The sequence below is a fragment of the Flagellimonas aequoris genome (genome assembly GCF_003584165.1).
Lineage (GTDB): Bacteria > Bacteroidota > Bacteroidia > Flavobacteriales > Flavobacteriaceae > Flagellimonas > Flagellimonas aequoris.
The window spans coordinates 57,672-115,342 of sequence record NZ_QXFJ01000008.1; the positions used below are offsets into that span (position 1 = coordinate 57,672).

Annotated in this window: 54 protein-coding genes and 2 tRNA genes (2 of these 56 cut by a window edge); 39 read left to right on the forward strand and 17 right to left on the reverse strand. The window is 43.9% G+C overall.

The annotated features are described in order from the left end of the window. The 5 genes in view from D2U88_RS01195 to D2U88_RS01215 are tightly spaced (at most 6 nt apart) and all read left to right on the forward strand, a layout consistent with a single transcriptional unit that may run on beyond the window. Window positions 1-336: the 3' portion of a DUF4260 domain-containing protein gene (locus D2U88_RS01195; protein ID WP_119638475.1), read on the forward strand. 15 nt of this gene lie to the left of the window's left edge; 336 of the gene's 351 nt are visible here — the last part of the coding sequence; the start codon falls outside the window, past its left edge; its stop codon occupies window positions 334-336. A gap of 1 nt (window position 337) precedes the next feature. After that, window positions 338-961 carry a DUF4230 domain-containing protein gene (locus tag D2U88_RS01200; RefSeq protein ID WP_119638476.1) on the forward strand — a complete coding sequence of 208 codons (624 nt, stop codon included), beginning with the start codon at window positions 338-340 and terminating at the stop codon, window positions 959-961. Between the two features lie 6 nt (window positions 962-967). After that, window positions 968-1,366: a Dabb family protein gene (locus D2U88_RS01205; RefSeq protein ID WP_119638477.1), complete on the forward strand. Its 399-nt coding sequence runs from the start codon at window positions 968-970 to the stop codon at window positions 1,364-1,366. A gap of 2 nt (window positions 1,367-1,368) precedes the next feature. Beyond that, window positions 1,369-1,728 (forward strand): MmcQ/YjbR family DNA-binding protein, encoded by a 360-nt coding sequence (locus tag D2U88_RS01210; protein ID WP_119638478.1) that lies wholly within the window; start codon window positions 1,369-1,371, stop codon window positions 1,726-1,728. Between the two features lie 6 nt (window positions 1,729-1,734). Then, a complete protein-coding gene (locus D2U88_RS01215) occupies window positions 1,735-3,504 on the forward strand; it encodes a MutS-related protein (protein WP_119638479.1) in 1,770 nt (589 codons plus the stop codon). A 757-nt stretch (window positions 3,505-4,261) separates the two neighbouring features. Here the strand turns inward: D2U88_RS01215 and D2U88_RS01225 are convergent. The 3 genes from D2U88_RS01225 to D2U88_RS01235 form a co-directional block, all read right to left on the reverse strand. After that, window positions 4,262-5,362, reverse strand: coding sequence for a DUF4407 domain-containing protein (locus tag D2U88_RS01225; RefSeq protein WP_119638481.1), 1,101 nt, complete (start codon window positions 5,360-5,362; stop codon window positions 4,262-4,264). A gap of 108 nt (window positions 5,363-5,470) precedes the next feature. Further along, a complete protein-coding gene (locus D2U88_RS01230; RefSeq protein ID WP_119638482.1) occupies window positions 5,471-7,831 on the reverse strand; it encodes a M56 family metallopeptidase in 2,361 nt (786 codons plus the stop codon). A gap of 2 nt (window positions 7,832-7,833) precedes the next feature. Further along, window positions 7,834-8,199, reverse strand: coding sequence for a BlaI/MecI/CopY family transcriptional regulator (locus D2U88_RS01235; protein ID WP_119638483.1), 366 nt, complete (start codon window positions 8,197-8,199; stop codon window positions 7,834-7,836). A gap of 131 nt (window positions 8,200-8,330) precedes the next feature. Here D2U88_RS01235 and D2U88_RS01240 point away from each other — a divergent pair, with 131 nt between their 5' ends. Then, window positions 8,331-8,909: a PhnA domain-containing protein gene (locus tag D2U88_RS01240; RefSeq protein ID WP_119638484.1), complete on the forward strand. Its 579-nt coding sequence runs from the start codon at window positions 8,331-8,333 to the stop codon at window positions 8,907-8,909. On the opposite strand, the gene D2U88_RS01245 is transcribed toward D2U88_RS01240, so the two are convergent. Next, the gene (locus D2U88_RS01245) at window positions 8,906-10,294 is read right to left on the reverse strand and encodes a dipeptidase (RefSeq protein WP_119638485.1); all 1,389 of its coding nucleotides are present in this window, start codon (window positions 10,292-10,294) and stop codon (window positions 8,906-8,908) included. The genes D2U88_RS01240 and D2U88_RS01245 overlap by 4 nt on opposite strands. A 97-nt stretch (window positions 10,295-10,391) precedes the next feature. Here D2U88_RS01245 and D2U88_RS01250 point away from each other — a divergent pair. From D2U88_RS01250 to D2U88_RS01260, 3 genes are all read left to right on the forward strand, one after another. Further along, window positions 10,392-10,473 (forward strand) — tRNA-Leu (locus D2U88_RS01250). Between the two features lie 818 nt (window positions 10,474-11,291). Further along, entirely contained in the window at window positions 11,292-11,681 is a 390-nt protein-coding gene (locus D2U88_RS01255) for a response regulator (protein WP_119638486.1), read from the forward strand. Window positions 11,682-11,738: 57 nt separating this feature from the next. Next, entirely contained in the window at window positions 11,739-13,190 is a 1,452-nt protein-coding gene (locus D2U88_RS01260; RefSeq protein ID WP_147378499.1) for a PAS domain-containing sensor histidine kinase, read from the forward strand. 10 nt (window positions 13,191-13,200) lie between these two features. On the opposite strand, the gene D2U88_RS01265 is transcribed toward D2U88_RS01260, so the two are convergent. The 3 genes from D2U88_RS01265 to D2U88_RS01275 all read right to left on the reverse strand — a co-directional run bounded on the left by D2U88_RS01265 (window position 13,201) and on the right by D2U88_RS01275 (window position 15,885). Continuing rightward, complete coding sequence (locus D2U88_RS01265; RefSeq protein ID WP_119638488.1) at window positions 13,201-14,136, reverse strand: threonine/serine dehydratase; 936 nt, start codon at window positions 14,134-14,136, stop codon at window positions 13,201-13,203. A 66-nt stretch (window positions 14,137-14,202) separates the two neighbouring features. Next, entirely contained in the window at window positions 14,203-15,114 is a 912-nt protein-coding gene (locus tag D2U88_RS01270) for a universal stress protein (RefSeq protein WP_119638489.1), read from the reverse strand. Between the two features lie 81 nt (window positions 15,115-15,195). After that, window positions 15,196-15,885: a Crp/Fnr family transcriptional regulator gene (locus D2U88_RS01275; protein WP_119638490.1), complete on the reverse strand. Its 690-nt coding sequence runs from the start codon at window positions 15,883-15,885 to the stop codon at window positions 15,196-15,198. Window positions 15,886-16,004: 119 nt separating this feature from the next. Here D2U88_RS01275 and D2U88_RS01280 point away from each other — a divergent pair, with 119 nt between their 5' ends. From D2U88_RS01280 to D2U88_RS01320, 9 genes are read left to right on the forward strand one after another with little or no spacing between them, the layout of a single operon-like run. After that, window positions 16,005-18,389 carry a heavy metal translocating P-type ATPase gene (locus tag D2U88_RS01280; protein WP_119638491.1) on the forward strand — a complete coding sequence of 795 codons (2,385 nt, stop codon included), beginning with the start codon at window positions 16,005-16,007 and terminating at the stop codon, window positions 18,387-18,389. Window positions 18,390-18,448: 59 nt separating this feature from the next. After that, window positions 18,449-18,655: a cbb3-type cytochrome oxidase assembly protein CcoS gene (ccoS, locus tag D2U88_RS01285; protein ID WP_119638492.1), complete on the forward strand. Its 207-nt coding sequence runs from the start codon at window positions 18,449-18,451 to the stop codon at window positions 18,653-18,655. 2 nt (window positions 18,656-18,657) lie between these two features. After that, window positions 18,658-20,859 carry a cytochrome-c oxidase, cbb3-type subunit I gene (gene ccoN / locus D2U88_RS01290; protein ID WP_119638493.1) on the forward strand — a complete coding sequence of 734 codons (2,202 nt, stop codon included), beginning with the start codon at window positions 18,658-18,660 and terminating at the stop codon, window positions 20,857-20,859. A 2-nt stretch (window positions 20,860-20,861) separates the two neighbouring features. Next, on the forward strand, window positions 20,862-21,050 hold the full coding sequence (locus tag D2U88_RS01295; RefSeq protein WP_119638494.1) for a CcoQ/FixQ family Cbb3-type cytochrome c oxidase assembly chaperone: 189 nt from the start codon (window positions 20,862-20,864) through the stop codon (window positions 21,048-21,050). Window positions 21,051-21,054: 4 nt separating this feature from the next. Beyond that, window positions 21,055-22,014, forward strand: coding sequence for a cbb3-type cytochrome c oxidase N-terminal domain-containing protein (locus tag D2U88_RS01300; protein WP_119638495.1), 960 nt, complete (start codon window positions 21,055-21,057; stop codon window positions 22,012-22,014). A gap of 49 nt (window positions 22,015-22,063) precedes the next feature. Beyond that, complete coding sequence (gene ccoG, locus D2U88_RS01305) at window positions 22,064-23,473, forward strand: cytochrome c oxidase accessory protein CcoG (protein ID WP_119638496.1); 1,410 nt, start codon at window positions 22,064-22,066, stop codon at window positions 23,471-23,473. Between the two features lie 11 nt (window positions 23,474-23,484). Beyond that, window positions 23,485-23,931, forward strand: coding sequence for a FixH family protein (locus D2U88_RS01310; RefSeq protein ID WP_119638497.1), 447 nt, complete (start codon window positions 23,485-23,487; stop codon window positions 23,929-23,931). Window positions 23,932-23,933: 2 nt separating this feature from the next. Then, window positions 23,934-24,644, forward strand: coding sequence for a sulfite exporter TauE/SafE family protein (locus D2U88_RS01315; RefSeq protein WP_119638498.1), 711 nt, complete (start codon window positions 23,934-23,936; stop codon window positions 24,642-24,644). A 16-nt stretch (window positions 24,645-24,660) separates the two neighbouring features. Further along, the gene (locus tag D2U88_RS01320) at window positions 24,661-25,929 is read left to right on the forward strand and encodes an acetyl-CoA hydrolase/transferase family protein (protein ID WP_119638499.1); all 1,269 of its coding nucleotides are present in this window, start codon (window positions 24,661-24,663) and stop codon (window positions 25,927-25,929) included. 89 nt (window positions 25,930-26,018) lie between these two features. On the opposite strand, the gene D2U88_RS01325 is transcribed toward D2U88_RS01320, so the two are convergent. After that, entirely contained in the window at window positions 26,019-26,840 is an 822-nt protein-coding gene (locus tag D2U88_RS01325; protein ID WP_119638500.1) for a universal stress protein, read from the reverse strand. A gap of 17 nt (window positions 26,841-26,857) precedes the next feature. Then, entirely contained in the window at window positions 26,858-28,216 is a 1,359-nt protein-coding gene (gene hemN / locus D2U88_RS01330; RefSeq protein WP_119638501.1) for an oxygen-independent coproporphyrinogen III oxidase, read from the reverse strand. A 183-nt stretch (window positions 28,217-28,399) separates the two neighbouring features. Here hemN and D2U88_RS01335 point away from each other — a divergent pair, with 183 nt between their 5' ends. Both D2U88_RS01335 and D2U88_RS01340 read left to right on the forward strand, forming a co-directional pair. Further along, on the forward strand, window positions 28,400-30,244 hold the full coding sequence (locus D2U88_RS01335) for a CBS domain-containing protein (RefSeq protein WP_119638502.1): 1,845 nt from the start codon (window positions 28,400-28,402) through the stop codon (window positions 30,242-30,244). A 2-nt stretch (window positions 30,245-30,246) separates the two neighbouring features. Further along, window positions 30,247-31,449 (forward strand): succinylglutamate desuccinylase/aspartoacylase family protein, encoded by a 1,203-nt coding sequence (locus D2U88_RS01340; RefSeq protein ID WP_182859078.1) that lies wholly within the window; start codon window positions 30,247-30,249, stop codon window positions 31,447-31,449. Window positions 31,450-31,501: 52 nt separating this feature from the next. Here D2U88_RS01340 and D2U88_RS01345 read toward each other — a convergent pair whose 3' ends face one another. Then, the gene (locus D2U88_RS01345) at window positions 31,502-32,230 is read right to left on the reverse strand and encodes an energy transducer TonB (RefSeq protein ID WP_119638504.1); all 729 of its coding nucleotides are present in this window, start codon (window positions 32,228-32,230) and stop codon (window positions 31,502-31,504) included. 90 nt (window positions 32,231-32,320) lie between these two features. Next, window positions 32,321-33,289: an ROK family protein gene (locus D2U88_RS01350; protein WP_119638505.1), complete on the reverse strand. Its 969-nt coding sequence runs from the start codon at window positions 33,287-33,289 to the stop codon at window positions 32,321-32,323. 195 nt (window positions 33,290-33,484) lie between these two features. Here D2U88_RS01350 and D2U88_RS01355 point away from each other — a divergent pair, with 195 nt between their 5' ends. The 5 genes from D2U88_RS01355 to D2U88_RS01375 all read left to right on the forward strand — a co-directional run bounded on the left by D2U88_RS01355 (window position 33,485) and on the right by D2U88_RS01375 (window position 38,476). Continuing rightward, a complete protein-coding gene (locus D2U88_RS01355; protein ID WP_119638506.1) occupies window positions 33,485-34,276 on the forward strand; it encodes a universal stress protein in 792 nt (263 codons plus the stop codon). 195 nt (window positions 34,277-34,471) lie between these two features. Beyond that, entirely contained in the window at window positions 34,472-36,088 is a 1,617-nt protein-coding gene (gene pckA / locus D2U88_RS01360) for a phosphoenolpyruvate carboxykinase (ATP) (protein WP_119638766.1), read from the forward strand. An 11-nt stretch (window positions 36,089-36,099) separates the two neighbouring features. Next, window positions 36,100-37,422, forward strand: a complete 1,323-nt coding sequence (locus D2U88_RS01365; protein WP_119638507.1) for an ATP-dependent 6-phosphofructokinase — start codon at window positions 36,100-36,102, stop codon at window positions 37,420-37,422. 80 nt (window positions 37,423-37,502) lie between these two features. Further along, window positions 37,503-37,802: an HPF/RaiA family ribosome-associated protein gene (locus D2U88_RS01370; protein WP_119638508.1), complete on the forward strand. Its 300-nt coding sequence runs from the start codon at window positions 37,503-37,505 to the stop codon at window positions 37,800-37,802. A 47-nt stretch (window positions 37,803-37,849) separates the two neighbouring features. Continuing rightward, window positions 37,850-38,476 (forward strand): hypothetical protein, encoded by a 627-nt coding sequence (locus D2U88_RS01375; RefSeq protein WP_119638509.1) that lies wholly within the window; start codon window positions 37,850-37,852, stop codon window positions 38,474-38,476. Here D2U88_RS01375 and D2U88_RS19460 read toward each other — a convergent pair. From D2U88_RS19460 to D2U88_RS01385, 3 genes are all read right to left on the reverse strand, one after another. Further along, entirely contained in the window at window positions 38,473-38,619 is a 147-nt protein-coding gene (locus tag D2U88_RS19460; protein ID WP_182859079.1) for a hypothetical protein, read from the reverse strand. The two genes, D2U88_RS01375 and D2U88_RS19460, sit on opposite strands and share 4 nt — an antisense overlap. A gap of 105 nt (window positions 38,620-38,724) precedes the next feature. Then, entirely contained in the window at window positions 38,725-40,116 is a 1,392-nt protein-coding gene (locus D2U88_RS01380; RefSeq protein WP_119638510.1) for a sugar porter family MFS transporter, read from the reverse strand. A 32-nt stretch (window positions 40,117-40,148) separates the two neighbouring features. Beyond that, the gene (locus D2U88_RS01385; protein ID WP_119638511.1) at window positions 40,149-41,390 is read right to left on the reverse strand and encodes a 3-deoxy-D-manno-octulosonic acid transferase; all 1,242 of its coding nucleotides are present in this window, start codon (window positions 41,388-41,390) and stop codon (window positions 40,149-40,151) included. 82 nt (window positions 41,391-41,472) lie between these two features. Here D2U88_RS01385 and D2U88_RS01390 point away from each other — a divergent pair, with 82 nt between their 5' ends. The 4 genes from D2U88_RS01390 (at window position 41,473) to D2U88_RS01405 (ending at window position 45,435) form a co-directional block, all read left to right on the forward strand. Beyond that, window positions 41,473-42,627: a DegT/DnrJ/EryC1/StrS family aminotransferase gene (locus D2U88_RS01390; RefSeq protein ID WP_119638512.1), complete on the forward strand. Its 1,155-nt coding sequence runs from the start codon at window positions 41,473-41,475 to the stop codon at window positions 42,625-42,627. Between the two features lies 1 nt (window position 42,628). Continuing rightward, window positions 42,629-43,642 carry a UDP-glucose 4-epimerase GalE gene (gene galE / locus D2U88_RS01395; protein WP_119638513.1) on the forward strand — a complete coding sequence of 338 codons (1,014 nt, stop codon included), beginning with the start codon at window positions 42,629-42,631 and terminating at the stop codon, window positions 43,640-43,642. Between the two features lie 125 nt (window positions 43,643-43,767). Continuing rightward, window positions 43,768-45,045: a metal-dependent hydrolase family protein gene (locus D2U88_RS01400; RefSeq protein WP_119638514.1), complete on the forward strand. Its 1,278-nt coding sequence runs from the start codon at window positions 43,768-43,770 to the stop codon at window positions 45,043-45,045. A 33-nt stretch (window positions 45,046-45,078) separates the two neighbouring features. After that, window positions 45,079-45,435 carry a hypothetical protein gene (locus D2U88_RS01405; protein WP_119638515.1) on the forward strand — a complete coding sequence of 119 codons (357 nt, stop codon included), beginning with the start codon at window positions 45,079-45,081 and terminating at the stop codon, window positions 45,433-45,435. Between the two features lie 10 nt (window positions 45,436-45,445). Here D2U88_RS01405 and D2U88_RS01410 read toward each other — a convergent pair whose 3' ends face one another. Continuing rightward, on the reverse strand, window positions 45,446-46,546 hold the full coding sequence (locus D2U88_RS01410; protein ID WP_119638516.1) for an acyltransferase family protein: 1,101 nt from the start codon (window positions 46,544-46,546) through the stop codon (window positions 45,446-45,448). Between the two features lie 210 nt (window positions 46,547-46,756). Between D2U88_RS01410 and D2U88_RS01415 the strand changes: the two genes are divergently transcribed. Then, entirely contained in the window at window positions 46,757-49,555 is a 2,799-nt protein-coding gene (locus D2U88_RS01415) for a 2-oxoglutarate dehydrogenase E1 component (protein ID WP_119638517.1), read from the forward strand. 22 nt (window positions 49,556-49,577) lie between these two features. After that, window positions 49,578-50,780 (forward strand): 2-oxoglutarate dehydrogenase complex dihydrolipoyllysine-residue succinyltransferase, encoded by a 1,203-nt coding sequence (odhB, locus tag D2U88_RS01420; protein ID WP_119638518.1) that lies wholly within the window; start codon window positions 49,578-49,580, stop codon window positions 50,778-50,780. A 75-nt stretch (window positions 50,781-50,855) separates the two neighbouring features. On the opposite strand, the gene D2U88_RS01425 is transcribed toward odhB, so the two are convergent. Next, window positions 50,856-52,160, reverse strand: coding sequence for a cytochrome-c peroxidase (locus D2U88_RS01425; RefSeq protein ID WP_235855693.1), 1,305 nt, complete (start codon window positions 52,158-52,160; stop codon window positions 50,856-50,858). Window positions 52,161-52,361: 201 nt separating this feature from the next. After that, window positions 52,362-52,802: a retropepsin-like aspartic protease family protein gene (locus tag D2U88_RS01430; protein WP_119638519.1), complete on the reverse strand. Its 441-nt coding sequence runs from the start codon at window positions 52,800-52,802 to the stop codon at window positions 52,362-52,364. A 104-nt stretch (window positions 52,803-52,906) separates the two neighbouring features. On the opposite strand from D2U88_RS01430, the gene D2U88_RS01435 reads away from it, so the two are divergent. The 8 genes from D2U88_RS01435 to D2U88_RS01470 all read left to right on the forward strand — a co-directional run. Then, window positions 52,907-53,512, forward strand: a complete 606-nt coding sequence (locus D2U88_RS01435; protein WP_119638520.1) for a hypothetical protein — start codon at window positions 52,907-52,909, stop codon at window positions 53,510-53,512. Window positions 53,513-53,554: 42 nt separating this feature from the next. Next, entirely contained in the window at window positions 53,555-54,322 is a 768-nt protein-coding gene (locus D2U88_RS01440) for a TatD family hydrolase (protein ID WP_119638521.1), read from the forward strand. Between the two features lie 2 nt (window positions 54,323-54,324). Further along, on the forward strand, window positions 54,325-55,356 hold the full coding sequence (locus D2U88_RS01445) for an asparaginase (protein WP_119638522.1): 1,032 nt from the start codon (window positions 54,325-54,327) through the stop codon (window positions 55,354-55,356). Between the two features lie 66 nt (window positions 55,357-55,422). After that, window positions 55,423-55,510: transfer RNA gene (locus D2U88_RS01450), tRNA-Ser, on the forward strand. A gap of 79 nt (window positions 55,511-55,589) precedes the next feature. Beyond that, window positions 55,590-56,318 (forward strand): MotA/TolQ/ExbB proton channel family protein, encoded by a 729-nt coding sequence (locus D2U88_RS01455; protein WP_119638523.1) that lies wholly within the window; start codon window positions 55,590-55,592, stop codon window positions 56,316-56,318. A 27-nt stretch (window positions 56,319-56,345) separates the two neighbouring features. Next, window positions 56,346-56,783: a hypothetical protein gene (locus D2U88_RS01460; RefSeq protein ID WP_119638524.1), complete on the forward strand. Its 438-nt coding sequence runs from the start codon at window positions 56,346-56,348 to the stop codon at window positions 56,781-56,783. Window positions 56,784-56,793: 10 nt separating this feature from the next. Beyond that, complete coding sequence (locus tag D2U88_RS01465) at window positions 56,794-57,399, forward strand: ExbD/TolR family protein (RefSeq protein WP_119638525.1); 606 nt, start codon at window positions 56,794-56,796, stop codon at window positions 57,397-57,399. A gap of 14 nt (window positions 57,400-57,413) precedes the next feature. Beyond that, window positions 57,414-57,671 carry the 5' portion of an ExbD/TolR family protein gene (locus D2U88_RS01470; RefSeq protein WP_119638526.1) on the forward strand. It continues 225 nt past the right edge of the window, so the window shows 258 of its 483 coding nt (coding positions 1-258); the start codon lies at window positions 57,414-57,416; the stop codon falls past the right edge of the window.

Below are 57,671 nucleotides of genomic sequence, written 5' to 3' on the forward strand. Positions count from 1 at the left end.
AAATTGGAGGAAATCCTCATGTTTGTGTTGGGTATTTATCTGTTCAACCAATTGGACTACGCTTGGTGGTGGTTTCTGGTGCTGATCTTGGCCCCGGATATTGGCATGGTCGGCTATCTTTTCAACAACAAGATAGGCGCCTTCACCTACAATCTGTTTCATCATAAGGGATTGGCCATTTTGGTCTACTTGGCAGGTGTCTACTTTTCAATACCTTTATGCCAGCTCGTCGGGATTATCCTGTTTTCGCATTCCGCATTGGATAGGGCCATGGGCTACGGACTGAAATATGACAAAGGATTCAAGTTTACCCATTTGGGTGAAATAGGCAATTGATATGGGCGAAGTATTCGATAGCATTCTGGGACTGATTTTGGGCGCAATATTGATGTATTGGGTCTACTCCTTTTTTAGGAAGAAGAAGAGCAAGGAAATCACCGAGCAACAGTCCACCGTAATCTTGAACAAGATCCGCAGCGTATGCAAGTTGGTTTCTGTGGAAGGGGATTTTGCCGAAATCTATCATTACGAGAATACCAAGGACAGCTTTATGAGCCTGTTCAAAAGCAAAAAGAAAGCGTTGATCGTGATCAAGGCAAAGGCGCATATCGGTTACGATCTGAATAAATTGGAATTGAAAGCAGACAACGACAAGCGCAAGATCATTTTAAGCCATTTTCCGCAACCGGAAGTCTTGTCCATTGAGCCGGACCTTCAATTTTACGACATCAAAAACGGTATTTTCAACAGTTTTTCGCCTACTGATTTAACCAAACTGAATCAAGAAGCCAAGGAACACATCAAACAAAAAATACCCGAAAGCGGTTTGATGGAAACAGCTCGGAAGGAAGCTTTGCAGGCCGTTTTTGTGGTGGAGAAGATTGTGGAGACCATCGGGTGGAAACTGGACTACTCCGCCTTGGAAATATCGAATAGGGAAAAACAATTTATAGAAGAATAAACAACCATGAAAATCAAAATTATAACCTTGCTTTTGATGGGTGTGGTGAGCACCATCAGTGTTGCACAAAACAAAGATAATATGACCGAATTCGATCATACGTTCGCCCATGTGGTGTATTTCTGGTTCAAAAACCCAGACAATCAGGACGATAGGGCCAAGTTCGAGGCTTCGTTGAAGAAGTTTCTGGATAATTCCCAATATGCAAAGACCAAATTTATTGGCAAACCGCCCAAAGCCATTCGAGCTGTGGTGGACGACTCCTTTACCTATTCCTTGGTGCTCACCTTTGATTCTGCAGAGGCACAGGCGGCCTATCAAGTAGAGCCACCCCATTTGATTTTTATAGAGGAGTGTGAGGATTTGTGGGAGAAGGTCATCGTGTACGATTCTGAAGGCATCTGACCATGAACGTGGAGGAACTGAGGGAGTATTGCATCGTAAAAAAAGGCGTAACGGAAGAGTTTCCTTTTGATACGGAGACTTTGGTCTTTAAGGTCATGGGGAAAATGTTCGCTTTGGTGCCCTTGGAGCGCGTACCTTCCCAATGCAACCTCAAGTGTGATCCTGAACGGTCCGAAGAATTGCGTGACACCTATGATGGGATCATTACCCCGGGCTACCACATGAGCAAAGTGCATTGGAATACTTTGTACGTGGAACAATTGCCTCCCCAACTGATCAGGGAATTGGTGGACCACTCCTATGAACTGGTGGTTGCCAGCCTTACCAAAAAACTACAACAAGAATTGAAAGACCTACAGTAAATCTGAATGGACGGGATTACGACTTTTTATACCCAGCAACGGGACAAGCATAACGAAGAACTCAAACGGTTAAAAAAGCAATTGGCCCTATTGGCTTCATTGCGACTGCTCGTTTTTGTGGCTACGGGTTTGGCGATGTATTTTCTGTGGACGACCAGTTGGGTCTATTGGATTTTCCCTTTGGGTTTGGCGGGATTTTTATACCTCGTTTCTAGGTACAGTGACCTAAAATGGCAAAAAGGGTATGTAGAGCGATTGATTTCCATCAACAACACAGAATTGGAAGTAGCGGCCCGTCGTTTTCATCATTTGTCGGATGGAAAGGAGTTTTTGGTGCCCGAGCATCCGTATGCCCAAGATCTGGATCTTTTTGGTCGCGGTTCCTTTTATCAATATGCCAACAGAACCGCATTGAAACAGGGGAGCCAAGTTTTTGCAGGTCTTTTATTGGATGGATATCCAAAGGATATTGCCAAAAAACAGGAAGCCGTTCAAGAATTGGCCCAGATGCCCGAATGGCGCCAACGGTTTTCGGCACTGGCAGGGGGCACCCATCCCGAAGTACCCCACCATGTGGTTTCCAAGTGGTTGAAGGAACATGTGGTCTTCGTACCCCAATGGATAAAATACGTGGCCCCGGCATTTGCCCTGGGTTCTATCGGCCTCATCATTGCTGCTGTTTCAGGGTGGATTCCCGAAGCTTTGGTGCTGTACTGGTATTTTATTGGAATCGGAATCGTGGGACGGTACGGCAAGAATATTTTGCGCTTCTCCTCCGATGTGTCCAAAGCCCAGGAAACTATTGAACAATATCAAAAATTGATTTCCGAACTGGAGGAAAAGGAGTTTGCTTCGGAACTGCTTCGTGATCTACAACAAAAATTGATTTTGGACGGTGAAAAGACCTCCAAGATATTGAAGAAGTTCACCAGGCATATGGCCATGTTGGACCAGCAGAACAATTTGCTGATTTTAATGTTCGGTCAGGGTCTTGCTCTGTGGAGCCTTTATTTTGCGTACCAAGTGGAAGACTGGATCGGTAAATATGGCAAACAAGTGGAAAGTTGGTTCCAGGCCATTGCCTATTTTGATGCCTATAATTCCTTGGGCAATTATGCTTTTAATCATCCCGATCATACCTATCCCCACATCACTGAGGGCCCGATGACCTTACTAGCTAAAGCTGTGGGTCATCCCTTGGTAGATCCCCAAAAGAACGTGCTTAATGACTTTTCCTTGGATGAAGGCCGATTTAGTATTGTGACCGGGGCCAATATGGCCGGGAAAAGCACTTTTTTGCGTGCGGTGGCCCTGCAGATCGTGATGGCCAACATGGGCTTGCCCGTTAAAGGAAAAGAGGTACAATACAAACCTGTCCGATTGTTGACCAGTATGCGTTCCTCGGATTCCCTCGCGGATGAAACCTCGTATTTCTATGCGGAGTTGAAGCGGTTGAAATACATTGTGGAGGAGCTGGAAAAAGGCAATTGTTTTGTGGTCTTGGATGAGATTTTGAAAGGTACCAATAGTGTGGACAAGGCCGAAGGCTCCAAAAAATTTGTGGAAAAATTGGTACGCTCTGGAGCCACTGGCTTGGTCGCCACCCACGATTTGAGCCTATGCACCTTGGCCGATAAACTCCCACAAGTGGAAAACCATTATTTTGATGCCCAGATCGTAAACGGGGAACTCTATTTTGACTACCGTTTTAAGGAAGGCATCTGCCAGAACATGAATGCCTCCTTCCTCCTTAAAAAAATGGGGATTGTGGATTAGTGCCCCAAATGATCCTTTTTTATTTTCTGCCCCAGGGGATGTACTGATGATTTACTTGAAGCCAAAAAAAGAATTACACTTATCGGTCTCGGTTTTGATTTCGTTGTGGCTGGCGACTGGTGAGCGAAGGCATGGGCCGGTGCGATTTTCTGGCAAGCTAGGGCCGCGTGACGAAATTCATTCCCTTTGGTTATTAGTTTTCTTAAAAGTAAAAATTTAGTTCAAGGCAGGAGGGAACAATGAATTATAGCCATTGTTAGCATACGTGCTTTTATTTATTTTATTTCAACCAAAAGTAGAGATATAGTGCTGTAGAAATAATAAGGGTTATAAGATATGTTTTAGCTTTTTCGAACTGCGTCTGTTTAGCTTTTTCAACTACCCGAAGAATTATTAGAGAAGATATACAAATTAGCGGAAAGTAAAATACCATGAAAGTTGAAAATCTACTAGTTCTATTGGGGTCACTCCCGAACCCTTCGTCCAATAAGAAATAAAAAAGCAGAAAAATAGATATAGTTATTACTGCATAAAGAGTTAGTGCTCCAATAACATGAACAAGAATTGACAAATAATTGGTTTTAGAAGATGCAATTTTTTTCAGCATGTTGTTGCAATGTATGCTAACGTTAAAGATATGATTCGTTTCAATGAATGATATCGACAGATAAGTGAAGTTAGGGTTTTTCCGGTTAAAATTCCATCGCCAATGGATGAACATCCTTGTAATATAATTGGGCTTTGGGCTCAAATTTGGCTATAAGCCCTTTACCTGCACATTGTGGAAGGAGTCGGCCTGCAAGCGTAACAATTCCTCTGCTTTTTGTTTTTTGTAACGGTACAGTTCTTCCTCATTTTTGATGTCCGCGTAAATCTGTTGATTGATTTCACCATCGGTGGCCAATAACAGTTTGCGTTGTTCCACTTTTTGTGTTACCCAAGTGGCCACCACACTTTCTTGCTCTTCAAACTTGAAGTCGTATTCCCCTTTTGGTGCCAACAGTTTGGCAATGATGGGGGCCGTTTCGATGGCCAAGAACAATAAAAAGATAAAGAAGGAAGGGAACCAAGGTAATTTGCCCAAGGCGTTGATGCGCGCCATGAGTCCGTCAAAACCATCGATGATGGGTTGGGAGTTGGTCACCGCCGAGTTATAATCCGTTTCCAAAGCCGCAATTTGGGCTTCAAGGCCTGCTATTTTGGTGGCATTGGTTTCTTTCAAGGTGTTGAGTTCCGCCAAAGCGGCATCGTGTTTATCACGCTTTTCCTTGTAAACGGGTCCTTTGCCCAAAAGGCCAGTTCCGGCAGTGCCTTCGGCCTCGGAAATATAGGTATCGTACAAGGCGTTGGTTTCGGCTTCTTTGGTAGCGATTTCTCCTTTCAGATTGGCAATCTCCTGGTTAAGACTTTGAATTTTTGGGGTGTATTGAAGGGCCAATTGCTCCTTGTTGTTCAAGGTCATGGAGTTCTTCTCTTCCAACAACACTTGGTTGATTTCCTTCTCAAAGATTTTCATTTCCAACGGTTTGGAGATGACCACGGCAATGATCAAAGCCAACACAATACGTGGAGCGGCTTGGAGCAGCTCGTTTTTAAAATTGTCCCTCTTTTTAATGGTGGAAACAATATATCGGTCCAGATTGAAGATCAAAAGTCCCCATATCAACCCAAAAAAGATGGACGTGTAGATATTGTCAAACACCGTGTAAAGGGCATAACCGCTGGCAATGAATGCCATAACAGCAGTGAAGAATACAGTGGCGCCAATCCCGGCATATTTGTTCTGTTCCCCGTTGGAGCAGGTTTTCAAAATTTCAGTATCGGCTCCGGAGCAAAAAATAAAAAAACGTTGTAGCATAATCGTGTTCTCTTTGATTGATAGGATATTAGAACGTGATTTTGGAAATATTGTTACATAAAAAGCCCCAATTAAGGGGCTTTTAACATTATGAGAGTTTTTGGAGGTCTAGTTTTCTATCACAATGGGTGATGTAGAGAGTTTCACGATAGGTTTACCACTATCCGATCCTCTGGTATCAATATTAATGCTCTTATTGTTTTCCAGCACCTGGATGGCTTCCTTGGCGGTTATTTCTTTTCCATTATGCATGAAGGTGGCTCCTTTCGCTGCCATTTCCTTGATGTGCTCCATAGGAGATTTAGGCTCTGGTGGAGGTGGAGGAGCAGGTAGGGTGGAAGTTGGTTCATGAACCGGCACAACGCCAGAAGGAGAATGAACGGTTACTTCTGTTGCAGGAGCATTGCTAGGAGGTTCAGGTGCAGCAGGTGCTGGAGGTGGTGGTGGAAAGTTGGGGAAGGGTTCTGCATCTTCCCGTTGTTTTTTAGACATTTTGCCATAGATTTCCTTTAACCGCATCACCTCTTGCTTTTGAATGTACATATGGTTACGGTCCATTTCATTGTACTTTTTGGCCAAGGTATTGTATTCCTTCATTTCCTCACGCGAGGCACTGGATTGTAGGGAAGTTTCTGGACCTACAATGTTGATGGTGGCAGCACCATATTCCGCAAAGATCTTATTCACCTGCTGGATGACATCTTTTGGCGTTTTGGCTTCTACGTGTATGACCGAACGAACCATTTTTTTGCGTTGATCAAAGGAAAGATGTTCGTTGACTTTGGAAAGCGTTTGCTTTAAATCCTCCAAAGGAACGATGTTCCCTTGAAACAATAACTTACCGTTATTATTGATAAAGATTTCGATGAAATCGATGGCTTTTTGGGCAGACACCGTGTATATGGCAAAGTCCGCTCCTTGGCCTGCTTCCAAGGGTGTCATGCCAGTTATTTGATTTCTTTTGATGGTTTTATTCAATTTGAAGGCTGGTAGGATGGTTTTGCCATCGACCATGACCAAATCATCCTTGGAATTTAGTTTGATCCAACTATCGCCCACCAGATAGTATTGGCCCTCCACCTGCATAAAAACATTTTGATTGCCCCTTTTGGCCTCGTCCATCTTTTTATGAAACTCGAAATCCTCTTTGACTCGGTTATAGCTCGTTAGAATCGTTTCGTAATCGAGATTCTTTGGATTTGTTACCAAGGAAGAAAGTTCTTTTGCACTTGACTTCTTTTGTCGCATGGCAAAATACATGGCGGAACTAATGTTGCCCTGTAGATCTCCCCAGTGTTCCTTTTGCGCAATTGAATTGTAACCTTCTTTGGCCACGGAGAAATCAAAATAAATCTCCCCTGGGTTTGAAACTTCCAGCTCGACCGTATAATAACCTCGGTTGTCGGTTTTGGAGAGAATTTGCCCATCGGTCCCCAATATAGTCGCATTTTCCAAGGGTAATAAGGTTTCTGAATCTATCACTAAACCAGCCAGCTCTATTGATCTTGGGGACAAACCTTCGACTGTATTTAGATGGCTGGACTTTGGATAAATGGACGTTTCCGAACTCGCATTTTTTACCATGGGGACTATCTCTGTTTCGCTAAACCCGAATAATAATAGGGCCGTAAGCGGAAGCACGAGCAGGCTCCTCAATACAAATGATTTTCTTGATGTGTTTGTTTTCATGACTGTAAACCGTTTTTTGATTGATGAATAATTAATGGCATTGGCAATGCCGGTCGACTGATGTTGTTCAAAGCTACCGTGTGATAAGTACGATAGGATGGTATTTTGATATTGGGAATGGTCGTCATTCCCATTGATTACCGCCCTGTCCGCCAAAAATTCGTGGTTCAGCTTAATGGACGATTTAAACAAGTAGATGATCGGGTTGAACCACAACATGACCTGGGCCAATTCAATGAGCAAGATATCCAGACTATGCCGTTGCTTGGCATGGGTTTCTTCATGTAAAAGCACTTCCTGCGGAATATGTTTTTCCTCAAATTGCCTTTGGTTCAAAAAGATATAGTTGAAAAATGTATGGGGAGGAAGGGATTGTCTCAAGAGTACCCTGGTAATAAAATTTTCCTTGAACTTGGGATTCTTGCGGATACGTAACGTAATCTGAGCCAAGTTCCTTAAAAATCGAAAACCAAATCCGATAACACCCAAAACATAAACCATCCACAATCCAATTTCCCAATCAAGAATGGGTTCCTCTGCAGCTACTTGCCCGGTTACTGCATTTGAAATTTCTGTGATCGGAGTAGAGGTGAAAGTGTTTTGTTGTGCGACTTCGACATATTCGGTAAAGACTACAGCTGGGATCAAAAAGGAGGCGATCAACGCTGCTAAAAGGAAGAATCGCTTAAATTGGTGTATGCTTTCCTTTTCCAGTACCAGTTTGTAAAAGGCCAGGAAAATGGCTAGGCATGCGGTAGATTTTAACAGGAAGACCAACATAGTTATTTCTTTTTGATTTCGTTGTCTATCAATTTTCTCAATTCTTCCAATTCAGCTTTGCTCAAGTTCGTTTCTTTGGCGAAGAAGGAAGCAAATTGGCTGGCGCTGTCATTAAAAAAGTTTTTGATGAGCCCGTTCACGTGTTTGGAAAAGTAATCCTGCTTTTTCACCAAAGGATAGTACTCCCTACTTCTTCCTATAGTGTTGTAGGCAACAAAGCCTTTGTCTGCCATCCGTTTTAAAAGGGTCGCTACCGTAGTGGTGGCCGGTTTGGGTTCCGGATAAGCGTCCAAAAGGTCTTTCATGTAGGCCTTTTTCAACATCCAAACAATGTTCATCAATTCTTCCTCTGCTTTTGACAACTGCATCTGTGGTGTTTTTAATTTGCTCTACAAACATAGAATAAAAATTTTAATTCTACAAATGTAGAGTTTGTTAAAATTGATATTGGGATGTTTTACTTTCCAAAAATGTTAAGTTTGCGGTCAAATACAACATCATGGGATTATTGGAAGATTTACAGAACAGGAGTGGTAACCAATGTGAACTTTGTGGCGCTACGGAAGATTTGAAGGTATATGAAGTGCCACCAGTGTCCACCGGAGGTTTGGATGGCAGCGTGTTGGCCTGTGCTACCTGTTTAAGTCAGATTGAAAACCCTGATACCGTGGACTCCAACCATTGGCGTTGTTTGAACGATAGCATGTGGAGCGAGCAAGATGCTGTGAAGGTAGTGGCTTGGCGTATGTTGAATCGATTAAAATCCGAAGGATGGCCACAAGATCTGTTGGACATGATGTATTTGGATGATGAAGTCTTGGCCTGGGCCAAGGCAACCGGCGAAGGTCAGGATGCCGCGGATATGGTGGTGCATCGTGATTCCAATGGGGTTGTTTTGGAAAACGGCGACAACGTGGTGCTCATCAAAGACCTGAAGGTGAAGGGATCTAGCATGGTCGCAAAACAGGGAACCGCCGTGAGACGGATTTCCCTGGATCGCGAAAATGCCAAATATATTGAAGGCAAGGTAGACGGTCAACAAATCGTCATCCTAACCAAATACGTGAAGAAGCTCTAGGCTTTCATCTCCGCATAATATTTATAAAAATAAGGGATGGTCTCGATCCCTTTCAAGAAATTCCATACCCCAAAATGCTCGTTGGGCGAATGGATGGCATCACTGTCCAACCCGAATCCCAATAGAATGGTCTTGCTTTCCAATACCTTTTCAAATAGGGCCACAATCGGAATACTGCCTCCAGTGCGTTGAGGCACAGGACTTTTTCCAAATGTTTTTTCAATGGCTTTGGCTGCCGCTTGGTAGCCATCACTTTCAATAGGGGTCACGTAGGCTTGCCCACCGTGATGGGGGGTCACTTTTACTTTTACACTTTTGGGTGCAAGTGAAGTGAAGTGCTTGGTGAACAGGTCCGTGATTTCGTGCCAATCTTGGTTGGGGACCAATCGCATGGAAATTTTGGCATAGGCCTTACTGGCAATAACAGTTTTGGCACCTTCTCCGGTATAGCCGCCCCAAATACCGTTTACATCCAACGTGGGCCGTATACCGAAACGTTCCGTGGTGGTATACCCTTTTTCCCCATGTACATCTCCAATGTCCAAAGCCTTTTTGTATTCCTCTAGGTCGAAGGGAGCCTTGGCCATTTCAGCACGTTCTTCATCGGAAATGATTTCTACCTTGTCATAAAACCCAGGAATGGTAATATGGTTGTTCTCATCGTGAAGGGCAGCAATCATTTTGGCCAATACGTTGATGGGGTTGGGTGCCGCCCCGCCATAAATTCCGGAATGCAGGTCACGGTTGGCCCCGGTAACCTCCACTTCCACGTAGCTCAGGCCACGCAAACCGGTAGTGATGGAAGGATTTTGGTTGGAAATCATTCCGGTATCGGAGATCAAAATGATATCATTTTTGAGTTTTTCCTTGTTTGCTTCCAGGAAGCCGGCCAAACTATCGCTGCCGACCTCTTCCTCACCCTCGATCATAAACTTGACATTACAGGGCAATTGGTTGTTTTTGATCATGAATTCCACCGCCTTCACGTGCATGAAAAACTGACCTTTATCGTCACAGGCGCCACGGGCAAAAATGGCCCCATCAGGGTGTTTTTCTGTTTTTTTGATGACGGGTTCAAACGGAGGGGAGTCCCAAAGGTTCATGGGGTCCGGTGGCTGTACATCGTAATGGCCGTAGACCAGTACAGTGGGTAAATTGGGGTCGATGATCTTATCGGCATAGACCACGGGATAGCCCTTGGTCTCACAAATCTCGGCATTGTCGCAACCCGCGTTGATCAAGGATTTTTCAACGGCCTTGGCAGTTTCCAGCACATCGTGGGAATAAGCGGTATCTGCACTGATGGAGGGGATTTTTAGCAAATCGATAAGTTCGTTGATGAATCTGTCCTTGTTGGAGTTGATGTAGTTGTTGATGTCTTCCATAAATGTGTTAAAAAGGACACTAAAAGTACAAAAAACAAGTTTTTAAAGGTAGTGCATTTGCAAATCGGAAAATTGATTTATATTTGCACTCCTTTACGCGGATGTGGTGGAACTGGTAGACACGCTAGACTTAGGATCTAGTGCCGCAAGGTGTGCAGGTTCGATTCCTGTCATCCGCACAAAAGAATAGAGCTCCTTTTATGGGAGCTTTTTTTATGCCCAAAGTTATGCCTGGGATTGATCGCCTATGAACTGTTTCCCTCCCGATACCTGAAGTAATTTGAGGACCTGTTTGGAGAAGGCATCCATTGGAAGAATGATATTGGTGCCAATTACCTGAAGGTTTTTTACAATTTAAACTTGAACATATACGCAATAGTATACCAAAAGCAAAGCATATATGATATGTTCGGATTTTAAATTTATTTTCTTCAACATATGTAAGCTAAAGATTACTTTAATTTGAATTAATTCAAACATGTTGAGTGCGATGCTTTTATTGCACATTTTTTAAATATTGGATTTAAACAATTGAAAATAAGTTTTTTAAATATTAAAATGAGGTATGGGAAACTTGGTTTTTTGACAATCCTATGATAGGACCTAGCAGGTTTTTGAGATATTCTTGAAAGTAAAGGACAGGTATCAAATATTCCTACAAGAACCCAAGGATGAATTTGGATATTCGCAATATGAGGAAGTAAAAACGAAAAATATTGAATTATCTATATAATTTTATGAAAAAAAATAAATATCTTTAAAAGCAGCATGATTCCTTATCAGCGTTCAGGAGAATCATGCTGACGTTCATTTATTTACAATCAAAAACATTCCCAAGATGGCTTTGGGGATACTGGAATTAGAGACTGTTTGACCAATTCAATCTTGCAATAAAATTTTGAATTTGGAGTTGTACTTTCTGTCAACTATCGATTTTTTTATCGTTATTTAACGAACTCAAACTAAAAACTAACTTAATTTATTATTGCCAGACACTATGTACAAGGAAATTTATTTGGTCGATGACGAAGACCTCGTAAACACGGTGAATGCAATCCATTTTAGAAGAATGGGATTGGAAGAAAGGGTAAAGAGCTTTACCAATCCGGAATTGGCCTTGGATGATCTTCGTTTTAGGGATAATCCCAACACAAAAACCTTGATCCTATTGGATATCAACATGCCAGAAATGAGCGGTTTTGAATTTTTGGAATTCATGATGCTCGAGGATTTTCCGGAGACCAATGAGGTCTTGCTCGTAACATCTTCTGAATCCGATGCGGACAAGGAGGAGGCCAAAAAATACAAAAAATACGTTAAGGAATTCATTACCAAGCCTTTGCAGATAGAGCATTTGGAGGATTATTTGCAGGGTTCCTTTAAATAGCGAACCATAATTTTCTATATTGCTACAATTTTAAGCTGATATACAACAACTTAAGTAGTGAAAGAGAAGCAGATACTTATTCATAACAAGGTAGAAATTGTTGAGGATAGAGGTGATGTTGTATGGTCTATGGATAGGGACTATAGACTTACGGCCTATAACGCCTCATTTGAGCAAAGACTTAGGGACGAACATCTAGGAGAGGCCCTGAAAGGAATGGATCTCTCTGAAATCTATGAAAAGGGAATATTCTTCAACCCATGTAGGGTAGGTTGCGAAAAAGCACTTAACAGGTACGCGACCACTTCGGAGCATACTTTTTTGCGAGACAATAGCACCGTTGTCCATGAGTTTTCCTTTCAACCCTTTATGGACCATGTAGGAAACGTTATTGGATGTTTTATTTGGCAAAAGGATGTGACCCAAGAAGTCAATAATATCCATCAACTTGAGGAAAGTGAGCAGCGGTATCGAGAGGCCCAAGAGATTACCAACCTTGGTCATTGGAACTGGGATATGGTGAGGGATGAAATCACATGGTCAGACCAGTTGTTCCATATTTTTGGCCAGATTCCGGGAAAATTTGAAGCCACTTTCGAAGCTTTGATGAACATCATCCATCCAGAGGACCAGCAAGCGTTCAATGAGGATGTGGAAAAATGCATCAATGAAAAAGAAATGCATGACATTGTGCACAGGGTAGTGGTCAACAATGGGGAGGTGCGTTATGTACACCAGATAGGAAGGGCGTTTTATGATATGAACGGTGTTCCATACCGGATGTCGGGGACCACACAGGACATTACCAAGGATGTGCTTTCCAATCAGCAGATTGTCCAACAGAACAATGAGTTGCAGAACTTTGTTAGGATCATATCGCATAATTTGAGAGGACCGATTTCGAATCTATTGATGTTGTCCAAAATTTATGATTGGGGTACCCATGACATGAATGACGACATCATGAAGAAAATTGAGAATACCACCGAGGCACTGGACCAGACCATAAAGGATTTGAACCTATCCTTGTCCTTAAAAAGGGTGGACAAGGAAAATTTCAAGGAAGTCAAGTTAAAAGAGGTGATGAAGGATGTGGATGGCCTTTTAGCCGACGAGATCGAGAAGAAAGAAGCCGTGATCCAAACGAATTTTTCTAGGGCCGAGGGAATCATGGGTATCAGAAGCTATCTCAACAACATACTTTATAATCTGATTCTAAATGCACTGCACTATTCCAAGGAAGAGGAAAAACCTTCCATAGAACTTTCCACGGAAGAAACCGATTCCGAAGTGATATTAACGGTGTCGGACAACGGGGTTGGAATAGAATTGACACCGGAAAGGGAGCGAAAAATCTTTGATATGTATGGAAGATTGAGCGGCGCCACAGAGGGTAAGGGGTTAGGGCTTTATTTGGTCAAGACGCAAGTGGAAGCCATGAACGGAAGGATAGAGGTGAAAAGTAAGAAAGATGTGGGTACCACTTTCATTATGCACTTCCAGAAATAATAATCTTTTTTTAAAAGGGCAAATGGGCCAAATCCACGTTTCCACCCGAAATGATGATACCTGTTTTTTTTCCTTTGAACTTTTCCTTTTGATTTAATACAGCGGCAAAAGCAACAGCACTGGAAGGTTCACATACAATCTTTAACCGCTCCCAAAGAATCCGCATGGCGGTAACGATTTCAGCTTCTTTCACCCGTATGATCTCCCCCACATGTTGTTGGATTATGGGAAAGTTTCTATCTCCCAATTGGGTTTTTAACCCATCCGCGATCGTATTTGTGGTTTCATTGGTTTCTATTTTACCGCTCAACAGGGATCTATAGGCATCGTCCACTTCCAAAGGCTCTCCACCAATGGTCTTGCACTGTTTTCCAAAATAGTGTGCGGCAAGGGCCGTTCCGGCAATCAGTCCGCCTCCACCCACAGGGGTCACCACAAAGTCCAGGTCGGGATATGCCTCCAACAATTCCATGCAAGCCGTTCCTTGTCCCAAAATAACTTGGTCATCGTTGGATGGATGTATGAAGGTTGCCCCGTACTTTTCCTCGATTTGTTTGGATTCACGTTCACGCGCCTCCAAGGTAGGTTCACATTCGATGACAAATCCTCCATAGCCCCTGACGGCGTCTTTTTTCACTTGGGGAGCGGTATTGGGCATTACGATGTAAGCTTTCACCCCCAGACCTTGCGCTGCAAGGGAAAGGGCCTGTGCGAAATTTCCCGAGGAATGGGTCACCACTCCGTTTCGTTTTTGTTCTTCGGACAATTGCATAATGGCATTGGCTGCTCCCCGCATTTTAAAGGCCCCCATTCGTTGGAAGTTTTCACACTTAAAGAAGAAGTGGGTGCCTGTCATGTCATTGATCAAACGGGAGGTAAGTACAGGGGTGTTGTGGATAAACGGTTTTATCCGATCGTGGCATTCGATGAGGTCTTGTTTGGTCATATATGAAAATTAAGCCCGGATCTGGGAATTTCGGATCCGGGCTTAAAGATAGGAAGGGAGAGTTAATTAATGATGTGATTCCATCTTTTGTTCCTCTTCCTGTTCTTCCTCGACACTAATGCCTTCCATGCCCAATTCCGGGATCACCAACAAGGGAATCTGCGTGTGGAACGCGGTTCTTTTGATGATGGGCTCGCGGGTCATTTTTTCCATGTAGCTGTGCTGATAGTTCAACAGGGCCAGCAAATGGATGTCAAGTTCCTTTGAAAACATCTCCAAAGTGTGGGACACAGAGTTAAGTTCGGAAACGGTGTGCACGTAGTGTTCCACATCGCCCAGGTACCTTCGCAACATGTTCAGGTTGAACTGCTGTAATTCTGAAAGCGCCTTAATGCCATATTGTACATGCACGATCCGTATGGTGGCCTTGAACATTTTAGCCATTTCCAATAAAGGGGAAAGTTCCGAAGTGGTATAGAACCTATTAAAATCGGTGGCGAATGCAATCTCCGATGGAGTCACATATTCAAAATTATAGGGTATGGCGAGAATAGGGCATTTTTTGGTGCTTTTTATGATACGCACCGTATTGCTCCCCATAAAAACCTCGTCCACACCTGAAGCTCCCTTGGTTCCGGTAACCACCAAATGGATACCCAAGGTTTCCACAATGTCCTTTACCTCTTCCATCAATAGGTTGAATGATGAAATGGTCTCAAAAGTATGGTTGGGATTACCATACTTGCTTTTTATCCGGACCACGGTTTTCTGTAATCCTCGTTCAGAAGTCTCCCTCACCGCATCAACAATACGAACGCCATCCACCATTTTCGCCATAAAACGGCTACTTGGAATCACTGGGGTGTAGGTATTGAGCAGATAAAAAGTACAACGTTTGTTGCGGAACAATTGCATGGCGTAGTCGATGGCATTCCATGCATTTTCCGAAAAATCCGTAGGTATTAAAATCTTTTGCATCTGACTAAGAATATGATGCGATAAAATTAAACCTATGGATAGGGGGATTCTATGACAATTGTCAGGTTTGGGGATGTGGGCTTAAAAACCTTCTACCATTTCCATCAACTTGCGCTCATCTTTAATACCGATTTTCTTACCGGAAGTATGGATGAGTCCTTTCTTCTTGAACTCGGAAATGATACGGATGGCGGATTCGGTGGCGGTGCCCACAACGTTGGAAATGTCTTCCCTAGAGAGGGTAAGGGCCAAAAAACCATCCTCGTCCTCGCCAAAATTGTTCTTTAGGTAAAGAAAGGCTTCGGCAATGCGTTGTTTTACCGTTTTTTGGGAAATGTTCACGATCACGTCATCGGCTTCTTTAAGATCGTGGGCCATATGGCGCAGAACTTCCAAAGTAAAATTGGGGTTTTTCTGCAGGGTGTTGGTAATGCTTTCTTTTGGAATAAAGCATACCTCCATGTCCTGAACGGCAATGGCGGATAGGTTGGTACTCTCTTCGGCAATCACCGAACGTTGGCCCAGCACTTCGCCCTTGGTGGCCAATTTCACGATTTGGTCCTTACCGTTGGCACTCAGTTTGGAAAGCTTGGAAATTCCATTTCTCACACAATAGACACCGTTGAGTTTGTCTCCTTCTTCAAAGAGAGGTTCCCCTTTTTTAATGGTCTTTGTGATCTTGGAATCAGACACGTGCTTCAACTCTTCCTTGCTCATGGCACGAAGGGAGTTAAATTGTCTAATGATACAATTTTCACATCTGCTTTCCATACTGTTTAGTTTACCTGATTGAACAAAATTAAGGGATATGTGTCCACAATTTACTGATAAATATCATATTTTTAAGGAGCAGACTATCTCAAATTTGCGTCAGGTAAAGCAAATGTATAATGGCAGACTCAACCTGTTATCACTGTGGAGATGATTGCGGAAACCATGGGGTTCGGTTTGATGATAAGGATTTTTGTTGCAACGGTTGCAAGACCGTTTACGAGATTTTTACATCCAATGGTCTGGCTACCTATTATGAAATAGAGGCCAAGGCAGGAACCACACCCAATGAAATCCGGAAAAAGTACGATTTTTTGGACAACCAAGAAATTGTGGAACAGTTGGTGGAGTTTAATGAAGAAGGCGTACAGGTGATAAGTTTGAGTATTCCCACCATTCATTGTAGTTCCTGTATCTGGGTGTTGGAAAATCTGAACCGTCTGCATCCTGCCATTACCGTCTCCCAAGTCGATTTTCCCCAAAAGACCATTCGGGTTACGTATAAAACCGAAGAATTTTCTTTAAAGGCCTTGGTGCTACTTTTGGGAAGCATTGGGTATGAACCCTATATCTCCTTGGAGGAATACAATAAGAAGGACAAAAAGGTGGATCGTTCCCTGATCTATAAATTGGGAGTGGCCGGATTTGCCTTTGGCAATGTGATGTTGTTTTCTTTTCCGGAATATTTTGAGGTACAGGAATTTTGGCTGGACCAATACAAAGTGGTCTTCCGTTGGTTGATGTTCGCCTTTTCCCTTCCCGTGGTATTCTATGCGGGCCAGGATTATTTTATTTCGGCATATAAAGGGCTTCGTTCCAAATTGTTGAACATTGATGTACCCATAGCGTTGGGAATCCTTACCCTTTTTCTGCGTAGCACCATTGATATTGTGTTCAACTTGGGCTCTGGCTTTTTTGACAGCCTCACCGGATTGGTGTTCTTTCTTTTGTTGGGGAAATTCTTTCAACAACGTACTTATGCCTACCTTTCCTTTGAGCGCGACTATAAATCCTATTTTCCCATTGCGGTTACAAGACTCAAAAGTTCCGGGGAAGAGGAAAACGTCCAGATTTATAATGTTGAGGTCGGCGACCGTATTTTAATCCGCAGTCACGAGATCATCCCTGTGGATGCCATTTTGATCAAGGGCCATGCGGAAATCGATTACAGTTTTGTGACTGGTGAATCCGAAGCTGTTTTTAGGGAATCGGGGGAAAAGTTGTTTGCGGGAGGAAAACAATTGGGTGATGTGTTGGAAGTGGAAGTGCTCAAATCCGTCTCCCAAAGTTATCTGACCCAATTGTGGGGCAATTCCATTTTCTCCAAGGACAAGGTGAGCCATTTCCAATCGCTGACGGACAGTATAGGAAAACGCTTTACCATTGCAGTTTTAACGATTGCAACCCTGGCCACTGTTTTTTGGTTGATTTACCTTCCCGGTATGGCCCTGAACGTGTTTACCTCTGTTTTGATCATAGCCTGTCCATGTGCCATTGCATTGGCGGCCCCGTTCACATTGGGCAACATGCTCCGCATTTTTGGTAAGCACAAGTTCTACCTAAAAAATGCCAATGTCATAGAGCGGTTGGCCAAAATCGATACCGCCATTTTTGATAAGACCGGAACACTCACTACCAATCAGAAAGATGCCATTGTCTACGAGGGCATGGAACTCACAGAAGAAGAAACAGCCTTGTTGAAGACCACACTGAGGGCATCCAACCATCCGTTGAGCCGTTCCTTATATGATATTTTAAAATCCAATGCCATTATGACCTTGGATGAATTCCAGGAACATACAGGGAAGGGGATTGAAGGAAGGGCAAAGCAGCATTCCATTAAAGTAGGTTCGGCGGCCTATGTAGGGAAAGAGGCATCCCCTTCCATGACCAGTACCGCGGTTTATGTAAGTGCCGATGAGGATGTAAAGGGGCGGTTTGTTTTTAAGAACACCTACCGGGAAGGAATTGGCGGCATTTTCGGAGAGTTGGGCACCGACATGGATTTGGGAGTGCTTTCTGGGGACAATGATGGGGAGCGGCAACTTTTACAGCAGATTTTGCCGGAGAAGACCGAAATGGCCTTCAATCAAAAACCTGAGGATAAGCTCGAGTACATCAAGGAGCTTCAAAGAGCACATACCGTATTGATGGTTGGCGATGGACTGAACGATGCAGGGGCTTTGGCGCAGAGCGATGTGGGTATTGCGGTCTCGGAGAACATCAATGTGTTTTCCCCAGCTTGCGACGGTATTTTGGATGCCACGAAAATGAAGTTGTTGCCCAAGTTCATCAAGTTGTCCAAAAGTTCCGTGAAGGTCATAAAGATGAGTTTTTTATTGTCACTCTGCTATAATGTAGTTGGATTGTACTTTGCCGTTACCGGGCAGTTACAACCGGTCATTGCGGCTATATTGATGCCATTGAGTTCCATCAGTATAGTGGTGTTCACGACCGTGGCGACAAATTATTTAGGTAAGGGATTAAAAAATATTGAAATCTGATAAATGTCATTTTTTGCAGTAGAGCATAACAGTAGTTTTACCCTCAAATTAAGGTAGGTATGAGTGTTATTTATGTGTTGTTGGCCATTAGCGTCACTGTGGCCGTAGCTTTTTTTGCGGCCTTTGTCCTGTCGGTAAAAAGCGGACAGTACGATGATACGTACACACCTTCCGTTCGCATGCTTTTTGAAGACGAGATTGTCAAGGACAAGGATAAATCAGACCAGAATAATCAAAAATCAAACAAGAATAGTACAAACCAATAAATATGGAAATACAACAGTTCCGCTACGATAACAAAATCGTGCAAAAGTTCTTATACGCCACAATTCTTTGGGGCGTAGTGGGTATGTCGGTAGGTCTTTTGTTGGCCTTCATGTTTTTATTCCCCAATGTTACAGAGGGTATTCCGTGGTTGAGTTTTGGACGTTTGCGTCCATTGCACACCAATGCGGTGATCTTCGCATTTGTGGGTAACGCCATTTTTGCAGGGGTCTATTACTCCCTACAACGTCTGCTCAAGGCCCGAATGTTCAGTGATGTGCTGAGCAATATCAATTTTTGGGGCTGGCAGTTGATTATTGTGGCTGCGGCCCTTACTCTGCCCTTGGGTTACACGACCTCCAAGGAATATGCAGAATTGGAATGGCCCATTGACTTGGCCATAGCCGTAGTCTGGGTGGTTTTCGGCTGGAACATGATCGGAACCATCTTAAAAAGGAGGCAAAGACACCTATATGTGGCCATTTGGTTCTATCTGGCAACCTTTGTTACCGTAGCGGTACTCCATATTTTCAACAGTTTGGAGTTGCCTGTATCGGCCTTGAAAAGTTATTCGGTTTATGCTGGGGTACAGGATGCCTTGGTGCAATGGTGGTACGGGCATAACGCGGTGGCGTTTTTCTTGACCACGCCCTTTTTGGGACTGATGTACTATTACGTGCCCAAAGCGGCCAATAGGCCCATTTACTCCTATAGGTTGTCCATTGTGCACTTCTGGTCCTTGATTTTCATCTATATCTGGGCAGGTCCGCACCACTTGTTGTATTCAGCTTTGCCTGATTGGGCCCAGAACCTCGGTGTGGTGTTCTCCGTGATGTTGATCGCTCCTTCTTGGGGTGGTATGATCAACGGTCTATTGACACTGAGGGGTGTTTGGGACAAAGTACGTAGTGATGCCACCTTGAAATTTATGGTTGTGGCCATCACCGGTTATGGTATGGCAACCTTTGAAGGACCAATGCTTTCCCTTAAAAATGTGAATGCCATTGCCCACTTCAGTGACTGGATCATTGCCCACGTTCACGTGGGGGCACTAGCTTGGAATGGTTTCTTGACCTTTGGTATGATCTATTGGTTGGTGCCAAGAATGTTCAAGACCGACCTTCACTCCAAAGGATTGGCCAACTTCCACTTCTGGATAGGCACCTTGGGTATTGTCCTCTATACATTGCCTATGTACGTGGCTGGGTTTACCCAAGCCTTGATGTGGAAAGATTTTAACCCAGATGGCACCTTGGTATACGGAAACTTCTTGGAAACCGTGTCCCAGATTATCCCGATGTACTGGATGAGGGCCATTGGGGGTAGCCTTTATATCCTTGGAATGTTTGTACTGCTGTATAATGTGGTCATGACCATCAGGGCAGGTAGCAGGGTAGAGGACGAATTGGCCGAAGCACCTGCGTTGACAAGGGTATCCAAAAGACGTGTGGCCGGTGAGACCTTCCACAACTGGTTGGAAAGAAAACCGGTTCAGTTGACCATTTTGGCTACCATCGCCATATTGATCGGCGGTATTGTACAGATCATTCCGACCATTTTGGTGAAATCGAACATACCGACCATTTCCAGTGTAAAACCTTATACGCCATTGGAACTGGAAGGACGTGACTTGTATATCAGGGAAGGATGTGTGGGATGTCACTCCCAAATGATCAGACCTTTCCGTAGTGAAGTGGAACGTTACGGTGAATATGCCAAAGCAGGCGAGTTTGTTTACGACCACCCATTCCTGTGGGGAAGTAAACGTACCGGACCCGATTTGTTAAGGGTAGGTGGTAAGTATTCCGATAACTGGCACTTGAACCACATGTACGACCCACAAAGTACTTCTGCCGGATCCATTATGCCATCCTATAAGTGGTTGGTAAGGGATAGGCACGATCGCAGTGGCGTTCAGGCCAAGATGGAAACCATGGTAAAATTGGGTGTTCCCTACACAGAGGAGGATATAGCCAATGCGCCTGAAAACATGGCGGCACAAGCGGAACAGATCGAGAAAAACCTGTACTCCGACCCCGAGTTTGTAAAAACCTACGAAGCGGATAAAAAATTCGCTGCGGAGAACGGTCAGGATTTTGTGGAAATGCGCGATCGTGAAATCGTATCCCTTATTGCTTATCTACAACGATTGGGTACGGATATCAAGATCAAGAATACTGAAGAAACACTATCTCAAAACAAATAACCATGTTGAAATTTGTAAAGAACCATATGGAAACCATTGACGGGGTAGCAAACTATCCCATGATTTCCCTGCTAATCTTCTTTGTATTTTTTGTTCTATTGGGCTGGTGGGTACTGACCGCCACCAAGGAACACATCAAGGAGATGGAAGAGCTGCCTTTGGACGACAACGATCAACAAAACAAACTATAAGACTATGAGCACAAGAACACCCTGGTGGATACGCGTACCCGTATTATTCTTTTTGATCTTCGGATTGATGGAATACTTTATAGACTCTGGTGAAAAACCAGCAATCATCGAATACCCCATTACGCAGTTTTTTATGCTTTTGGTCTTGATGATCTTGATTGCCATTGAACTGATTCTGAGTTCCATTGAGAACATCATGTTCCAGACCCTTTCCGAAGAAGGAAAGGAAAAATACCTTGCTGCCAAGAACAAAAAATACGAGTGGACGTGGGCCAAGAATGCCATGAGCCGTCTTACCCGTAGCCGTTCCATAGAACGTGAAGGAGAGATCATCCTCGATCACAACTACGATGGAATCCGGGAGTTGGACAACGTCCTCCCTCCGTGGTGGGTATACCTTTTTTATGGCACGATCATCTTTGCCGTGGTCTATTTGGTGCGTTTCCATATTATTGGGGACTATGACCAAAAACTGGAATATGAACAAGAAGTGGCCGCAGCCCAGCAAGCCATTGAAGAGTATAAGAAAACGGCCAAGGACCTTGTGGATGTCAATACGGTGGAGTTCCTTTCGGATGAATCGGATTTGAGTGCCGGTGAAAAAATATTCCAAAGCAATTGTGCGGCATGCCATATGGCCGATGGTGGCGGGGGTATTGGTCCTAACCTTACCGATGAATATTGGATTTTGGGAGGCGGCATCAAAAATGTCTTCCACACCATTTCCGAAGGGGGTCGTGACGGTAAGGGTATGATTGCCTGGAAACAAAGCATTAAACCAGCCGAAATAGCCCAAGTGGCCAGTTATGTGCTAACACTGGGAGGTACCACACCTGCCAATCCAAAGGAACCACAAGGGGATATTTGGGTTGACCCAGATGCACCACAACAGCCTGAGGGAACCGAGTCTGAAACACCACCAACGGAACAGGTTTCAGATTCAACAACAGTGGCCATGAACTAGTCCACAGAGGACATGGCCTACAATTTATTTTTATAAACCAAAAAATGCAATGGAAGAGAACTTTAGGGATTCCATAGGCACAATCACAGAAGAAGGTAAAAGGGCGTGGATTTTTCCAAAAAAACCCAGTGGACGGTATTATGATTACCGGAAGTACGTTAGTTACTTCTTACTGATTTTTTTGATAACAGCTCCCTTTATCAAGATCAAGGGCCATCAGTTTTTGATGTTCAATGTATTGGAGCGCCGCTTCAATATCTTTGGATTTCCATTCTGGCCCCAAGATTTCCACTTGGTGGTGATTTCCATGATCATCGGGGTTATTTTTATTGCACTGTTCACAGTGGCCTACGGCCGTATATTTTGCGGATGGATGTGTCCCCAGACCATCTTTTTGGAAATGGTCTTTCGCCGTATCGAATATTGGATTGATGGCGATCGCGGTGCCCAAATGCGATTGGCCAAAGCCCCATGGAATGGCGAAAAGATCAGGAAAAGAGTGCTGAAATGGATTATATTTTTCATCATTTCCTTTTTCATTGCAAACGTATTTTTGGCCTATTTGATCGGTAGCGATAAATTACTCGCTTACATCACCGACGGTCCCATGGCGCACCTTGGTACTATGGTTCCTTTATTGATTTTTACCGGGGTGTTCTACTTCATCTTTGCGTGGTTTAGGGAGCAGGTTTGTATCATAGCCTGCCCTTATGGTAGATTGCAAGGGGTGCTTTTGGACAACAAATCCATAGTAGTGGCCTACGACCATAAACGGGGCGAGGCAGAAAACGGCCGAAAGAAGTTTAGAAAGAATGAAGACCGTGAGGCTTTAGGCTATGGAGATTGTATCGATTGTTTCCAGTGCGTACATGTGTGCCCAACGGGTATCGATATTAGGAATGGAACACAATTGGAATGTGTGAACTGTACGGCCTGTATCGATGAGTGCGACCATATCATGGACAGCATCAACAAACCAAGGGGACTTATTCGCTACGCGAGTGAGGATGAGATTACCAAAAAGGACAAGTTCAAGTTTACCGCTCGTATGAAGGGGTATACCGCTGTACTTGTTGTATTGGTAGGCATATTGATCGGGATGCTTTTCCTTAGGAACGAGGTGGAGGCCAACGTGTTGAGGTTGCCGGGTCAGTTGTATGAAAGAAAGGACAACAATATCATCAGTAATGTGTACACCTACAAATTGGTGAACAAGACCACCAAGGACATTCCGGATGTATCTTTCAAGTTGATGTCGCATAGTGGAGAGATCAAGATGGTGTCCCAGGACAAGTTTACCGTTCCTGCAGAGCAACTGTCAGAAGGAACGTTGTTTATTGAGATCAATGCATCGGCATTAACTGGGGACAAGGACAAGTTGAAAATAGGAGTGTACAGTGGTGATAAACTTATTGAAACCACGGTGACCCAGTTTTTGGCACCACGGAGTTACAATTAAAAAATAATGAAATGAAAATAAATTGGGGAACAGGCATCGTGTTGGCATTTATCGGCTTTATAGGCTTCATCCTATTTTTTGTAATCAGGATGAGCACCGATGATAGGGCCAATCACGATTTGGTGACGGAGGAATATTACAAGGAGGAACTATCCTATCAAAAACAGATAGATGCCTCGGAATCGGCTACCGAAATGAACGCCAACCTAAAGGTTGAAAAAACGGATGAAGGTTTGTTGATTTCCTTTCCGGAGCGCTTCGACCCCAAAAAGATAACAGGAACAGTGTCCCTATATAGACCGTCTAACAAGCACTTGGATTCCAACTTTCCTATAAGTTTGTCCAATACACATTTGCTCATACCTGACAATCGCTTGGTAGACGGTCGCTGGGACATTACCATAAACTGGCAATACGAAGGTAAGCCCTTTTTACATAAAGAGAAACTGACCTATTGATTATGTTGACCTCCGCGTTGGTATTGGGATTATTGGGAAGCTTGCACTGCTTGGGCATGTGCGGCCCTATTGCTTTTATGCTGCCCCTGGACCATGAAAACGTGGCAAAGAAAACAGTTCAGCTTTCAATTTACCACGCGGGAAGATTGTTGGCCTACGGCATTATCGGAATACTGTTCGGGTTCCTTGGTAAGGGGCTGTCCCTTTTCGGGATGCAGCAAAAACTGTCCATAGGCATAGGAGTGCTCATGATTTTGTTGGTCCTCATCCCCAGTAAATATTTGAACGGCCATAAAATTTTGACTCCCATTTATTCCATATTGGGAAAAGTGAAATCCAAACTTGGGGGTGAACTTAAGAAAAAGACCCCCGATGCCTTTTTGACCATCGGTTTTCTAAATGGCTTTTTGCCCTGTGGGCTCGTGTACATGGCCCTCTTGGGAGCCATTGCATTGGGAGGGCCATTACAGGGAGGTCTTTATATGGTTCTGTTCGGATTGGGAACGGTCCCATTGATGTCCTTAGTGGTCTATTCCAAAGGAATGTTTAGCAATTCCATCAAATTTAAGATCCAAAAATTGATTCCCGTATTTGTGGTGCTCATTGGTATTTTGTTTATTGTACGGGGACTTGGTCTTGGGATTCCCTATGTGTCCCCAAAACCAATGTCCACAGGTTCTGTAACAGCGACCATAGAATGCCATCAACCCTAAAATCTATATATCCAAAGTGAAAATAACAACAGCTGAAGAAGCGGTACGTGTAGTAAAATCAGGAGACAGAGTATTTTTTCAAGGGGCGGCCATGACCCCGAATGTTATTATAGATGCTCTTTGTGACAGACACACGGAAATCGACGATATTGAAATTGTATCCATCCACACCGAAGGAGAGGCCAGATATACGCAAGCGCCCTGTAACACCAGTTTTCGTCTCAACAGTCTATTTGTTGGGGGAAATGTGCGCAAGTTCGTAAACCAATTTCGCGGGGATTATGTTCCTATTTTTTTGAGCGAGATCCATTTGTTGTTCCGTAGGAACATCATTCCTTTGGATGTGGCATTTATCCAGGTTTCACCACCGGATAAGCACGGATATTGCTCCTTGGGCGTGTCCGTGGATGTTACCCTTCCTGCCATTGAAATGGCTAAGACGGTCGTGGCACAAATCAACCCGAAAGTGCCAAGGACGCATGGCGATGGTATCATCCATATCAGCCATATCAACTATGCCGTTGAGGTGGATCATCCTATCCATGAGCATGAACCCACGGAAATTTCCGAAGTGGAAAGACAGATCGGGTACCACGTGGCCTCTTTGATTGAGGATGGCGCTACCCTTCAAATGGGAATCGGTAATATTCCCAATGCGGTACTTTCCAACTTGGAAAATCATAAAAGATTGGGTATCCATACCGAAATGTTCTCCGATGGTATCCTGCCGCTCATTGAACAGGGGGTCATCACAGGGGAAGAGAAAAAGGTAAAACAGGGCAAGATCGTAAGCTGTTTTGCCGTAGGATCTCGGAAACTTTATGATTTTATTGATGACAATCCCCTTTGCGATTTCAAGGAGGCTGCCTACACGAATGATACGGCGGTTATCCGAAAAAATCCAAAGGTTACGGCCATCAACAGTGCCATCGAAATTGACCTTACCGGTCAGGTTTGCGCTGATACGATAGGGTTTAAACAATTCTCCGGTGTTGGGGGCCAAATGGACTTTATACGGGGGGCATCGCTTTCCAAAGGTGGCAAGCCCATTATCGCCATGCCTTCCATCACCAATAAAGGAGTTTCCAAGATTGCACCGTTTCTGCAACAAGGTGCCGGGGTGACAACCACACGGGCCCACGTGCATTATGTAGCTACAGAATATGGGGTGGTGGACTTGTATGGCAAGAGCCTACAACAACGGGCCAAGGCCCTTACATCCATAGCACATCCTAACCATAGGGAAGCATTGGAGAAAGCAGCTTTCGAAAGGTTCAACGGTTAAACATCAACCAAAAGCATAAAAAAAGGGGACAATTCCAAAAAATTGTCCCCTTTCTTGAATTACATGAAACCAATCAAAAATGCAATCCATTAGATTTTAAACGTGATCACGGGAGCTTCGGAATGGTTTGCTATGTCCTCTCCAATGCTGCCCATGAAGAAATGCGAAAGGCCTCTTCTACCGTGGGTAGGGATTCCGATAAGATCGGCGGAAACCTTGTCACAATAGTTGAGTACTCCCTTTTCAACGGTGTAGTCATTGTAAATTTCTACTTGCAATCCCATGCCGGCTGCATCCAAAAATTTGGAAATTTTGTCATAGGCATCGCCAGTACTCAAAAATTCATCCCCTGGGGTGTTGATGTAGACCAAATGGAATTTTGACTTGAGCAAGTCCGACATTTCTTTGGCCTTTTTTAAGGCAGGAAGGCTTTCTTCCTCAAAATCGCTCGCAAATACAAAGGTCCTGGGTTGAAAATCCTCAACGTCGCCTTTGATGACCAAAACAGGGACATCGGAAGTCCTTACCACCCTTTCGGTATTGGAACCGATAAAGATTTCCTGAAGGCCATCGGCGCCATGAGATCCCATTACAATGAGGTCTGCTTTGTGTTTTTCGGCAATTTCGTTCACTTCGCTGAAGACTTTGTAGTGTTTGATCACCGGGGTTACCTTGATGTCCTTCAAATAGGGTTTGTTCAAAAAGTCGGTGAATCTTTTTTCTCCGATTTTGATAAGATGTACCACCTGTTCTTGGGAAATATAGCCCGATTCACCCATAATGGCGGGCGAAAGCTCCAGCATGTGCAACACCAATAGTTCGGCCCCATGCTCTTTAGCCAGTGAGGCGGCAACTTTTAGTGCCTTTTCGGATTGATTTGAAAAATCAACGGGTACAATTATACTTTTCATCTTTTTTGTTTTTTAGGTTAAACGGTCATGGAAAATATTCGGGTATCTGGTTTTTTTCTATGCAATTTTAAATCAAATGCCATACTGATGTTCCTCACAAAAGGCCTGCCTTTTTCGGTCACCCTGATTGTGCTGTCCTCAATTTCGACCAACCCATCGGTTTGCAATTCGGATAGATTGTCTCGAATTTTTTGAAAATCGGCCACTTGCTCTTCCTCCTCGCTCCATGTGGTGTTGAATTGGCACATGATGTTGAGGATATGCTTTCTCAGGACCTGATCCTCGGAACTCAAAATATGTCCCCTAAAAATAGGAATAACTCCATGCGCCACCAAATCTTCGTACTCTTCCACATTCTTCACGTTTTGGGCAAACCCATACCAGCTATCACTGATGCTGGATACCCCAAGGCCGATCATCAACCGGGTCTTGGAAGGGGTATAGCCCATAAAGTTTCGGTGTAGGGTGCCGTTCACCAATGCCTTGTAGAGGTCATCTGTGGGCAATGCAAAATGGTCCATGCCCACATCCTTATAACCAAATTCGGTGAGCATTCTCTTGCCCATTTCATACTGGGCCTTTTTCTCCACAGAGGAAGGAAGGTCCGATTCGTTGTAACCCCTTTGTCCGTTTCCTTTTAACCAGGGCACGTGGGCATAACTATAAAACGCAATACGATCGGGTTTTAGTGCATTGGTCTTGATGATGGTTTGCTCTACATCATCACAATTTTGAAAAGGTAATCCGTAAATGATGTCATGGCCGACAGAGGTATACCCAATCTGTCTGGCCCATTCCGTTACGTTCTTCACATTCTCGAAGGGTTGAATCCTGTTGATGGCCCGTTGTACCGTTAGGTTGTAATCCTGAACGCCAAAACAGACCCTTCTGAAACCGACTTCGTACAAAGCCTGCAAATGGGCTTTGGTAGTATTGTTGGGGTGTCCTTCAAAACTAAACTCAATGTCATTGGCCTTTTTGCCCAATTGAAGAATGCCCTCGACTAACATTTTTAAATGCTCGGGAGAGAAAAATGTGGGAGTGCCGCCCCCCAAATGCAATTCCTTGATCACGGGCTTGGACTCCATAAGGTCCACATACAATTGCCATTCCTTTAAAACGGCCTTTATATAGGGAACTTCCACCTCGTGTCTTTTGGTGATGCGTTTATGGCACCCACAAAAGGTGCACATACTTTCACAAAAGGGGAGGTGTATATAGATGCTGATTCCTTCACTAGGATTTTCCTCAAAGGCCCTCAAAACAGAGGATTGCCATTTTTTTCCGGAAAAACTGTCCAGGTCCCAATAAGGAACCGTGGGGTAGCTGGTGTACCGAGGACCAGGCACATTGTATTTTTGAACTAATTCACACATTGGTGCATACCTTTACATTATAGTCCAAAATTACCTTGGGGAGTTCTTTCAAAATATGACAAATGTCAGTGTCAGGCCAAAACGGGCCACTTATTGGGCTAGTTGGCTGACAACTATCATATTTTCAGGATATGGGAGATTGTAAATTTATAGAATTGCAAAAGAAGTCCAAATGCTATTCCCATGGGAGAACATATAGTTGCAAGCCAGTTTGATGAGAAGGAGCGCAAAGCCTTTGTACGGCATTTGATTGACGATATCAAGGCCTTGGAACTTATGATCCAAGAAGGACTCATAGAAAATGATGTGGTCCGAATCGGTGCCGAGCAGGAAATGTGCCTGATCAACCAAGACTACCGTCCTGCTCCAAGATCTTTGGAGGTCATAGAGGCGTTGAACGATCCCCATTTTACCACCGAATTGGCCAGCTATAATCTGGAGGCCAATCTTGACCCCGTTGTCCTGGAAAAGAAATGCTTCCATTTTGTACAACAACAGTTGGAAGGACTATTGAACAAAGCCAATGCAAAGGCCTCCGCTGTGGGTGCCAAAATATTGTTGACGGGCATTCTTCCCACCATAAGCAAGGATGAACTGGGGATGGATTTTATGACCCCTATACCGCGATATTATCGAATCAATGATATTTTGAAGGCTTGGAGAGGGGACGATTTTTCCGTGCGGATCAAGGGGGTGGATGAATTGTCGCTTCACCATGATTCGGTTCTTTTTGAGGCCTGTAATACCAGTTTTCAGTTGCATTTGCAGATTGCCCCGGAAGATTTCATTAAAAGTTACAATTGGGCACAGGCCATTTCGGGTCCCGTGCTAGGGGTCTGTTGTAATTCACCCCTGCTTTTAGGAAGAGAACTTTGGCGAGAGACCCGTATTGCCCTGTTCCAACAAAGTCTGGATACCCGAAAATGGACCAAAGCGGTAAAAGAACAAGTGGCCCGCGTGGGCTTTGGTGAACATTGGCAAAAGGATTCCGCAGCCGAAATTTTCAAGCAGGACATATCCACACACCGCATATTGCTTACCAAACCCATTGAACCCTATTCCACGGAACTTTTAAAAGAGGGTAGAGTGCCCAAGTTGGAGGCGTTACATCTCTTCAATAGTACCATATACCGCTGGAACCGTCCCTGCTATGGTGTTGGAAATGGAAAGCCACACTTGAGGATCGAGAATCGGTACATACCCTCTGGCCCGACCGTTATTGATGAGATGGCCAATTTTGCCTTTTGGGTGGGGCTGATGGCCGGAAGGCCCCAACAGTTTGATGATATGCCGTCCATTATGGATTTTAGGGAGGCCAAACTTAATTTTTTGAGGGCGGCCATGAACGGAAGGCAGGCCATGTTCTCGTGGCTAGGCAGAGCCGTAACGGCAAAAAAACTGGCCAAGGAGGAACTTTTACCGATTGCCTATGCTGGTTTAAGAAAGTTCGATATCGATGAAAAGGATATCAGTAGACTGCTGGGGGTAATCGAGGCAAGGATCAGAAATGGTACGGGAGCTGAATGGCAGATCAAGAATTTCAGAGGCCTTCGGAACCAAATGAAATTGGACAGCGCCATCGTACAATTGACCAAGGCGATGCACAAGAATCAGGAGACCCGACTCCCCGTGCATGAATGGAAGCCCATCGAAGGGATGGCCCAGACCAAAGAAACATTTCATTGGGTAAGCCAGATCATGAGCACCAAACTCATGAAACTCTACGAGGACGATTATGCCAATCTGGCCGTGGCCATCATGCAGTGGAACAACATTCACCACCTTCCCGTGGAAAATGGCAAAGGGGAATTAGTAGGTTTGCTCACATGGAGCCATATCGAAAAATTGGAAAAACTGGATAAGCATGAAGCCAAAGTATCGGACATTATGATCAAGGAGGTCATCACTGTACAGCCCAAAACAGAAATAGAAACCGCTAAAAAATTGATGAAGGACCATCAAATAGGATGTCTTCCGGTGTGTGTGGAAAACCACATAGTAGGCATCATCAGCAAAGTAGATCTGTAAGTATGTCAAAAGTTCATAGTATAGCACTGGATGAAACCATGGAGGTAGATCGCGTTCTCGACCATTTACAGGGCAAATCGAGAGGGCCTACCGTGGTCTTTTTTGGAGGCATCCACGGAAATGAACCCGCGGGAGTGTTCGCCCTTCGGCATGTTTTTAAAGAAATACGGTCCAAACATATTCCCATTCATGGAGAGGTATATGCCATTACAGGGAATCTGGGGGCCTTGGAGCGAAGTATGCGATACCAGCAGGAAGACCTGAACAGGATTTGGTTTCCGGAGCGGATAAGCACCATTATGGATGAGAGGCAGGTTCAGCATGCGGAAGAAGATGAATTGAAGCACCTTTACAATCTGCTCCGGGATATTTTGGAAAATGGAAAGCCCCCTTTTTATTTTTTGGACCTTCATACCACTTCCAGTGACACTACCCCGTTTATGGTCATGAACGACAGTCTGTTGAACAGGAAGTATGCGTCTCACTATCCTTTGCCCATTATTTTGGGAATCGAGGAATATTTGGAAGGGGCGCTCCTCAGTTACATCAACGAACTGGGTTATGTGTCCCTAGGTTTTGAAAGTGGGCAGCACAATGATGGCAAGGCCATCCAAAACTGTATCGATTTTATCCGATATTCTTTGGCCCTCACCGAAACCGTAGCCATTTCGGAAAAGGAGAAAAAGAAATTGAAAGGGGCTATTTCAGCTATTGATGGAGTGCCCCATAGGTTTTACGAAATCTATCACCAACACCTTATTAGCCCACAAAGTGATTTTAAAATGCTCCCCGGATTTGTGAATTTTCAGGAGATTCCCAAAGGGAAAAGTATTGCCTTGGTGCATGGGGAAGAGTTGAAAACAAGGAAACGGCGACAAATCTTCATGCCCCTTTACCAAGAGCAGGGCAATGAAGGATTTTATTTTATTCGACCTATTCCCAAAGTTCTTTTATGGATATCCAAAGAATTGAGAAGGTTCAAAGTGGATCATTTGTTGGTTAGATTGCCCGGGGTGAAATGGAAGTCCAAGGTAAAGGATACTTTAGTCGTTGACCAAAGGGTAGCGCGTTTTTTTGCCAAATCATTTTTCCACTTGTTGGGATACAGGGCCCGAAAGTTTGATGAGACCCACCTCGTTGCAAAGAACAGGGAACGAGCTTCAAAATCCCAAGACTATAAAGAAACAGGTTGGTTCAAAGCATAAAAAAGGTCCAAATTATATTTGGACCTTTTCCGCTTCATCTGCCAGTCAACCCTTACTGCTTCATGATGAAGTTAATCGGTATGCTGTATTTTACACTTACGGCTTTACCGCGTTGTTGCCCAGGTTTCACTTTAGGTAGGGAAGATATGATTCGGGCGGCCTCATCTTCCAACAACCTATCGGGACCTCTTTTCTGTATACCGGTCACCCTTCCTTGGGCATCGATCACGAATTGTACATAAACTCTACCTGTAATCTGCATTTCCAAGGCAGAGGGAGGGTATGTAAAGTTTTCCTTGATATGCTCTTGCACCTTTTGGTTGAAGCATTCCTTACGTTCTTCTTGGGTTTGGTAAATCTCGCATCCAGGGAAAACGGGCACGTACTCGATAATGGCAAAGGGTACCACGATTTCCTCTTCCACTTCCTCTACATCAACATCGTCCACTTTTACAATGGCATCTTCAATGTAGGTGTCCTGACTACTCTCGGTACTCTCGATCACGGTTTCTTCCACTTCTTCCACGTCTTCCACAATCTCAATCACATCCGGTGCGGATGGTGGGGGTGGAGGTGGGGTGGTTCTTATCATTTCTGTGATAGGAACATCTTCCTTAAGCTCGTCCATTACCTGCACAATTTCTGAAGCTTTGGATTCCTTTTCATAGACCTTTACTTCTAAGGATTGCCATGTTACAAACAATACCGAAGTAAGGCCTAACATGAAATAAAGACTACTATTGCGTCCTATTTCGGCATTTGGGTTCTTTTTTGGTTTCATGACTTTTACTATTTAACTAGGTTAAAGGTAGCTAGGCCTGAAATCAAAAAACATGATAATAATCAGGTATTTAAAATGCGGATATTTTAATCAATTAGGTTGATTTTTGTGATTTTCCCAAATCAAGGCTGCTGCGCCACAGATAGCGGCCGTTTTTCCTTCCATACCGGAAAGGATCAATTTCACTTTTCCCTTGTAGACTTGCAATAGGAACTTTTCAAAGTATTCCTTCAAGGGATCCATGATCCATTTACCACTATTGGTGAGTCCGCCCATAAGGATAAAAGCCTCGGGTTGGGTAAAGGCCGTAAAGTTGGCAAGGGCCTGTGCCATGATCCTAGCGGTATAGTCAAAGGCCATCAAGGCAATTTCATCCCCTTCTTCCGCTGCCTTGGTGATGTCCTCTCCATGTAGGTCGTTGTACGCAATACTACGAAACCTACTTTCGGAGAGGTATTTGCTCTGCATGTACATAATGGTCCGTTTAAGTCCCGTTGCGGATACGTAGGCTTCCAGACCACCACGAACCCCAAGTCCTGTGAGCCTTCCATCACCCATGGTCATATCAACATGGCCCAGTTCTCCAGCAAAGCCATCAAAACCGTCGATCAACCGTCCATTGGCCACAATGCCGGCACCAAATCCTGTACCCAGGGTTATCACGATAAAATCCGTCATGTTCTTCGCACAGCCAAAGAGCATTTCGCCCAAGGCGGCCGCACTGGCATCGTTCATTATCCGGATGGGCATATCCATTCGCTGTTTGAGCTTTTCGACTAAGGGCACGCTTCCTTTCCAGGCGAGGTTACTTGCATTTTCAATGGTACCATTTTTACTGGATGCATTGGGCGCGCCGATACCACATCCTAAAACATTGACGGGCTTCCCAAAGTTCTTGATGAGTTCCTCCGAAGTTTCCTTGATCTTGTCCAAATACTTGTCCAAATCCGGATAATCCTTGGTTCTGAAAATAATCTTGTCATGGCATTCACCATTTTGGTCCACAAGTCCCATTTTGGTTTGGGTACCACCTATGTCGATTCCTATTACTATATCCATAATTGGGGCTACAATTTTTTGAAGTTTTTAAATATAACCAATATGGGGACAAAAAAATAACCCGCCTTGCTTTTAAAAAGGAAGAATATTTGCTAATATCATGCAAAAGTTCAAAACCTGACTCCTGTCATATTTTAGGTCGTGGGTCGACTCTATTTTTGAAATAGGAGTTATGGAATAATTAAATAAATAGGTATGAGCAGTTTAAAAAAAATATTGGTTCCCTTTGATTTTTCGGAGGCTTCCTTGAATGCGTTGGAGTACGTGACCAACTTTGTCGGTACGGAACGTTCCATAGAAATTTTTGCCCTTTATGTGAGCAGTATGCCCATTGATCCCAGCGATGAGGAAAAGCTAATCAAGGATTTTGGTAAGGTGTTGGAATCCATCAGCGTAAGGTTGAAAGTGACACCAAGTTTTGCCACAGAGACAGGTGATGTTATCAAAACCATTCTGTCCGCCCAAGAGAAAAGCAATGCCGATTTGATCATGATGGGTACGATGGGCGATAAGATTACGGATGAGGCCATTACAAATACTTCAAAATTGGTTCTTCAGGCCAATTGTCCGGTTATTTCCGTTCCATATGGATGCAGCATAAAGGAACCCAAGGATATAGCATTGGTCTTGGGAGGTGAAAAAATTGATGACAAAGATGTGTTGAAAACCCTTTTGGACATAGCAAGGACCTTTGACTCTCGGGTACATGTACTGACCATTTACAAGGAATCCGTTTATGCCGAAGAGGCTGTTGAAGAGAATACGGAGAACCTCTTGGAGTACTACTTGGAGCATTTTTATGCCGAGCATACCTTCAATAAAAACCAAGATGTGGAAGAAGGTATTTTGGACTACATCAAAGAAAAGAATATTGACCTATTGACCATATTGCCAAGAAACCATACCATGAGAAGCACTCCATCCGAAGGACGTTTGACAAAATTGTTGACCCTTCACTCGGAAGTTCCGGTACTGGCCTTGGATTGACCCGATGGAGAAAGTATGCTGCCACTGCGGATCAATTTGGGGATTGTTATAAATCCGTTGGGTATATCGGTAGAAGACAACAAGTTCATTGATTATGTTAAGTAAGAGGGGGCAAGGGCCCTCCTCTTTCTTTATATCGATTTAATGTTTGACTCCATGCTATGGAGTTTCTTAACCACTGAAAAACAAAAAAACATGGATACAACCAAAGACCTAGGCAAGTATGGATTGCACAATGTGACGGCCCATTGGAACCTGGACGCTGAAACCTTACAGAAGATAACCTTGGAAAAGGGTATGGGCGTCGAGACCGAAAACGGTACACTTTGCGTGAATACGGGAAAATTCACGGGACGCTCTCCCAAAGACCGTTTTTTGGTAAAGGATGATTATACCGCGGACAAGGTCTGGTGGGGAAGGATAAACAAGCCCGTTTCACCAGAAAACTTTGATAAGCTTTATAACGAGGTCGCCAAGTATTTAGGGGGCAAGGAGGTATACGTAAGGGATGCCTTTGTGTGTGCGGATCCAAAATATCGGATGAATGTAAGGACCATAACCGAGTATCCTTGGTCCAACTATTTCATCAAGAATATGTTCTTGCGATTGGAGGAAAATGAGTTGGATAACTTTGAAGAAGAATGGTTGGTATTGTGCGCGCCTGGGTATGAGGCTCCAAACCCTTCCGATTTTGGTATCTTGAGTGGTAACTTCTCCATTTTGAATTTTACCAAGAAGATTGCCTTAGTGGCAGGTTCTGCCTATACCGGTGAAATGAAAAAAGGTATATTCTCAGCCCTTAACCTTATTCTTCCTGTGGAAAAAGAAGTACTTCCCATGCACTGCTCCGCCAATGTAGGGGAGGATGGCGATACTGCCATTTTCTTTGGACTATCGGGAACAGGAAAGACCACACTCTCAGCAGATCCGGACCGAAAACTCATCGGGGATGACGAGCACGGTTGGGCCAAGGAAAATATCATTTTCAATTTTGAAGGTGGATGCTATGCCAAAGTAATCGATCTGACCGAAGAAAAGGAGCCCGATATTTTTAGGGCCATCCGACCTGGGGCCCTATTGGAGAACATAGTGTTTAAAAAGGGAACCAAGGAAGTGGATTACTTCGATAGTACCATCACCCAAAATACAAGGGTGAGTTATCCCATCGACCATATTGATAACATCCAGGTGCCATCCTATGCATCAAACCCAAAAAATATATTCTTCCTGACCTGTGATGCCTTTGGGGTATTGCCACCGGTTTCAAAATTGACACCCGGTCAGGCGGCGTACCATTTTATTTCTGGCTATACCGCCAAAGTTGCTGGAACCGAGGCAGGTATCAATGAGCCCGTGCCTTCGTTTTCAGCGTGTTTTGGGGAACCCTTTATGCCTTTGCATCCAACGGTTTATGCGGAGATGCTGAGCAGCAAAATGACGGAGGCAGGAGTGAATGTTTGGTTGCTCAATACAGGATGGAGTGGTGGTCCTTACGGGGTAGGTTCCAGGATCAAACTGAAATATACCCGAGGCATGATCTCTGCCATTCTCGAAGGCAAATTGGATGATGTGGATTATGAAACACATCCGATTTTTGGGTTGCACATGCCCAAGTATTGTCCGGGGGTACCTTCCGAAATCTTGGACCCGATGAACACTTGGTTGCAAAAAGGGGCCTATGTGAGCAAGGCAATCCAATTGGCTCATTCATTTCATATTAACTTTGACAAGTTTGCGAGCCAAGCCTCCGAAGAAATTCTTAACGGTGGACCATTGATCGATTCGCATCATGCATTGACCGAACACCTGTAACATAAAACATAGTGAGCGATACAAATCAATTTGAAATAGAGCGGTTGGGAGCATCCCAATACGAATCCCCATTAAAACTGAGCACAACCAAAGGTGATCATCTGTTCAACTTTGTAAGTGAAACGGATAGATTGGTCTTTGATTTATCCCTTGAGCAATATAACCATTGTCTCAATACGGGGACAACCCCAATATGCATGGAGCAGGCAGGTCCTCGGCAGCATATTTTTTTTGAATCCAACAAGACCACGGCAGCCATTGTTACCTGCGGGGGATTATGTCCGGGAATCAACAATGTGATTCGTGGTGTGGTGATGGCCCTGCATTACTTCTACGGAGTAAAAAGAATCATAGGCATACCCTATGGGTATGAAGGGCTCAATCCTGCCAAGGGACATGGTTTTGTCGAGCTTACTCCTGAAAAGGTGAGGGACATCCATCAATTTGGGGGAACTTTTTTGGGGTCATCAAGAGGTGCCCAAGATGTGGGAGTTATGGTCGATACCCTTCAAGAAAACCATGTGGATATGTTGTTTGCCATTGGGGGTGACGGAACCTTGAAAGGAGTGAATGCCCTTGGGGAGGAAATCTCAAGAAGAAATGCCGAGATCAGTGTGGTGGGCATTCCAAAGACCATAGACAACGACATTGACCTTATTGATGAATCCTTTGGATTTGAAACCGCTTTTGATGTCGCCAGCCCTATTTTGAGGGACGCGCACAACGAGGCCACTGGGGCGTACAATGGCATTTCCATCATTAAATTGATGGGGCGCGATAGTGGTTTTATAGCAGCTTCGGCTGCTTTGGCCATGCCTGTAGTAAACTTTGTTCTGGTCCCCGAAATGAACTTTGGTTTGGAAGGGGAGAACGGATTTCTCAAAATTTTGGAACAACGTTTACTGCAGAAAAAACACGCTGTGATCGTGGTTGCCGAAGGGGCAGGACAGCAATTGTTCGAGCATAGACAGGAAATCAAGGATGCTTCGGGGAACATTAAACATGAGGATATAGGTGTTTTCCTAAAGGAAAAAATAGCAGCCTACTTTAAAGGCAAGGAAACCCCGGTGACCATAAAATATATCGACCCCAGTTATATTGTGCGATGTGCACCGGCCAACTCCAGCGATAGTGTTTACTGTAGCAGATTGGCCTATCACGCCGTGCACGGGGCAATGGCGGGCAAGACCAAGTTTGTGGCCAGCAAGGTGAACAACAAATATGTCTACGTGCCCATTTCCGAAGTCACCAAGAAAAGGAAAAAGATAAATCTGGAAGGTGAGTTTTGGTTTTCCGTGCTGCAAAGTACGGGACAACCATTTTCCTTGGGATAATGATTGGATCTTAAACTGACAATAGTCATTTAATATCAAATTATGTAGTATTAGCTTTAGTATATATTAAAACAATTATCATGGAAGTACATGTTCAATATCAGAAAATGATGACCAGTGAATCATTGACACAGTTGTTGATGAAAAAACTGGAAGGTTTGGAAACAAAATACAGTTGGTTGATCAAGGCCAACGTGCTTTTTAAAACAGAGAACGATAAATCCGGAGAAGGCAAAGTATGCGAGATCGAGCTTAGTGCACCGGGTCCAAGAATCTTTGCCAAATCCAGTTCTGATGATTTTGAAAAGTCCATGGCCAATACCGTTGAAGACCTGAGAAGGCAGCTTGAGAAAAGACAGGCAACCTTCGCAACACATTAATCAAGAAATTAGATCTTTGCTGCGCATGAACCACTAAATCCACTCTAATGAAATCTAAATCGTTCATATTAAGTCTGTTTCTCCTCATGGGATGTTCCTCTACCAGACTCGTTGGCACATGGAAGAACCCTGACATTGTGCTTTTTGATGCATACCAAGTGTTGGTAGTGGGCATGGTCCAGGATGATAATGCCAGAATGGAGTTTGAGACCAAGTTTGTGGACGAATTGAAAGAACAGGGTGTGGATGCCATGCGCAGCATTGATCTATTTGATGTGGAGTTCACCTCATCGCAAAGGTCCGAAAAGGAAATCGAGGAGGTGGAGCAACAGCTTTTGGACAAAGGTTTCGATGCTATTTTGTTCACCAAGGTGGTGGGTACGGAAAATAGAAGGACCTTTAAGGAACATCTGAATAATATTGATAAAATGTTCGTGCGCTTCAGCAACGATTATTTGGAGCATCAAGACATTTACTACGATCCGGAGTACTACGATAGCTTCAACATATACCATGCAGAGACTTCCCTATACTGCATATGTGTGGGCAAGGAAAGAGAGTTGATATGGAGGGGCGAGGTAGATGTGACCGAACCCTCAAATATTGAAAAAACGATAGATAACTACGTGAAGGTAATTACAAAATCCATGGGTGAACAGGACGTTATTTTTTAGGCGAAGCCCAAGGCGTCCATCACACCCAAAAAGTCCAATAGGATGCACACGGGAATCGCAATCAAGATAATGATCAGTACAAAGACCATCACCCGCAAAAAACTGACCATTAGCTTATCCCCAAAAGAAGCTTCATTTGCCATAATAGTGTAATTTCTATCAATGTACGGAATTATTTGTTGTTCCCTGCAACGGATCAACCCGATATTCGATTAACGGATGGATTTATGGCATGTGCTGTAAACCAATTAATTGGGTTTTTGTTTTTTCTTGCTGAGCAATTTACCCAATTCTTCCAAGCTGATTCCTTTAGTCTCTGGCATCATAAAGGCCACCCATAACAATTGGAGCACCATCATAAGGGCAAAGAAAATGAAAATAGGCCATGGATTTTCTTTAAAAACGCCGATTTCAGAGTCTAAAAAAGTGGGCGTGAGTAAAGTGATTAGGGCTGCAAATACCCAGTGGGTGCCCGTTCCCCAGGCTTGTCCGTATGAGCGCACCTTATTAGGGAAAATTTCCGAGATGAACACCCATATTACCGCGCCTTGCCCCACAGCGTGTGAGGCGATGAAAATCAATATAAAGATGAGCAGCAAAACAGAACTGGCCCCGGAATAGAAACACCAACCGACCATCGATAAACTCAAAATATATCCGATGGATCCGATGTACATCAATTGTTTCCGGCCCAACTTATCAATCAAAGCAATACCCACAAAGGTGAAGATGAGGTTGATGACACCAATGGATATGGAACTAAAAAGGGATTCCCCAGAAGCAAGTCCCGCACGCTCCAAAATTTCGGGAGCATAGTACAGTACAAAGTTAATCCCGGACAATTGATTGAAAAAAGCAATCAAAAAGGCCAGTAACAAAGATTTGTTATACTTGCCGGAAAACAGGTTTTCCTTATGTTTTTCAGCAGTGTCGTATAGTGCTACTTTGATTTCGGAAAGATAAACGGTGGCTCTCTCCTTTTCAATGCCCAAGAGGGTTATGGATTCCATTACAATGGCATCGGCACGTTCCTTCATCAACAGCCATCGTGGACTGTTGGGGATTTTCAGTACCATTAATGTATAGATCAAGGCAGGTATGCCTTCCACACCGAGCATCCATCGCCAAGCCACATTTTCTTCAAAAACAATTCCTATAAGATAGTTGGATATAAAGGCGATGAGGATACCGAATACAATATTGAACTGGTACATGGCGGTCAACCTTCCTCTGGTTTCGGCTGTGGATATCTCTGAAATGTAGACCGGTGCCGCAACGGACGAGGCCCCAACTCCTACACCGCCAATAAACCTAAAAAGCGAAAAACTATAGGCCTCTGGCGCCAAGGCCGAACCAACAGCAGATACAAAATAGAGAACCCCAATCCAAAACAAGGTGTTTTTTCTTCCCAAACGGTCGGTAGGGATGCCTCCAAAGAGCGATCCCAAAACGGTGCCCCACAAGGCCATGGACATGATAAAAATTCCGTGGAAGGTGAAAATGGAATCGCCCAAAAACCAATTGGTGTTCCAAAGTTCCTTAATGGGTTGGTTGGCCCCGGAGATGACCACCGTGTCAAACCCGAACAAAAAACCCGCAAGGGCAGCGGTCAATGAAATTCTGAAAATACGTTTGTCCATGTTGGTTGAAATTTGTTAAAGCTAACCAAATTTTATAAAAATTGGGAAATATGATCCAGAATGCGATCGGCTGCCCCAACATTGGCGTTGATGTAGGAGGAATTGATTGTGCCTTTTTCTTTGGCGATTGCGGGATTTTCAACAAACAACCGCATCAGTTCATTGAACGCTGTTTGATCGGATATGGAAACAATACCTCCTCTGGCCACCAAGTCTTCCGCTTCCTTAAAGCCATGGTATTGTGGACCGATGATGATGGGGATTCCAAAAACGGCGGGTTCCATGGTATTGTGTAACCCTGTGGCAAAGCCCCCCCCAACATAAGCGAAATCCGCATAGCTATACACTTTGGTCAAGATGCCAATGGTGTCGATAATAAGCACATCAAAATCTTTTAGATTTTTATCTTCCATATCGGAATAACACACCACTTTTTTTTGAAGGGTGCTGGTGATTTTTTCTACATGGGCAGGCTTGATTTCGTGTGGTGCAATGACAAATTTGATAGGTTCCTGGACCGAATTGATGTAATCAATCAAAATTTTCTCATCTTCGGGCCAAGTGCTTCCGGCCACCAAACAAAATTGCCCGTTCTTGAAGCGCTCCATGAACTCTAATCGGTTGTCCCTTTTCAAAATTTCGGAAACACGATCCAGTCGGGTATCACCGCCAACGGTAATATTTTCAAAACCGATGGATTGCAAGAGGATTTTGGAGTTCTCGTCTTGGACAAAAAAGTGGGAAAAGGTCTTTAGGCTGTTTCGCATAAACCCGCCGTAAAATTTGAAATATACTTGCCTTTTGGAAAAGATGGCCGAGACAAGAAAAGTGGGAATGCCTCTCTTTTTTAACTGGTGAAGATAGTTGGGCCAAATCTCATATTTCACAAAAATAACAAGTTCTGGTTTCACCAAGTCAAGGAATCGTGTGGTATTGGACATGGTATCCATGGGGAGATAGGCCACTACATCCGCAATAGGAGTGTTCTTTTTCACCTCGTATCCCGAAGGAGAGAAAAAGGTAAGTACAATTTGATGATTTGGGTGTTGGGAGCGCAGGCGTTCCAGTATCGGGAGGCCTTGTTCAAATTCACCGAGTGAGGCCACGTGCATCCAAACAGTTTTGGTGTTTGGGAAAAGTTTTCCCTCGAGAAGGGAAAATGTCTCCTTCCTTCCGGACACGAACAATTTTATCTTGGGTTGGAACAATGCGAGCACATGAAGCCCGGTCCAGGCAAGATTGACCAAAATGTTGTACAAAAAACGCAAAGGCATCAATTTTTGCTAAAATACATTCTTTCCACAAGAGGCCATTATGGTATCTTAATTTCTTAATTTTGCCGCATAATCAATTCCGATGAAAAAAATACAGATGGTTGACCTCAATGGTCAATATGAAGGCATAAAAAAAGAGGTGAACGATTCCATAGCTGAGATTTTGGAAACCTCGGCATTCATCAATGGCCCTTATGTGCATGCATTCCAAAAGGAGCTGCAAGATTATTTGGGGGTAAAACATGTGATTCCCTGTGCCAATGGCACGGATGCTTTGCAAATCTGTATGATGGGATTGGGGCTTCAGCCTGGTGATGAGGTCATTACGGCCGATTTTACCTTTGCCGCCACGGTTGAAGTAATTGCCCTACTGAACCTGACCCCTGTTTTGGTGGACGTGGAACCCGATACCTTCAATATAGACGTTGCTGCGATTGAAAGAGCTATTACCCCAAAAACCAAAGCCATTGTTCCCGTACACTTGTTCGGGCAATGTGCCAATATGGATGCCATCATGGAATTGGCCAAAAAGCACGATCTTTTTGTCATCGAGGACAATGCACAGGCCATCGGGGCAACGTATACTTCCAAAAATGGCGAAAAACAAAAGGCGGGTACCATTGGTCATGTCGCTTCTACCTCTTTCTTTCCATCAAAAAATTTAGGTTGTTACGGAGACGGGGGTGCTATTTTTACCAATGATGATGATTTGGCCCACACCATCCGTGGTATTGTGAACCATGGGATGTATGAACGGTATTATCATGATGTGGTAGGGGTAAACTCTCGATTGGATTCCATTCAGGCAGCAGTGCTCAAGGCTAAACTTCCCAAATTGGATGGATACAATAAACAACGTTGGCAATCTGCCGCTAAATATACAAAGGCCTTCCAAGGGCAAGAACACATAGTGACGCCCAAGATTTCATGCGCCTGTGGTATTCAGCCTAGCACCTGCGATTGCCATGTTTTCCATCAATATACCTTAAAGATTTTGAACGGAAAAAGGGATGCCCTGGTAAAACATTTAAATGAAAACAACGTTCCTTGTGGGGTGTACTATCCTGTTCCCCTACATAAGCAAAAAGCCTATGCGGATAGTAGGTACAATGAAGCGGATTTTCCGGTGACCAACCAATTGGTCAAGGAAGTGATTTCATTGCCCATGCATACCGAGTTGGATGATGAGCAGATAGCTTTCATCACTAAATTGGTCATCGACTTTGTAAAACAATAAAATGAAAATACTAGTAACGGGAGGCCTTGGTTTCATAGGCTCGCACACAGTTGTTGAATTACTGAACGAAGGTTTTGATGTTGTGGTGGTAGACAACCTTTCCAACTCCTCCATTGATGTTTTGGACGGTATTGAGGCCATTACGGGCAAGAGACCCATTTTCGAGGAATTTGACCTTCGGGATAAATTGAAGGTCCAAGAATTTTTTGGAAAGTATGATATAGGGGGCGTGATCCATTTTGCTGCTTCCAAAGCTGTGGGCGAAAGTGTGGAAAAACCGCTTTTGTACTATGAGAACAACTTGGGAGTCTTGGTCTATATCCTTCAAGAATTGGAGAAAAAAGGTGAAGGAAACTTCATCTTCAGTTCTTCATGTACAGTATACGGACAGGCAGATGTAATGCCCATTACCGAGGATGCTCCTGTGAAACCGGCAGAATCACCCTATGGCAACACCAAACAGATAGGGGAAGAGATTATTCGGGATACCTGCAGGGTGAACCCTGATTTAAAGGCCATCGCGCTCCGATATTTTAACCCATTCGGTGCACATCCATCAATTAACATTGGTGAATTGCCACTTGGAATCCCTCAAAATTTGATTCCATTCATTACCCAAACAGGTATAGGCCTTAGGGAGCGACTTTCTGTTTTTGGTGATGATTATCCAACGGAAGATGGTACCTGTATCCGCGATTATATTTATGTGGTGGACCTCGCAAAGGCCCATGTGAAAGCATTGCAGCGTTTGTTGGATGGTAAAAATGCATCCAACTACGAAGTGTTCAACTTGGGAACGGGCAAAGGAAGCTCCGTTTTGGAAGTAATCCGAAGTTTTGAAAAAGTATCGGGACAAAAACTCAATTACAAGGTTGTGGACAGAAGACCTGGTGATGTGATTCAGGCGTATGCCGATACTACTAAAGCCAACCAAGTTTTGGGTTGGAAGGCTAAAGCCACTTTGGATGAAGCTATGAAAACTGCCTGGGACTGGGAAAAGAAAGTCAGAAGTTGAAACAAATAACTTAAACAAAAGAAAGCCCGTCTGTAGACGGGCTTTTTTATGTCGTTCGCCCAACTATTTTATGCAAATTTTAAAGGCAATGCGTACATTCGGGAAAACTTAAATAACCCCCGACCGTGAAAAAACTGATTACCCTTTCCATTTCTCTTTTTACAACCGTATTATTTGCCCAAGAAACCTATCTGCAATGTGGGAATATCGTTGATGTACAAACTGGAAAAATATTGACGGAAAAAACCATTGTGATTTCTGGTAATTCCATAAAATCCATTGAAAATGGATACAAATCCGGAGGTTCAAAAGATTTGGTGGTCGATTTGAAAAACAAAACCGTAATGCCAGGATTTATAGATATGCACGTTCATATTGAATCCGAATCCAATCCAGGTGCCTATATTCAAAAATTCACTTTGAATGAAGCCGATGTGGCTTTCAATTCAACCATTTATGCCAAAAAAACATTGATGGCAGGGTTTACTACCGTTCGTGACCTTGGTGGAAGCGGAGTGAATATTTCGCTTAGGAATGCCATTAACAAAGGCACTATTGTGGGACCTAGGATTTTTACGGCCGGAAAGGCCATCGGTACTACCGGTGGACATGCTGATCCAACTAATGGTATGAAGAAAGAATTAATGGGAGATCCTGGTCCAAAAGAAGGAGTGGTCAATTCGGTTGATGATGCCAGAAAAGCGGTGAGACAACGTTATAAAGACGGTGCCGATGTCATCAAGATTACGGCCACTGGCGGTGTTTTGAGTGTTGCAAAAAGCGGTCAGAATCCACAGTTTACGTTGGAAGAAATAAAAGGAATAACCGAAACGGCCAAAGATTATAATTTTTTGACCGCGGCCCATGCCCATGGCGATGAAGGAATCAAAAGGGCCATTTTGGGAGGGATAAACACCATAGAACACGGTACTTTGATGAGTGAAGAGACCATGGATATGATGGTGGAGCACCATACGTATTTGGTGCCAACCATTACCGCGGGAAAAGAAGCCGCCGAAAATGGCAACAAACCTGGGTATTACCCGGAAGTGGTTGCCAAAAAAGCAAGGGAAATCGGGCCCAAGATACAAGCCATGTTTGCCAAGGCCTATAAAAAAGGGGTGCCGATCGCTTTCGGAACCGATGCAGGAGTATACCCACACGGTGAAAATGCAAGGGAGTTTGTGTATATGGTCGAGGCAGGGATGCCGGTCATGGAAGCCATCAAATCTGCAACCATCACCAATGCTACTTTGTTGGGAATGGGGGATAACCTTGGTCAATTGAAGGAAGGCTTTTTGGCAGATATCATAGCTGTTGAAGGAAATCCGAAGGACGATGTGAGTACCCTGAAGAATGTGTCCTTTGTAATGAAGGAAGGCCAAATTTTCAAAGGGGAGTAAATCCCAAACGTCCCTTTTGGACGTAAATACAATATGCTATCCAATTACAATACTAGTTTGGAGTTGCTCGAGGTGGTCCAGCGGGAACAATTGTACAAAAAGTTGTTGCTCCAGCTTAAAAAGGATTTTGACCTTGCCAATGTACCTATCCAGATTTCCATGGATGTAACGCCAACTGAACTGAAGAGCCTCCTGCACGAAAAAATCTATTTTCTTATAGTGGAAAAGTTTTCCGAATATCTCAACCTATTGTATGTGGTGGATATTTCAGAAAATGAAGTAAAAAAGATTGCCCCTTCCGACGCAGTGGATGTTGCCGCTGAAGTAGCCTTTTTGTTGTTGAAACGGGAATGGCAAAAAGTTTGGTACAAGGCCAAATACAGCAGCTGATGCTGATCTTTTACACTTTTACATAGATACCCTTCTTGTCCATAAAGTACCCCACTGCCCAGCAGGTGAGCATGATCCAGAGGGCAAACAACAGGGATCCCATATAGCCTCCTGACCATGATATGAACACATTTTCGGCGATCCATAGGTAAAGCGAGGAACCATTCACATCAATGGAAAATAGGGTGATCACGAACAATTCCGATAACAGATAGATGAAGAGGGTGTTTTTGCCGAACACTTCAAAAAAGTAGCTCCATCCCTTGGTTTTTTTCATGTCCAGGAAATAGATCAGGGTGGCAATGGCAACCAAATCTATCCCACAGGTGAGCAACACAAAGGAACTGGTCCATAATTTTTTATTGATAGGTAATAAGAGGTCCCAGGCCAAACCGGCAAAGACCAGTGCAAAACCTACCATCATCAATTTGGCGATGGTTTCAAAGTTCTGACCGTTCTTTTGGATGTACTTCCCGGCCAAGAAACCGATAATCACGTTCACAATAGCAGGGAGCGTGCTCAAGAGTCCCTCGGGGTCAAAAGCCATTCCTTCGCCGTGGTACATATGTTTGGGGCCGATGAGCCATTCATCCAATTTCAATACGGCGTTCCCGGTAAGGGTCAGGTCGCCAAAACCGATGAGGATGAGATGGTAGGCCACCAGAAAGATAAGGCTCAGCCATATGGCAGTCTTCGACTTGACAAAATGGAGTATGATCGAGGCAAACATGTAACACAGGGCAATGCGCTGCAACACACCAAAAATTCGGGTTTCCGCAAAGGGTTTCAGATGTCCATCGTCAAAAAACGGGAACCAATACATTAAAAATCCCAACAAGAAAATAATGGCGGTACGTTTGAATACCTTTTTGAAAACGGCACCACTACCCATGCTCTCGTATTTTTTCATGCTAAAGCTCATGGAGTTTCCCACTACAAATAGAAAGGTGGGGAATACAAGGTCGGTCAGGGTAAAACCATTCCAACTGGCATGGTTGAGAGGAGCAAAAGTGGTGGCTCCATTTCCGGGTGAGTTGACCACGATCATCAAGGCGACGTCCAAACCCCTGAAAACATCAAGGGAAAGATATCGATTTTTAAGTTCGGACATGTTAGGTTGGTTTTTTGGTGGAAACCAAGTTATGTTTTTTTTAGTTTATGAGGCGGATTTGAGTTAAAAATTTCATTATTCTGGCTTTCCCGTTAGTTCTGTAACAGAGTTGTAATTTTTGGGTAATATTTGGTTAAAAGCCATTTGTATGAATGGTAAAACCCGTATTTTTGACAAAATTTTCCATAAAGTTTTGGAGAAATAGAAAGAATGGACAAATATTCATTTTTAAATGCTGCGCACACATCGTTTTTTGCGGAGCTGTACGATAAATACCTAACGAACCCAGATAGTATTGAGCCCAGTTGGAGGGCTTTTTTTCAAGGATTTGATTTCGGTCTCGAAAGCTCCTTGGACGATTTGGGGATCGAATCCGAGAAGACCGGGATGGTCGTGCTTACCAATGGCAAGCAGGTGGAAATGCCCGAAACCCTTCAAAAGGAGTTTCAGGTCATCCGCCTTATTGACGGTTACCGCACCCGGGGACACCTTTTTACCAAGACCAATCCGGTAAGGGAGCGTAGAAAATATGAGCCCACCTTGGAGATGGCCAATTTTGGCCTTACCCAAGAGGATATGAACACGGTGTTCGATGCTGGAAAGATTTTGGGCATCGGTCCTTCAACCTTGAAGGAGATCATCACCCACTTGGAGAGCATTTATTGCAATTCCATAGGTGTGGAGTACATGTACATCCGCACCCCGGAACGTATCCAATGGATCCAAGATTGGTTGAATGTGAACGACAACCATCCCAATTTTACCGCGGATGAGAAAAAGAACATCCTCCGAAAATTGAATGAGGCCGTTTCCTTTGAAAGCTTTTTGCATACCAAATATGTGGGGCAAAAACGCTTTTCGTTGGAAGGGAACGAAACCTTGATCCCGGCCTTGGATGTGATTATTGAAAAAGCGGCCGATCAAGGGGTGAAGCAGTTTGTGATGGGTATGGCCCACCGCGGACGTTTGAACGTGTTGACCAACATCTTTGGAAAGTCGCCAAAAGATATTTTTAGCGAGTTCGATGGTAAGGATTACGAAGAAACCATCTTTGATGGGGACGTAAAATACCACTTGGGTTGGACCTCCATGCGGGAGACCGATTCCGGGAAAATGGTCAACATGAACATTGCACCCAACCCTTCCCACTTAGAAACCGTGAATTCGGTTGTGGAAGGTATTGCTCGAGCAAAACAAGACCATGACCATATTGATAATGTCTCTGAAGTACTTCCTATTTTGGTACACGGGGATGCCGCATTTGCGGGTCAGGGTGTGGTCTATGAAGTCATACAAATGGCCCGTTTGGACGGTTACCATACCGGTGGAACCATTCATATAGTGGTGAACAACCAGATCGGGTTTACCACCAACTATTTGGATGCACGTTCCTCTACCTATTGTACCGATGTGGGGAAAGTGACCTTGTCGCCCGTACTTCACGTGAATGCCGATGATGCAGAGGCCGTGGTTCATGCAGCCACCTTTGCGTTGGAGTATAGGATGAGGTACCAACGTGATGTGTTCCTTGATCTTTTGGGATACCGAAAATATGGTCACAACGAAGGGGATGAACCTAAATTCACCCAGCCGTTGTTGTACAAGGCCATCTCCAAGCATGATAATCCAAGGGATATCTATGCACAAAAGTTATTGGCCGAAGGCATTATCGACAAGGATTATGTAAGTCGATTGGAAGAGGATTACAAAACGAGCTTGGAAGAAGATCTTTTGGATTCCCGTAAAATAGAAAAGACCAGGATTACTCCATTTATGCAAGATGAGTGGGAAGGATTTCAGCAAGTGACCGAAGAGGTAATGCTTTCTCCTATGGATACCACTTACGATCTTAAGAAATTGGATGAGATTGCCAAGAGCATCACCGCACTTCCCGAAGGGAAAAAATTCTTGAGAAAATTGGAACGTTTGGTCGAGGCCCGTCATGCCATGTATTTTGAGGACAACAACCTCGATTGGGCCATGGGGGAACTATTGGCCTATGGATCGTTGATCGAAGAAGGGTACGATGTGCGCATGTCAGGTCAGGATGTGGAAAGGGGAACCTTCTCCCACCGCCATGCTGTGATCAAGACCGAAATGCACGAAGAGGAAATTACCTTATTGAACGAATTGGGTTCCAATCAAAATGGTAAGTTCCATATCTACAATTCCCTACTTTCCGAATATGCCGTTATGGGCTTTGATTATGGATACGCCATGGCCAGCCCCAAGACGTTGACCATTTGGGAAGCCCAGTTTGGAGATTTTAGTAATGGTGCCCAGATCATCATCGACCAATACCTATCAGCCGCGGAGGATAAATGGAAATTGCAGAACGGATTGGTGTTATTGTTGCCACATGGTTATGAAGGTCAGGGAGCGGAGCACTCTTCGGCACGTATGGAAAGATATTTGCAACTTTGTGCCAAGGACAACATGTTTGTAGCCGATGTAACCACGCCGGCCAACCTGTTCCACTTGTTCCGTAGACAAATGAAGGCTGGGTTCAGGAAACCATTGGTAGTCTTCACGCCTAAAAGTCTCTTGAGGCATCCCAAGGTGGTATCCACCAAAGAGGAAATGGCCAACGGAAGCTTCCAAATGGTCATTGATGATGCGGAAGCCAAGGTGTCCAAAGTAAAAACGTTGGTGTTCTGTACCGGTAAGTTCTATTATGATCTTTTGGATAAAAAAGAAGAATTGAACAGAGATGACGTAGCCTTGGTAAGGGTGGAACAATTGTTCCCGTTGCCGGCGGACGAAATGAGGGACATCATCAAAAAATACAAGAATGCGGACGACATCGTTTGGGCACAGGAAGAACCAAGGAACATGGGCGCTTGGGGCCATATGTTGATGCATTTGGATGAAGCCAAGCAATTCAGGGTGGCATCCCGAAGATTTTACGGAGCTCCTGCCGCAGGTAGCGCGGTGCGTTCCAAAAGACGACATGCCCAGGTGTTGGAGTATGTTTTCGACAAGAGTAAGGACAATATGTTAATTCGATAATACAAGTATAAACTATAATAGCATGGTTTTAGAAATGAAAGTTCCCTCACCAGGGGAATCCATTACAGAGGTTGAAATCGCCGAATGGTTGGTAGAGGATGGTGACTATGTGGAGAAGGACCAGGCCATTGCCGAGGTGGACTCGGACAAGGCAACTTTGGAGCTTCCTGCGGAGGAAAGCGGAATTATTACCCTTAAAGCCGAGGTAGGGGATGCCGTGGCCGTTGGTGAGGTGGTTTGCCTTATCGACACCAGTGCGCCAAAACCTGATGGTGCCGCTCCCAAAGCGGAGAAAAAAGAGGAGCCAAAAGCGGAACCAAAAAAGGAAGAGCCTAAGAAAGAAACCTATGCTTCAGGGGCACCCTCGCCTGCTGCCAAAAAGATATTGGATGAAAAAGGGATAGAGCCTTCCTCTGTTTCGGGCACCGGAAGGGATGGTCGCATCACCAAGGAAGATGCCGTTCAGGCAGTTCCTTCCATGGGAACCCCAACTGGTGGTAACCGTGGTGAGACCCGTTCCAAATTGTCCATGTTGCGCAGAAAAGTGGCCGAACGTTTGGTGGCCGCCAAAAATGAGACCGCCATGTTGACCACTTTCAATGAAGTGGATATGTCCCCTATTTTTGAACTGCGTTCCAAATACAAAGATCAGTTCAAGGACAAACATGGTGTTGGACTTGGCTTTATGTCCTTCTTCACCAAAGCGGTGATCAGGGCATTGCAAATGTACCCTGCCGTAAATTCCATGATCGATGGAAAGGAAATGATCACTTATGATTTCTGCGATATCAGTATTGCGGTTTCCGGTCCCAAAGGGCTGATGGTGCCCGTAATCCGAAATGCAGAAAACCTAACCTTCCGTGGTGTAGAGGCCGAAGTGAAACGATTGGCCCTTCGTGCGAGGGACGGACAGATCACTGTGGATGAAATGACCGGTGGTACCTTCACCATTTCCAATGGAGGGGTGTTCGGTTCCATGTTGAGTACACCGATCATCAACCCACCACAAAGTGGTATTTTGGGCATGCACAATATTGTGGAACGTCCTATTGTAAGGGACGGTGCCATTGCCATTGCACCTATCATGTACGTGGCCCTTTCCTATGACCACAGGATTATTGACGGGCGTGAGTCTGTTGGGTTCTTGGTAGCCGTTAAGGAAGCTTTGGAAAGTCCAGAAGAATTGTTGATGGACGGAAATGTGAAAAGAGCTTTGGAACTCTAAGTTTCCAATGTCCAATTATAAAAAAAAGGCCCATCCAAATTTTTGGATGGGCCTTTTTTTATGGTGTTCTTTTTATTAGTTACATCCCATATCGGTTTTGGATTGGTTGTCCGCAACCGGGAAACAATTACCACTTGGAAGTGAAGCAGGAGCAAACCGATCTAGGTCCGGATCATGAAGTGCATTTTCGATAAATGTCGTTAACTGGTCTATTTCCTCATCGGTTAATCCCAGTGGAACGAACAAAGGCGATATGTTGGTGGTACCAATAGCACTATTTTCAACTATCCCCTTGTTTTTATAATCGATAACTTCCTTCACAGATGTAAAACTTCCGCCATGTCCAAAAAATTTAACATCTTTCAAATTATATAGTGTGGGGGTCTTAAACTTATAATCATCATCCGAGTTCAAGGTAAAACCTCCCCTCCCTCTTTTAATGGTCTCATCCACCACGCCAAAAACCTGGTCTTCAGAAAAATCCAACATACCCAAGGCATGAAAAGTGGTACTGTTTAGCCCCGGTCCATTGTGACATGCATAGCAATTTGCTTTTCCAAAGAATAAAATAGCACCTTTCATCTCATCTTCCGTCATGGCCGAATTGTTACCGTTCAACCATTGCTGAAAGGGTGCCTCGGTGGCCAAAACGGTACGTTCATATGCGGCAATCGCCAGACCGGCATAGGTAGCAGAGTATTTTTCGGTTTCATCCACATCCGGAAATGCGGCATCAAAATAGGGAATATAGCCCATAGAATCCAGCAGTTCCTTATCACATGTTAAACGGTGCACTCCCATACCCGCAATGGCCTGGGATTCCAAACCTTCGAACCCTAAATGGTTGACGGCCTTAGGTGTGCCTTCGGTCCAGCTATTTTCCGTTCCAGTATTGGTTTTAGTACCCCCAAATTGACCGTTCCAAAGCATCACATCTTGGTAAGCGGTGTTTAATATGGTGGGAGAAAGGATGGGCTGAACATCAATTTCAGTAGGAAGATAGTCAGAGGAAATGGTCCTGGATTCCCCAATTTGGCCAAAGCCAAAGCCACCTTCCCCAATGCCCTGTTGCATCCCACTTTGGAAACCTGCATTGGCATGATGGCATGCAGCGCAGGAATAAGTGCCCCTCCCTTCAGATTTTGTAGGGTTTTGTGCCAAACCAGTTTCATGGAAAAGCAATTTTCCCAATACAACCTTGGGTTCTGTTAATGGATTGTTTGGGTCGGACGGAATATTTCCCAAATCATAGGAATTGGGTAGTTTTAAAGCTTCCAAATCTCCGTAAAGTAAAGTCAATCTATCTTGGAGCAGTGTCTCTTCAGGAGGGTTCACAAAGACTTCTTCGTCTGGGCTACAGCTGATAAAAAGTAAGGCCATTAGACAGGGGGTAAGTAGGCTTTTTTTCATTTTGGATCGGGATTCTAGTTCAAGTTTGAATACACCAAAGTTCCGAAGTTCTGTAATGGAAAATGGTAATTTTTGATGAAATGAATCGTAATTTAGATGAATGGTCAGGGCGGTTCCAAGTACTCTTAGATTCCGCACAAGGTTCGGTTTGAATCAAACGAATAAATACCTTTACTTTTTCAAGTAGAGGCATTTTTTATTGTAATCGATCACGGCCTTTCCTTTTTTAAGGACATCGGCACCGATGATGCCATCCACGGGCAAAGCGTTATGGGACACCAAGGCTTGGTTCACGTGCACGAGGTCAAATAATACGATTTTAAGCTTGCTCTTTTTCCAATCCCCGATCTGGATCTTGTTTTTGGAGGAGATAAGGGTTTCCATTTCGGTGGCACCTGCTCCAGCCGCTTTGATGTCGGTAGCTTCGGAGGCCATTTTAAAAAACTCGATTTTATCGATGCCCACGCAGGTGTTGGAAGCTCCTGTATCCAAAATGAACTTGCCTGAAACCCCATTGATCTTGGCTACGATTTCAAAATGGTTGGTTTCGGTGAACACGAGCGGCACCTTAATATAGTCTTTGGATTTCAGGAACTTTTTGAGTGATGTCATGTGGTATATTGTACTTTGTCGTCCTGAGCGCAGTCGAAGGACCTCAAAATGTTTTATTGGATATGAAAGTTTTGGGACAACTAAGATAAAACTATTTTTGTGTTATGACAGATTTAGCTTTTAAGAAGATAACCATCATGCTCCTTTGTGTGTCCTTGTTGGTGTCTTGCAACCAAGAGTCAAAGAAAATGGACAAGGTGGCCTTGGTTGAAAAGTATTACCAGGCAATGAACGATTCTGATTATTCAAAAGTGACTGGGATGTTCTATGACAGCATAAGGTTTAATGAAATGGACAACACAAGAACTTTTACCAACGAGCGGTATCGTAACCTAATTCAATGGGATTCTGTATTTAATCCAAAGTACCAGATTTTGGATATTAAAGAAGAGGGGGAGGAACTCCATTTGAAAATCTCCAAGGAGTGCGATAGAATTATGTTTTTACAAGGGAGGCCTTTTGTTTCAAAGGAGGTCATCAGGTTTAAAGAAGGAGCCATTTATAGTATCGATATTGTAGAATACATTGATTTTAATGACTCCTTGTGGATTGCCAATCGTGAAAATCTGGTTTCATGGATAGGGGAACATCATCCTGAATTGAACGGATTTATTTATGACCAGACGAAACAAGGTGCCCTAAATTATTTGAAAGCCATGGAGTTTTATAAAAACAGAGAGGATTCCATGACTGATAAAGAAAGAAATTAAGAATAAAGATTCCCTCTTTCGAGGAATGACATAAAATCTGAAATGATCATAACCGATACCCATACCCATTTATATAGTGAGGCTTTTGACGAAGACCGAGATGCCATGATGCAACGGGCATTGGATGCAGGAGTGGAACGTTTTTTTATCCCGGCTATTGACTCCACTTACACCCAGGCCATGTTGGAACTGGAGTCCAACTATCCCCAAAATGTGTTTTTGATGATGGGATTGCACCCCACCCATGTCAAGGAAAACTTTAAGGAAGAACTGGCTTTGGTGGAAGAATGGCTCTCCAAACGAAAATTCTATGCCGTGGGGGAAATCGGTATCGACCTGTATTGGGACAAGACTTTTTTGAAACAGCAGCAAGAAGCGTTTGTGTTCCAGATACGTTTGGCCAAAAAACACCAATTGCCCATCGTAATCCATTGCCGCGATGCCTTTGATGAAATCTTCGAGATTTTGGAACAGGAAAAAAGCGATGACCTTTTCGGGATTTTTCATTGCTTTACCGGAACCTTGGAACAGGCCCATCAGGCCATATCCTATAACATGAAATTGGGCATTGGGGGAGTGGCCACCTTTAAAAATGGAAAAATTGACCAGTTTTTGGATCAAATCAATTTGAAACACATTGTCTTGGAGACCGATTCGCCCTATTTGGCCCCGGTACCGTATCGCGGCAAGCGCAATGAAAGTTATTATGTCGTTCAAGTGCTGGAAAAGCTATCCTTTATATATGGTAGGCCTTCAGAAGAAATTGCAAGCATCACGACCGATAATTCAAAAGAAGTTTTTGGTATTTAGCCATGAAAAAGAAACCGAACATACTGCTTATTTATACCGGGGGTACCATTGGGATGGTCAAGGATTATGAAACAGGTGCCCTGCGGGCCTTCAATTTTGATGAACTCATCAAGAACATTCCGGAACTGAACCAATTGGATTGTACCTTAAGTGGAGTGTCCTTTAAAAATCCTATCGACTCCTCCAATATGAACCCTAGTTATTGGTCCTTGATCGCTTCCATCATCGAGGAACATTATGCGGGTCATGATGGTTTTGTGGTGCTTCACGGAAGTGATACGATGAGCTATTCGGCATCCGCATTGAGTTTTATGTTGGAAAACCTAGACAAACCGGTCATTTTTACAGGATCGCAATTGCCCATCGGGGATCTTAGGACCGATGCCAAGGAGAATCTGATCACTTCCATAGAGATTGCGTCGCTTCAGGAAAACGGCAAACCGGTGGTGCAAGAAGTAGGACTCTATTTTGAATACAAATTGTATCGGGGCAACCGAACCACCAAAATCAATGCTGAACATTTTGAGGCTTTTGCTTCCTTGAACTATCCACCTTTGGTGGAATCGGGGGTACATTTAAAAGTGCACCACAACTATCTGTTAAAAAAGCAGGCCAAGAACAAGTCTCTATTGGTGCACAAACAAATGGATGATCGGGTGGCGATTCTCAAATTGTTTCCCGGGATCAACCAAGAAGTGTTGAAAGCGGTGTTGAACATACCTCAATTGAAGGCACTAGTTCTGGAAACTTATGGTGCCGGAAATGCCCCCATGGATGGATGGTTCCTGCAAGAATTGAAATCCGCAGTAAAAAAAGGTTTACACATCATTAACGTGACCCAGTGCTCTGGAGGTAGTGTTTTTATGGGGCATTATGAGACCAGCGAAAAGCTCAAGGAAATGCAACTGGTTAATGGCAAGGATATTACAACCGAGGCGGCTGTGACCAAAGCCATGTACCTATTGGGGACGGGCGTTCCCGATACATTGTTCAAGACAATTTTCGAGACACCGCTCCGTGGTGAAATGGTGTAAAATTAACGCCTCAAATTTCTATAACTGATTATTTTTTTGTTTATTGGTCGGCCTAAATGAAGGAATAGAGAGGTGGCCGAGTGGTCGAAGGCGCACGCCTGGAAAGTGTGTATACACCAAAAGTGTATCGAGGGTTCGAATCCCTTCCTCTCTGCAAGGTATTTTAGTTTTTCAATTGCAAAATTTTTATATCTTTAACATTATTAACTAACTAAATTTAAGTTTTAAGTAAAATGAAAAAAATATCCTTTACTCTGGCTGCTGCCGGAATGTTTGTGATGGGAACTACAACTGCATCTGCAGCAATGTTGCAAGAAGAAGCTGAAGCCAGCAAAGGTTTCACCCAGGTATTGAAAGAACAGTTTATCCAAGGGGGGCCTGCCTTCATGGGAATCGTACTTCTTTGTTTGATCTTGGGATTGGCAGTTGCCATTGAAAGAATCATTTATTTGAATTTGGCTACCACGAACACTGCCAAATTGAAACAACAGGTTGAAGATGCCTTGGCTTCCGGAGGTGTTGAAGCGGCCAAAGAGGTTTGCAGAAATACAAAAGGACCTGTTGCTTCTATCTTCTACCAAGGATTGGACAGATCTTCCGAAGGTTTGGAATCTGCTGAAAAAGCAGTTGTTGCCTACGGTGGTGTACAAATGGGCCAATTGGAGAAAAACGTATCTTGGTTGTCCTTGTTTATCGCTGTGGCCCCTATGCTTGGGTTCATGGGTACGGTAATCGGTATGATCCAGGCCTTCCAGAAAATCGCCGCTGTTGGTAACTTGAGTGCCTCTTTGATCGCTGGTGATATCCAGGTGGCCTTGTTGACCACGGTATTCGGTTTGATCGTTGCCATCATCCTTCAGATTTTCTACAACTACATCATTGCTAAGATCGATAGTATCGTAAATGACATGGAAGATGCCTCTATATCTTTGATTGATATGTTGGCAGCACACAAGAAATAATTACGGAACTAAAAACTATCGGGAAACATGAATAAAATAGTAAAAATAGCACTCATTGCAATCGGACTGATTTCTGCTGTTCTATGGTTTTCATTGCCATCAGCGGATGATCCGGCTGCAATCAGCAGTGGGTCAATGAACTTCATGTTCATCATCATGTACATTTTGTTGGCCATAGCCGTAGTGGCGTCACTGTTCTTTGGATTGACAAAATTGCTTTCCACTCCGGGAAGCCTTAAGAAAACCTTGTTCGCCCTTGGTGGATTGGCCATTGTGGTGGCCGTTTCCTATGGACTTTCTTCCGACAACGCCCCTGTTGTTGAGGAAATGGCAAGCAGAGGTATTACGACCACCGAAGGAACTGTGAAAAACATTGGAATGGGATTGAATGTATTCTTCATCCTAACCGTAGTAGCGGTGGTTCTAATGGTTTTCCCAGGATTGAAGAAAATGTTTGTAAAGTAAAAGTTGAATTATGCCTAGAAGAAAAGCAGCGCCGGAAGTCAATGCCGGTTCCATGGCGGACATCGCTTTCCTCTTGCTTATCTTTTTCTTGGTGACCACCACCATTGAAACGGATGCAGGTCTGGATCGTATGTTACCGCCGATCGAACCGCCAGATACAGATGTAGTGATTAAGCAAAAGAACATTTTTACGGTGAACATCAATAAAAATGGTCAATTGCTGGTAGAGGATAATTTGATGGAATTGAAGGATTTGAGAAAGGCTGCCATTGCATTTCTTGAAAACAACGCAGATGGTTCCTGTACTTTCTGTAAAGGGAAGAAGGATCAATCCTCATCGGATAATCCAACAAAAGCGATCATCTCTTTGAAGAATGACAGGGAAACCAAGTACAGTACTTATATTACCGTTCAGAACGAATTGGTAGGTGCCTATAATGATTTGAGGAACCGCGAGGCCCAAAGGCTATATAATCGCGACTTCACCAAAATGGAAGCCGAGTACCTCAACCCTGAAACCCCTTCTGCCATTAGAGATGAGTTGAAAGACAAAGTGAAGCGTATCCAGGATATGTTCCCACAGAAGCTTTCGGAAGCAGAAACATCAACCAATTAAAACTAGAATTTAGTATGGCTAAGTTTACAAAAAAGAAGGACGGGGATTTGCCAGCGGTATCCACAGCATCTTTGCCGGATATCGTGTTCATGTTGCTGTTCTTTTTTATGACCGTGACCACGATGAAAGACAGTTCGTTAATGGTTGAAAACACGCTTCCCAACGCAACGGAGGTAAAGAAATTGGAAAAGAAGGACCGCGTAATCTATATCTACGTGGGAAAACCTACCCAAGAATATCAAAAGGTTTTTGGTTCTGAACCAAAAATCCAG

What these genes read in the sequence shown, in the direction of transcription:
- D2U88_RS01280 (WP_119638491.1), top strand. Translation starts at nt 16,005, where the DNA reads ATGGCAGACTCAACCTGTTATCACTGTGGAGATGATTGCGGAAACCAT.
- D2U88_RS01325 (WP_119638500.1), bottom strand. Translation starts at nt 26,840, where the DNA reads ATGAAAAGTATAATTGTACCCGTTGATTTTTCAAATCAATCCGAAAAG.
- ccoS (WP_119638492.1), top strand. Translation starts at nt 18,449, where the DNA reads ATGAGTGTTATTTATGTGTTGTTGGCCATTAGCGTCACTGTGGCCGTA.
- D2U88_RS01390 (WP_119638512.1), top strand. Translation starts at nt 41,473, where the DNA reads ATGAAAAAAATACAGATGGTTGACCTCAATGGTCAATATGAAGGCATA.
- D2U88_RS01315 (WP_119638498.1), top strand. Translation starts at nt 23,934, where the DNA reads ATGTTGACCTCCGCGTTGGTATTGGGATTATTGGGAAGCTTGCACTGC.
- D2U88_RS01415 (WP_119638517.1), top strand. Translation starts at nt 46,757, where the DNA reads ATGGACAAATATTCATTTTTAAATGCTGCGCACACATCGTTTTTTGCG.
- D2U88_RS01225 (WP_119638481.1), bottom strand. Translation starts at nt 5,362, where the DNA reads ATGCTACAACGTTTTTTTATTTTTTGCTCCGGAGCCGATACTGAAATT.
- D2U88_RS01430 (WP_119638519.1), bottom strand. Translation starts at nt 52,802, where the DNA reads ATGACATCACTCAAAAAGTTCCTGAAATCCAAAGACTATATTAAGGTG.
- D2U88_RS01300 (WP_119638495.1), top strand. Translation starts at nt 21,055, where the DNA reads ATGAGCACAAGAACACCCTGGTGGATACGCGTACCCGTATTATTCTTT.
- D2U88_RS01445 (WP_119638522.1), top strand. Translation starts at nt 54,325, where the DNA reads ATGAAAAAGAAACCGAACATACTGCTTATTTATACCGGGGGTACCATT.
- D2U88_RS01205 (WP_119638477.1), top strand. Translation starts at nt 968, where the DNA reads ATGAAAATCAAAATTATAACCTTGCTTTTGATGGGTGTGGTGAGCACC.
- D2U88_RS01335 (WP_119638502.1), top strand. Translation starts at nt 28,400, where the DNA reads ATGGGAGAACATATAGTTGCAAGCCAGTTTGATGAGAAGGAGCGCAAA.
- D2U88_RS01455 (WP_119638523.1), top strand. Translation starts at nt 55,590, where the DNA reads ATGAAAAAAATATCCTTTACTCTGGCTGCTGCCGGAATGTTTGTGATG.
- D2U88_RS01295 (WP_119638494.1), top strand. Translation starts at nt 20,862, where the DNA reads ATGTTGAAATTTGTAAAGAACCATATGGAAACCATTGACGGGGTAGCA.
- D2U88_RS01310 (WP_119638497.1), top strand. Translation starts at nt 23,485, where the DNA reads ATGAAAATAAATTGGGGAACAGGCATCGTGTTGGCATTTATCGGCTTT.
- D2U88_RS01440 (WP_119638521.1), top strand. Translation starts at nt 53,555, where the DNA reads ATGATCATAACCGATACCCATACCCATTTATATAGTGAGGCTTTTGAC.
- D2U88_RS19460 (WP_182859079.1), bottom strand. Translation starts at nt 38,619, where the DNA reads ATGGCAAATGAAGCTTCTTTTGGGGATAAGCTAATGGTCAGTTTTTTG.
- ccoG (WP_119638496.1), top strand. Translation starts at nt 22,064, where the DNA reads ATGGAAGAGAACTTTAGGGATTCCATAGGCACAATCACAGAAGAAGGT.
- D2U88_RS01265 (WP_119638488.1), bottom strand. Translation starts at nt 14,136, where the DNA reads ATGACCAAACAAGACCTCATCGAATGCCACGATCGGATAAAACCGTTT.
- D2U88_RS01255 (WP_119638486.1), top strand. Translation starts at nt 11,292, where the DNA reads ATGTACAAGGAAATTTATTTGGTCGATGACGAAGACCTCGTAAACACG.
- D2U88_RS01460 (WP_119638524.1), top strand. Translation starts at nt 56,346, where the DNA reads ATGAATAAAATAGTAAAAATAGCACTCATTGCAATCGGACTGATTTCT.
- ccoN (WP_119638493.1), top strand. Translation starts at nt 18,658, where the DNA reads ATGGAAATACAACAGTTCCGCTACGATAACAAAATCGTGCAAAAGTTC.
- D2U88_RS01275 (WP_119638490.1), bottom strand. Translation starts at nt 15,885, where the DNA reads ATGGAAAGCAGATGTGAAAATTGTATCATTAGACAATTTAACTCCCTT.
- D2U88_RS01355 (WP_119638506.1), top strand. Translation starts at nt 33,485, where the DNA reads ATGAGCAGTTTAAAAAAAATATTGGTTCCCTTTGATTTTTCGGAGGCT.
- D2U88_RS01215 (WP_119638479.1), top strand. Translation starts at nt 1,735, where the DNA reads ATGGACGGGATTACGACTTTTTATACCCAGCAACGGGACAAGCATAAC.
- hemN (WP_119638501.1), bottom strand. Translation starts at nt 28,216, where the DNA reads ATGTGTGAATTAGTTCAAAAATACAATGTGCCTGGTCCTCGGTACACC.
- D2U88_RS01340 (WP_182859078.1), top strand. Translation starts at nt 30,247, where the DNA reads ATGTCAAAAGTTCATAGTATAGCACTGGATGAAACCATGGAGGTAGAT.
- D2U88_RS01345 (WP_119638504.1), bottom strand. Translation starts at nt 32,230, where the DNA reads ATGAAACCAAAAAAGAACCCAAATGCCGAAATAGGACGCAATAGTAGT.
- D2U88_RS01210 (WP_119638478.1), top strand. Translation starts at nt 1,369, where the DNA reads ATGAACGTGGAGGAACTGAGGGAGTATTGCATCGTAAAAAAAGGCGTA.
- galE (WP_119638513.1), top strand. Translation starts at nt 42,629, where the DNA reads ATGAAAATACTAGTAACGGGAGGCCTTGGTTTCATAGGCTCGCACACA.
- D2U88_RS01380 (WP_119638510.1), bottom strand. Translation starts at nt 40,116, where the DNA reads ATGGACAAACGTATTTTCAGAATTTCATTGACCGCTGCCCTTGCGGGT.
- D2U88_RS01350 (WP_119638505.1), bottom strand. Translation starts at nt 33,289, where the DNA reads ATGGATATAGTAATAGGAATCGACATAGGTGGTACCCAAACCAAAATG.
- pckA (WP_119638766.1), top strand. Translation starts at nt 34,472, where the DNA reads ATGGATACAACCAAAGACCTAGGCAAGTATGGATTGCACAATGTGACG.
- D2U88_RS01230 (WP_119638482.1), bottom strand. Translation starts at nt 7,831, where the DNA reads ATGTTGGTCTTCCTGTTAAAATCTACCGCATGCCTAGCCATTTTCCTG.
- D2U88_RS01200 (WP_119638476.1), top strand. Translation starts at nt 338, where the DNA reads ATGGGCGAAGTATTCGATAGCATTCTGGGACTGATTTTGGGCGCAATA.
- D2U88_RS01370 (WP_119638508.1), top strand. Translation starts at nt 37,503, where the DNA reads ATGGAAGTACATGTTCAATATCAGAAAATGATGACCAGTGAATCATTG.
- D2U88_RS01235 (WP_119638483.1), bottom strand. Translation starts at nt 8,199, where the DNA reads ATGCAGTTGTCAAAAGCAGAGGAAGAATTGATGAACATTGTTTGGATG.
- D2U88_RS01240 (WP_119638484.1), top strand. Translation starts at nt 8,331, where the DNA reads ATGGGATTATTGGAAGATTTACAGAACAGGAGTGGTAACCAATGTGAA.
- odhB (WP_119638518.1), top strand. Translation starts at nt 49,578, where the DNA reads ATGGTTTTAGAAATGAAAGTTCCCTCACCAGGGGAATCCATTACAGAG.
- D2U88_RS01375 (WP_119638509.1), top strand. Translation starts at nt 37,850, where the DNA reads ATGAAATCTAAATCGTTCATATTAAGTCTGTTTCTCCTCATGGGATGT.
- D2U88_RS01385 (WP_119638511.1), bottom strand. Translation starts at nt 41,390, where the DNA reads ATGCCTTTGCGTTTTTTGTACAACATTTTGGTCAATCTTGCCTGGACC.
- D2U88_RS01465 (WP_119638525.1), top strand. Translation starts at nt 56,794, where the DNA reads ATGCCTAGAAGAAAAGCAGCGCCGGAAGTCAATGCCGGTTCCATGGCG.
- D2U88_RS01270 (WP_119638489.1), bottom strand. Translation starts at nt 15,114, where the DNA reads ATGCAAAAGATTTTAATACCTACGGATTTTTCGGAAAATGCATGGAAT.
- D2U88_RS01435 (WP_119638520.1), top strand. Translation starts at nt 52,907, where the DNA reads ATGACAGATTTAGCTTTTAAGAAGATAACCATCATGCTCCTTTGTGTG.
- D2U88_RS01410 (WP_119638516.1), bottom strand. Translation starts at nt 46,546, where the DNA reads ATGTCCGAACTTAAAAATCGATATCTTTCCCTTGATGTTTTCAGGGGT.
- D2U88_RS01405 (WP_119638515.1), top strand. Translation starts at nt 45,079, where the DNA reads ATGCTATCCAATTACAATACTAGTTTGGAGTTGCTCGAGGTGGTCCAG.
- D2U88_RS01425 (WP_235855693.1), bottom strand. Translation starts at nt 52,160, where the DNA reads ATGGCCTTACTTTTTATCAGCTGTAGCCCAGACGAAGAAGTCTTTGTG.
- D2U88_RS01245 (WP_119638485.1), bottom strand. Translation starts at nt 10,294, where the DNA reads ATGGAAGACATCAACAACTACATCAACTCCAACAAGGACAGATTCATC.